The 57,671-nt window shown below is 51.1% G+C and carries 47 protein-coding genes, 1 tRNA gene, 2 rRNA genes and 1 riboswitch (1 of these 51 running past the window's edge); of the genes, 33 read left to right on the forward strand and 17 right to left on the reverse strand.

Translation table 11 applies throughout. The annotated features are described in order from the left end of the window. Positions 1–2 precede the first annotated feature (2 nt). From rrf (C9J01_RS20250) to metA, 4 genes are all read left to right on the forward strand, one after another. Positions 3–118, forward strand: a 5S ribosomal RNA gene (rrf, locus tag C9J01_RS20250). Between the two features lie 47 nt (positions 119–165). Next, positions 166–241: transfer RNA gene (locus C9J01_RS20255), tRNA-Thr, on the forward strand. A gap of 8 nt (positions 242–249) precedes the next feature. Next, positions 250–365 (forward strand): 5S ribosomal RNA (rrf, locus tag C9J01_RS20260). A gap of 260 nt (positions 366–625) precedes the next feature. Further along, positions 626–1,567, forward strand: a complete 942-nt coding sequence (gene metA / locus C9J01_RS20265; protein ID WP_107299963.1) for a homoserine O-acetyltransferase MetA — start codon at positions 626–628, stop codon at positions 1,565–1,567. 257 nt (positions 1,568–1,824) lie between these two features. On the opposite strand, the gene C9J01_RS20270 is transcribed toward metA, so the two are convergent. Beyond that, positions 1,825–3,114 (reverse strand): cation:proton antiporter, encoded by a 1,290-nt coding sequence (locus C9J01_RS20270; RefSeq protein WP_107299964.1) that lies wholly within the window; start codon positions 3,112–3,114, stop codon positions 1,825–1,827. Between the two features lie 203 nt (positions 3,115–3,317). On the opposite strand from C9J01_RS20270, the gene metH reads away from it, so the two are divergent. After that, entirely contained in the window at positions 3,318–6,989 is a 3,672-nt protein-coding gene (gene metH / locus C9J01_RS20275; RefSeq protein WP_107299965.1) for a methionine synthase, read from the forward strand. 79 nt (positions 6,990–7,068) lie between these two features. Here the strand turns inward: metH and lysC are convergent, their stop codons facing one another. Continuing rightward, on the reverse strand, positions 7,069–8,451 hold the full coding sequence (gene lysC / locus C9J01_RS20280; protein ID WP_107299966.1) for a lysine-sensitive aspartokinase 3: 1,383 nt from the start codon (positions 8,449–8,451) through the stop codon (positions 7,069–7,071). Between the two features lie 107 nt (positions 8,452–8,558). Beyond that, positions 8,559–8,745: riboswitch (Lysine riboswitch) on the reverse strand. A gap of 255 nt (positions 8,746–9,000) precedes the next feature. Between lysC and C9J01_RS20285 the strand changes: the two genes are divergently transcribed. Continuing rightward, complete coding sequence (locus tag C9J01_RS20285; RefSeq protein ID WP_107299967.1) at positions 9,001–10,119, forward strand: pyridoxal-phosphate-dependent aminotransferase family protein; 1,119 nt, start codon at positions 9,001–9,003, stop codon at positions 10,117–10,119. 70 nt (positions 10,120–10,189) lie between these two features. Here the strand turns inward: C9J01_RS20285 and C9J01_RS20290 are convergent, their stop codons facing one another. Together C9J01_RS20290 and uvrA are read right to left on the reverse strand one after the other, a co-directional pair. After that, entirely contained in the window at positions 10,190–11,935 is a 1,746-nt protein-coding gene (locus C9J01_RS20290) for a PglL family O-oligosaccharyltransferase (protein WP_107299968.1), read from the reverse strand. Between the two features lie 104 nt (positions 11,936–12,039). Beyond that, positions 12,040–14,868, reverse strand: coding sequence for an excinuclease ABC subunit UvrA (uvrA, locus tag C9J01_RS20295; RefSeq protein ID WP_107299969.1), 2,829 nt, complete (start codon positions 14,866–14,868; stop codon positions 12,040–12,042). A 267-nt stretch (positions 14,869–15,135) separates the two neighbouring features. On the opposite strand from uvrA, the gene C9J01_RS20300 reads away from it, so the two are divergent. Continuing rightward, complete coding sequence (locus C9J01_RS20300) at positions 15,136–15,693, forward strand: single-stranded DNA-binding protein (RefSeq protein WP_107299970.1); 558 nt, start codon at positions 15,136–15,138, stop codon at positions 15,691–15,693. Between the two features lie 84 nt (positions 15,694–15,777). Here the strand turns inward: C9J01_RS20300 and C9J01_RS20305 are convergent, their stop codons facing one another. Beyond that, a complete protein-coding gene (locus tag C9J01_RS20305) occupies positions 15,778–16,665 on the reverse strand; it encodes a LysR family transcriptional regulator (RefSeq protein ID WP_107299971.1) in 888 nt (295 codons plus the stop codon). A 254-nt stretch (positions 16,666–16,919) separates the two neighbouring features. Here C9J01_RS20305 and csrD point away from each other — a divergent pair, with 254 nt between their 5' ends. The 25 genes from csrD (at position 16,920) to tldD (ending at position 47,655) form a co-directional block, all read left to right on the forward strand. Continuing rightward, positions 16,920–18,890, forward strand: coding sequence for an RNase E specificity factor CsrD (gene csrD, locus C9J01_RS20310; protein ID WP_107299972.1), 1,971 nt, complete (start codon positions 16,920–16,922; stop codon positions 18,888–18,890). 127 nt (positions 18,891–19,017) lie between these two features. Further along, entirely contained in the window at positions 19,018–20,511 is a 1,494-nt protein-coding gene (locus C9J01_RS20315; protein ID WP_107299973.1) for a PilN domain-containing protein, read from the forward strand. After that, positions 20,508–21,143 (forward strand): MSHA biogenesis protein MshJ, encoded by a 636-nt coding sequence (locus C9J01_RS20320; RefSeq protein ID WP_107299974.1) that lies wholly within the window; start codon positions 20,508–20,510, stop codon positions 21,141–21,143. The genes C9J01_RS20315 and C9J01_RS20320 overlap by 4 nt, the downstream gene beginning before the upstream one ends. Further along, positions 21,136–21,465 carry an MSHA biogenesis protein MshK gene (locus C9J01_RS20325; RefSeq protein WP_237157027.1) on the forward strand — a complete coding sequence of 110 codons (330 nt, stop codon included), beginning with the start codon at positions 21,136–21,138 and terminating at the stop codon, positions 21,463–21,465. Before C9J01_RS20320 ends, C9J01_RS20325 begins: the two co-directional genes overlap by 8 nt. 17 nt (positions 21,466–21,482) lie before the next feature. After that, positions 21,483–23,159, forward strand: coding sequence for a pilus (MSHA type) biogenesis protein MshL (gene mshL, locus C9J01_RS20330; protein ID WP_107299976.1), 1,677 nt, complete (start codon positions 21,483–21,485; stop codon positions 23,157–23,159). Positions 23,160–23,162: 3 nt separating this feature from the next. After that, positions 23,163–24,005 carry an ExeA family protein gene (locus C9J01_RS20335; protein WP_107299977.1) on the forward strand — a complete coding sequence of 281 codons (843 nt, stop codon included), beginning with the start codon at positions 23,163–23,165 and terminating at the stop codon, positions 24,003–24,005. 3 nt (positions 24,006–24,008) lie between these two features. Next, a complete protein-coding gene (locus tag C9J01_RS20340; RefSeq protein WP_107299978.1) occupies positions 24,009–25,250 on the forward strand; it encodes a tetratricopeptide repeat protein in 1,242 nt (413 codons plus the stop codon). 2 nt (positions 25,251–25,252) lie between these two features. Then, on the forward strand, positions 25,253–26,968 hold the full coding sequence (locus C9J01_RS20345) for a GspE/PulE family protein (protein WP_107299979.1): 1,716 nt from the start codon (positions 25,253–25,255) through the stop codon (positions 26,966–26,968). Between the two features lie 29 nt (positions 26,969–26,997). Beyond that, the gene (locus C9J01_RS20350; protein WP_107299980.1) at positions 26,998–28,218 is read left to right on the forward strand and encodes a type II secretion system F family protein; all 1,221 of its coding nucleotides are present in this window, start codon (positions 26,998–27,000) and stop codon (positions 28,216–28,218) included. Continuing rightward, a complete protein-coding gene (locus tag C9J01_RS20355) occupies positions 28,199–28,681 on the forward strand; it encodes a hypothetical protein (RefSeq protein WP_107299981.1) in 483 nt (160 codons plus the stop codon). The genes C9J01_RS20350 and C9J01_RS20355 overlap by 20 nt, the downstream gene beginning before the upstream one ends. A 43-nt stretch (positions 28,682–28,724) precedes the next feature. After that, complete coding sequence (locus C9J01_RS20360) at positions 28,725–29,315, forward strand: prepilin-type N-terminal cleavage/methylation domain-containing protein (protein ID WP_107299982.1); 591 nt, start codon at positions 28,725–28,727, stop codon at positions 29,313–29,315. Positions 29,316–29,331: 16 nt separating this feature from the next. After that, positions 29,332–29,886: a prepilin-type N-terminal cleavage/methylation domain-containing protein gene (locus tag C9J01_RS30065; RefSeq protein WP_107299983.1), complete on the forward strand. Its 555-nt coding sequence runs from the start codon at positions 29,332–29,334 to the stop codon at positions 29,884–29,886. A 99-nt stretch (positions 29,887–29,985) separates the two neighbouring features. Continuing rightward, positions 29,986–30,522 (forward strand): prepilin-type N-terminal cleavage/methylation domain-containing protein, encoded by a 537-nt coding sequence (locus tag C9J01_RS20370; RefSeq protein WP_107299984.1) that lies wholly within the window; start codon positions 29,986–29,988, stop codon positions 30,520–30,522. After that, on the forward strand, positions 30,506–31,201 hold the full coding sequence (locus C9J01_RS20375) for a type IV pilus modification PilV family protein (RefSeq protein ID WP_107299985.1): 696 nt from the start codon (positions 30,506–30,508) through the stop codon (positions 31,199–31,201). The genes C9J01_RS20370 and C9J01_RS20375 overlap by 17 nt, the downstream gene beginning before the upstream one ends. Further along, a complete protein-coding gene (locus C9J01_RS20380; RefSeq protein WP_107299986.1) occupies positions 31,201–31,947 on the forward strand; it encodes a PilW family protein in 747 nt (248 codons plus the stop codon). The genes C9J01_RS20375 and C9J01_RS20380 overlap by 1 nt, the downstream gene beginning before the upstream one ends. Beyond that, on the forward strand, positions 31,937–32,374 hold the full coding sequence (locus C9J01_RS20385) for a hypothetical protein (RefSeq protein WP_107299987.1): 438 nt from the start codon (positions 31,937–31,939) through the stop codon (positions 32,372–32,374). Before C9J01_RS20380 ends, C9J01_RS20385 begins: the two co-directional genes overlap by 11 nt. Then, positions 32,371–36,675, forward strand: a complete 4,305-nt coding sequence (locus tag C9J01_RS20390) for a DUF6701 domain-containing protein (RefSeq protein WP_107299988.1) — start codon at positions 32,371–32,373, stop codon at positions 36,673–36,675. Before C9J01_RS20385 ends, C9J01_RS20390 begins: the two co-directional genes overlap by 4 nt. Before the next feature lie 115 nt (positions 36,676–36,790). Continuing rightward, a complete protein-coding gene (mreB, locus tag C9J01_RS20395; protein ID WP_039464726.1) occupies positions 36,791–37,834 on the forward strand; it encodes a rod shape-determining protein MreB in 1,044 nt (347 codons plus the stop codon). 40 nt (positions 37,835–37,874) lie between these two features. Next, positions 37,875–38,735 (forward strand): rod shape-determining protein MreC, encoded by an 861-nt coding sequence (mreC, locus tag C9J01_RS20400; RefSeq protein WP_107299989.1) that lies wholly within the window; start codon positions 37,875–37,877, stop codon positions 38,733–38,735. Next, a complete protein-coding gene (gene mreD, locus C9J01_RS20405) occupies positions 38,725–39,213 on the forward strand; it encodes a rod shape-determining protein MreD (RefSeq protein WP_107299990.1) in 489 nt (162 codons plus the stop codon). Before mreC ends, mreD begins: the two co-directional genes overlap by 11 nt. 107 nt (positions 39,214–39,320) lie before the next feature. After that, positions 39,321–39,899, forward strand: a complete 579-nt coding sequence (locus tag C9J01_RS20410) for a Maf family protein (protein ID WP_107300056.1) — start codon at positions 39,321–39,323, stop codon at positions 39,897–39,899. 8 nt (positions 39,900–39,907) lie between these two features. Then, entirely contained in the window at positions 39,908–41,377 is a 1,470-nt protein-coding gene (gene rng, locus C9J01_RS20415) for a ribonuclease G (protein ID WP_107299991.1), read from the forward strand. A 14-nt stretch (positions 41,378–41,391) separates the two neighbouring features. Further along, positions 41,392–45,276 (forward strand): YhdP family protein, encoded by a 3,885-nt coding sequence (locus C9J01_RS20420; RefSeq protein ID WP_107299992.1) that lies wholly within the window; start codon positions 41,392–41,394, stop codon positions 45,274–45,276. A 62-nt stretch (positions 45,277–45,338) separates the two neighbouring features. Continuing rightward, a complete protein-coding gene (locus C9J01_RS20425) occupies positions 45,339–46,163 on the forward strand; it encodes a carbon-nitrogen hydrolase family protein (RefSeq protein ID WP_107299993.1) in 825 nt (274 codons plus the stop codon). Positions 46,164–46,206: 43 nt separating this feature from the next. Continuing rightward, positions 46,207–47,655, forward strand: coding sequence for a metalloprotease TldD (gene tldD / locus C9J01_RS20430; RefSeq protein ID WP_107299994.1), 1,449 nt, complete (start codon positions 46,207–46,209; stop codon positions 47,653–47,655). 170 nt (positions 47,656–47,825) lie between these two features. Here tldD and yjgA read toward each other — a convergent pair whose 3' ends face one another. Continuing rightward, on the reverse strand, positions 47,826–48,350 hold the full coding sequence (gene yjgA / locus C9J01_RS20435) for a ribosome biogenesis factor YjgA (protein WP_107299995.1): 525 nt from the start codon (positions 48,348–48,350) through the stop codon (positions 47,826–47,828). Between the two features lie 170 nt (positions 48,351–48,520). Here yjgA and pmbA point away from each other — a divergent pair, with 170 nt between their 5' ends. Continuing rightward, positions 48,521–49,864 carry a metalloprotease PmbA gene (gene pmbA, locus C9J01_RS20440; protein ID WP_107299996.1) on the forward strand — a complete coding sequence of 448 codons (1,344 nt, stop codon included), beginning with the start codon at positions 48,521–48,523 and terminating at the stop codon, positions 49,862–49,864. A 158-nt stretch (positions 49,865–50,022) separates the two neighbouring features. Here the strand turns inward: pmbA and mgtE are convergent, their stop codons facing one another. From mgtE to C9J01_RS20495, 11 genes are all read right to left on the reverse strand, one after another. Further along, the gene (gene mgtE / locus C9J01_RS20445; RefSeq protein WP_107299997.1) at positions 50,023–51,381 is read right to left on the reverse strand and encodes a magnesium transporter; all 1,359 of its coding nucleotides are present in this window, start codon (positions 51,379–51,381) and stop codon (positions 50,023–50,025) included. A 218-nt stretch (positions 51,382–51,599) separates the two neighbouring features. Further along, a complete protein-coding gene (locus C9J01_RS20450; RefSeq protein ID WP_107299998.1) occupies positions 51,600–51,875 on the reverse strand; it encodes an HPr family phosphocarrier protein in 276 nt (91 codons plus the stop codon). Further along, positions 51,872–52,726: an RNase adapter RapZ gene (rapZ, locus tag C9J01_RS20455; protein WP_107299999.1), complete on the reverse strand. Its 855-nt coding sequence runs from the start codon at positions 52,724–52,726 to the stop codon at positions 51,872–51,874. Before rapZ ends, C9J01_RS20450 begins: the two co-directional genes overlap by 4 nt. Positions 52,727–52,765: 39 nt before the next feature. After that, the gene (ptsN, locus tag C9J01_RS20460) at positions 52,766–53,215 is read right to left on the reverse strand and encodes a PTS IIA-like nitrogen regulatory protein PtsN (protein ID WP_107300000.1); all 450 of its coding nucleotides are present in this window, start codon (positions 53,213–53,215) and stop codon (positions 52,766–52,768) included. Positions 53,216–53,218: 3 nt separating this feature from the next. Further along, positions 53,219–53,506 (reverse strand): ribosome hibernation promoting factor, encoded by a 288-nt coding sequence (hpf, locus tag C9J01_RS20465; RefSeq protein WP_107300001.1) that lies wholly within the window; start codon positions 53,504–53,506, stop codon positions 53,219–53,221. A 26-nt stretch (positions 53,507–53,532) separates the two neighbouring features. Further along, positions 53,533–55,023 (reverse strand): RNA polymerase factor sigma-54, encoded by a 1,491-nt coding sequence (locus C9J01_RS20470; RefSeq protein WP_107300002.1) that lies wholly within the window; start codon positions 55,021–55,023, stop codon positions 53,533–53,535. A gap of 109 nt (positions 55,024–55,132) precedes the next feature. Beyond that, positions 55,133–55,858 carry an LPS export ABC transporter ATP-binding protein gene (gene lptB / locus C9J01_RS20475; RefSeq protein ID WP_107300003.1) on the reverse strand — a complete coding sequence of 242 codons (726 nt, stop codon included), beginning with the start codon at positions 55,856–55,858 and terminating at the stop codon, positions 55,133–55,135. Positions 55,859–55,864: 6 nt separating this feature from the next. Beyond that, positions 55,865–56,368, reverse strand: a complete 504-nt coding sequence (lptA, locus tag C9J01_RS20480) for a lipopolysaccharide transport periplasmic protein LptA (RefSeq protein ID WP_107300004.1) — start codon at positions 56,366–56,368, stop codon at positions 55,865–55,867. Continuing rightward, the gene (lptC, locus tag C9J01_RS20485; RefSeq protein ID WP_107300005.1) at positions 56,355–56,912 is read right to left on the reverse strand and encodes an LPS export ABC transporter periplasmic protein LptC; all 558 of its coding nucleotides are present in this window, start codon (positions 56,910–56,912) and stop codon (positions 56,355–56,357) included. The genes lptA and lptC overlap by 14 nt, the downstream gene beginning before the upstream one ends. Further along, entirely contained in the window at positions 56,909–57,460 is a 552-nt protein-coding gene (gene kdsC, locus C9J01_RS20490; RefSeq protein ID WP_107300006.1) for a 3-deoxy-manno-octulosonate-8-phosphatase KdsC, read from the reverse strand. The genes lptC and kdsC overlap by 4 nt, the downstream gene beginning before the upstream one ends. Continuing rightward, positions 57,460–57,671, reverse strand: partial view of a KpsF/GutQ family sugar-phosphate isomerase gene (locus tag C9J01_RS20495; protein ID WP_107300007.1) — the end only. The gene runs 760 nt beyond the window's last position; 212 of the gene's 972 nt are visible here — the last part of the coding sequence; the start codon falls outside the window, past its right edge — the gene reads right to left on this strand; the stop codon is at positions 57,460–57,462. Before C9J01_RS20495 ends, kdsC begins: the two co-directional genes overlap by 1 nt.

A 57,671-nucleotide genomic window follows, 5' to 3' on the forward strand; every position in this document is an offset into this window, starting at 1 on the left:
TGCTTGGCGACCATAGCATTATGGACCCACCTGATCCCATGCCGAACTCAGTAGTGAAACGTAATAGCGCCGATGGTAGTGTGGGGCCTCCCCATGTGAGAGTAGGACATCGCCAGGCTTCCAATTTCAGAAATTCGCAAACGCGGGTTTCACGCAGAATTGCGTGCTGGTATAGCTCAGTTGGTAGAGCGCACCCTTGGTAAGGGTGAGGTCCCCAGTTCAAATCTGGGTACTAGCACCACGATTTTGTTCAGCGACAATAGCACAGCGGTACCACCTGATCCCATGCCGAACTCAGAAGTGAAACGTTGTAGCGCCGATGGTAGTGTGGGGCCTCCCCATGTGAGAGTAGGTCATTGCTGAACACCTCTTCTAAACCCAGCCTAACGGCTGGGTTTTTTCATATCTGAACAACAGAAAATCACCGTTCTTAAAAATTCTCTCTGCTTCATGAGTATTTCTCACCTTTAGGTGGCACATCTTCTATTCTTTTAATCTTCTTTTACTTGCGCCCGCGAGTGATCTCTTATAGTTTTATTTAGAAATCTGGACGTCTAAACATCTCTTGGCCATTTTGGCTTTATTAAGAGGTTTAGGCGGGAAACACGTTTAAGGAGAAGCACCCATGCCGATTAAGATCCCTGACAAATTACCCGCAACCGATATCCTACGGGGAGAAAATATCTTCGTGATGTCGGAAGCCCGTGCTTCGAGTCAGGAAATCCGTCCTTTGAAGGTGCTGCTGCTTAACCTGATGCCAAAGAAGATAGAGACGGAAACCCAGTTCTTGCGCCTGCTGTCCAATAGCCCGCTGCAGGTCGATGTTGAATTGCTCCGTATAGACAACCGGCCTACCAAGAATACGCCGACAGAGCATCTCGATACCTTCTACCGTCAATTCGAAATGGTGAAAGACCGTAACTTCGATGGCTTGATAGTAACGGGTGCTCCGCTTGGCTTGGTGCAGTTTGAAGATGTACTGTATTGGGAAGAAATTCAGACCATCATGAACTGGGCCAAAGAGCATGTGACTTCGACGCTGTTTGTGTGCTGGGCAGCCCAGGCTGGTTTGAAGCTACTGTACGACCTGCCTAAGCGTACCCGTAAGGAGAAGTTATCAGGGGTCTATTGGCACCGTATTCATGATTGCCACAATCCGATCCTGCGTGGCTTTGATGATTCATTTTTGGCGCCACATTCTCGTTTTGCCGATTTCTCACCAGAGTACTTGGAAGAGCATACTGATCTAGATATTCTGGCGACGTCTGAGCAGGCCGGTGTGTACTTGGCATCGACCAAAGACAAGCGAAATGTGTTTGTAACCGGTCACCCGGAGTATGACGTTGATACTCTGCATAATGAGTATGTAAGGGATGTCGGGGAAGGGATGGAGCCAAATGTACCGGTGAACTACTATCCTGATAATAATCCAGACAACCCACCCATTGCCAGCTGGCGTAGCCATGGTCACCTGCTGTTTTCCAACTGGCTAAACTACTGTGTCTACCAGCAGACTCCTTATGATTTGGAGCACTTCTCGGCAGCCAACTTCACCACAGATGAATAGTTTGTTGCCGAATAAAAAAGACCTGCTGAAGCAGGTCTTTTCGTGCATTAATTCTGCTTATACTTTTCTATTCATGTTACTCCATGCACCAGAATGAAAATTTCAAAAACGCAAAAAAGACATCCATGTCGCTCCAACCCTGGAAGGCCAGCCCCGACCGTCCCTGGTGGGTAGGTTTTGAAATTTTATCCTGATGCATGAATTCACGTGTTGTTATAACTAAAAGACCTGCAGAAGCAGGTCTTTTTTTATCATGTCTATTTGCTTGGGCTATTCTCGGCTTCCCACAATTTGGCTTTGTGGATCAGCGGGGTAATCGTCGAGCCCTGAACCAATATTGAGAACACGACCACTGAGTAGGTCATCACCAGCATAATTTCCCGCACATCAATGTTCTTGTCAGGGATCACCATCACCCCTGCTGGAACTGCCATCGCCATTGCAAGGGCTAGGCCACCGCGCAAGCCACCCCAGGTTAGGATTTTAACCGACATCGGGTTGTAGTCGCGGTAGCGGTTGAAACCGATGTAGGAGAACTTAACGCTGAGGTAACGGCTAAGCAGTACTAGTGGTACAGCAACGACCATCAAGACCCAGTCTTCCTGGTGGAAGCTGAACTGCAGCATACTCATACCAATCAATAGGAACAGCACGCCATTGAGGAACTCATCGACCAACTCCCAGAAGTGGTCGAGGTGATCTTCACTTTCCTTCGAGAAGCCAATATAGCGGGTCCAGTTACCGATCATGATACCTGAAACTACCATAGCCAATGGTCCTGAAACGTTGATGACATCAGCAAACACATAGCCGGCAGTCGGTATGCCCAGCGTGAGCAGAAGTTCCATTGAGTGGTCATTGGTCGAGCTGATCAGGTAATGGAAAATAAGCCCTAGGGCGAAACCGTAGGCGATACCGCCGATAGCCTCTTGCAGGAAGAGTTGGCCAACACCAAGAACGGTAGGGGCTTCGTTACCAAAAGCGATGGTAAATAGGGTAACGAAAATGACAAGGCCGAAGCCGTCATTGAATAAAGATTCGCCCTCAATTTGGGTAGAAATACGCTTTGGCGCATCGAGTTTTTTTACAATAGCGAGCACGGCAATCGGGTCGGTTGGCGAGATCAGCGAGCCGAAAATCAAGCAATAGATCAAGTCGAGCTGGATACCGAGCGCCTGACAAATACCCCACAGGGAAAAGCCGATAAAGAAGGTTGAGAATAAAGTGGCGGCAAGGGCCAGTGTGGTGATTTCCCACTTTTGGTCTTCTAGATGGGGGAGTTTGATCCCCAAGCCACCCGCGAACAGCAAGAAACCCAGAATCCCCTTGAGTAGGAAGTTCTCGAAGTTGATCTCGCCGAGCTGGCTTGCAGCAATGTCTTCTAAGTGGAACCAGCCGTTATGCCCGGCAACAATGATGCCCAGAGATAGCACCAACGCCCCAGCAGTGATGGCGATAGTGGTCTGCATTTTTCCTATTTTGCTGTTTATAAAGGCGATAAGCATTGCTGCTGCCGCCAGGAAACAGAGGGTGCTGTAAACTGACATCCAGTGACCTCGATGGTGTTTGAAAGTAAAGCTGAAAATTGTGTCAAAATATAAATCTATCGCTGTCCGATAGCTATCTTTAATTTCTTACAATGAGTTAAAAATTAATCAACGAAAAGCCCTTTAGACGTCTAGATTTCCATTTTTGCTATGGTAGGATGTGAACTAGCTGTAACATTAGATAAGGAAGTAAAGCGGTGTTGATGGGCAAGGATTTACTAAATAAGCGCTTGGCAGAGCAGATCCTGATCATTGATGGTGGCATGGGCACCATGATCCAGGGCTATAAGCTGGAAGAGCAAGATTACCGTGGTGAGCGTTTTGCCGACTGGCACATGGACCTCAAGGGCAACAACGATTTACTGGTATTGACCCAACCACAATTGATCAAGGATATCCATGCCTCATACCTTGAGGCTGGTGCGGATATCCTAGAGACCAATACATTCAACGCAACCACCATCGCGATGGCTGATTATGAGATGGAAGCGTTGAGTGCCGAGATCAATCTCGAAGCGGCCAAGCTTGCCCGTCAAGTGGCCGACGAGTGGACGGCAAAGACACCGGACAAGCCGCGATTTGTGGCCGGTGTATTAGGCCCGACCAACCGTACCTGTTCCATATCGCCGGATGTAAACGATCCTGGTTTCCGCAATGTTACCTTTGACCAGTTGGTCGAGGCGTATGCCGAATCGACCCGCGCATTGATCGAGGGTGGCTCAGACATCATCCTTATCGAGACGATTTTCGATACCCTCAATGCCAAGGCGTGTGCCTTTGCGGTCGATACCGTATTTGAAGAGTTGGGCTATTCGTTGCCGGTGATGATTTCCGGCACGATTACCGATGCATCAGGCCGTACCCTGTCGGGCCAGACTACCGAGGCATTTTATAATGCCCTACGCCATGTTAACCCTATTTCATTTGGCCTGAACTGTGCTCTGGGACCTGACGAACTGCGCCAGTATGTCGAAGAGTTGTCGCGTATCTCTGAATGTGCCGTCTCTGCCCACCCAAATGCTGGCCTACCCAATGCCTTCGGTGAGTATGATCTGTCACCGGAAGAGATGGCGAGCCATATTCAAGAGTGGGCTGAAAGCGGGTTCCTAAACTTAGTGGGTGGTTGTTGTGGTACCACACCTGAGCATATTCGACAGATGGCCGAAGTGGTGGCAGACATTGCCCCTCGAGCGTTGCCTGAGTTACCGGTAGCCTGCCGTTTGTCTGGTCTTGAGCCGCTGACCATTGAAAAAGATACCTTGTTCGTCAACGTGGGTGAGCGAACCAACGTGACCGGCTCGGCCCGCTTCAAACGCTTGATCAAAGAAGAACTGTATGACGAGGCGCTGGAAGTTGCCCGCCAGCAGGTAGAAAACGGTGCCCAGATCATCGACATCAACATGGATGAAGGGATGCTGGATGCCGAAGCGTGCATGGTGCGATTCCTCAACCTGTGTGCTTCCGAGCCAGAGATTTCCAAAGTACCTATCATGGTCGACTCCTCGAAGTGGGAAGTCATTGAGGCTGGCCTGAAATGTATTCAGGGTAAGGGGATAGTTAACTCCATCTCGCTCAAGGAAGGCAAAGAGAAATTTGTTGAGCAGGCCAAGCTGATCCGCCGCTACGGTGCAGCAGTGATCGTGATGGCGTTCGATGAAGTTGGTCAGGCCGAAACCCGCCAGCGCAAGCTGGAGATCTGTACCAATGCCTACCGTATTTTGGTTGATGAAGTTGGCTTCCCGCCGGAAGATATCATTTTTGACCCGAATATCTTTGCGGTTGCGACTGGTATTGAAGAGCACAACAACTATGCGGTTGACTTCATCGAAGCGGTCGCGGACATCAAGCGCGACCTACCTCATGCCATGATTTCTGGTGGCGTATCTAACGTCTCGTTCTCATTCCGTGGTAACAATTACGTCCGTGAAGCTATCCATGCCGTATTCCTGTATCACTGTTTCAAGAACGGTATGGATATGGGGATCGTCAATGCAGGTCAGCTAGAAATTTACGACAACGTACCTGAGAAATTGCGTGAAGCGGTAGAGGATGTGGTCCTGAACCGCCGTGATGACTCGACAGAGCGCCTGCTGGATATCGCTGCGGAATATGCCAATAAAGGCGTAGGCAAGGAAGACGATGCGTCAGCTCTTGAGTGGCGTACCTGGCCGGTAGAAAAGCGCCTTGAGCATGCTTTGGTCAAGGGGATCACCGAGTTTATCGTCGAAGATACCGAAGAAGCGCGTCTCAATGCCTCCAAGCCGCTTGAAGTGATCGAGGGGCCGTTGATGGATGGCATGAACGTGGTTGGTGACCTGTTCGGTGAAGGCAAGATGTTCCTGCCGCAGGTGGTGAAATCTGCCCGGGTAATGAAACAGGCGGTTGCCCACCTCGAGCCTTATATTAACGCTGCGAAACAAGCGGGTGCGACAAACGGCAAGATCTTGCTGGCAACGGTAAAAGGCGACGTCCACGATATCGGCAAGAATATTGTTGGTGTGGTACTGCAGTGTAATAACTACGAGATCATCGATCTCGGTGTGATGGTACCGTGCGAGAAAATCCTCAAGGTTGCCAAGGAAGAGAACGTCGACATTATCGGCCTGTCTGGCCTGATTACACCATCCCTCGACGAGATGGTCCATGTGGCGAAAGAGATGGAGCGCCAAGGCTTCGACCTACCGCTGCTGATCGGCGGTGCGACGACATCCAAGGCTCATACTGCGGTGAAGATCGAGCAGAACTACAGCCATCCAGTGGTGTATGTGAACAATGCCTCCCGTGCTGTTGGCGTGTGTACCTCACTGCTGTCTGATGAATTGCGCCCTGCTTTTGTCGAAAAGCTTGATGCCGATTATGTCAGGGTACGTGACCAGCATAGCCGCAAGCGTCCAAAGACCAAACCGGTTTCCCTAGATGTTGCACGAGCAAACAAAGTAGCGATTGATTGGGATAGTTACACCCCGCCGGCTCCTCTGAAATCTGGTGTGCAGGTCTTCGATAACTTCGATATTGCCACCCTGCGCCAGTATATCGACTGGACCCCGTTCTTTATGACCTGGTCACTGATGGGCAAGTATCCGGCCATCCTCGACCATGAAGAGGTGGGTGAGGAAGCGCGTCGTTTGTTTAAAGACGCCAATGACTTACTTGACAGGGTTGAGCAGGAAGGTTTGCTCAAGGCCCGGGGGATGTGTGCTATGTTCCCGGCCAACAGTGTCGGTGATGATATCGAGGTGTACACCGATGAGTCGCGCACCGAAGTGGCCAAGGTGCTTCATAACTTGCGTCAGCAAACCGAAAAGCCGAAGGGCTTCAACTATTGCCTGTCGGACTATATTGCGCCGAAGGAAAGCGGGAAAGCCGATTGGATTGGTGCCTTTGCAGTAACTGGTGGTATTGGTGAGCGCGAGCTGGCCGATGCTTATAAAGCGGCGGGCGATGACTACAACGCGATTATGATCCAGGCTGTGGCCGACCGTTTGGCAGAAGCGTTTGCCGAATACTTGCATGCGCAGGTGCGAAAGGATATCTGGGGCTATTCGCCGGATGAGGATTTGTCCAACGATGATCTGATCCGTGAGAAATACCAAGGGATCCGTCCTGCACCGGGCTACCCGGCATGTCCTGAGCATACCGAAAAAGGGTCGCTGTGGGAGCTATTACAGGTAGAAGAGACCATCGGTATGTCACTGACGACCAGCTATGCTATGTGGCCGGGTGCGTCTGTCTCGGGTTGGTACTTCTCTCATCCAGACTCGCGATACTTTGCGATCGCCCAGATCCAAGATGATCAGCGTGACAGCTATGCTGATCGCAAGGGCTGGGATTTGGTCGAAGCCGAGAAATGGCTGGGGCCGAACCTCAACGGCTAATAGATTTTCTCAACAATAAAAAAGGCGCTCAATGAGCGCCTTTTACTTTTCGACTAATCAGAATCTTATCTGTTTGGCCTTACTCAAACAAACCTTGGTGCAGCACTTTGATCACTTCGCGTGATTCTTCCGTCTTCACTAGGAAGCACAGGTTATGGGTGCTGGCGCCGAAACAGATCATGCGTGGGCTGTAGTCATCCAAACGGCTGAATACCTGGGTTGCTGCGCCTGGGGCATCACCAAGCTCGTTACCTATCAGGGCAACCAGACAAAGGTCTTGCTCGACTTCTACGCGGCAAAGCTTGCTAAGTTGCTCCATAGCCGAAGCAGGCAGGCTTGGCGCGCCGCCACCGGTATCGGTTTGATCCAGTGTTAGTGACACACTGACTTCAGAGGTAGTGATCAAGTCAACCGAAATCTTGTGCTCAGCAAGAATGCGGAATACCTCAGACAAGAAGCCATAGGCATGGAACATATTTAGGCTAGTCAGGGTAACCATGGTCTGGTTACAGCGCAGGGCGAGGGCGCGGAACTTAGGCGGCTCGCTCACTTGCTGGCGGATCCATGTGCCGCCTTGCTCTGGTGCCTTGGATGATCCTATAAATACTGGGATCTGCTGGCGGACCGCTGGTAGCAAGGTCGACGGGTGGAGGATCTTGGCACCGAAGTTGGCCATTTCAGAGGCTTCGCTGAAGCTGATTTCGCTGATTGGCTTGGCATTAGCGGTGATACGCGGGTCGGTGGTGTACATGCCCGGTACGTCAGTCCAGATTTCCAGGGTTCCAGCACTGATAGCTTCAGCAACAAGAGCTGCACTGTAATCACTGCCGCCACGGCCTAGGGTCGTGGTTTCCCCGTTAGCGTCTGAGCCGATAAAGCCTTGGGAGACGATAACTGTCTCGCCTTCCAGCAATGGCTGGAGCTGGGCATCAGCAAGCTGGCGGATAGTGTCGACCTCAGGGATGGCCTTGCCGAATTGGCTGTCGGTACGCATGACAGAGCGAATATCGAAACGTTGGGCTGATGCCCCCATTTCGTTCAGAATTTGGGTAAATAAATGCGTCGACAGTAGTTCACCATGGGCAACCAGCTGATCGGTCAGCTTAGTCGATGGTGCTTCGGCGGCCTGTTCGGCGAGGCTTGCCACGTCATTGATAAGTTGTTCTATGTGGCCAGCGACAGCATCTGGCTGGGCCAGTTGGTCGATAATGTTCTGGTGGATAGAAGTCAATTTATGTAGCCGTTGGGAGCGCTGCTCGTTATCGGCAATTCCGTTTGCAAGTTCAACTAGCAGGTTAGTAACGCCGGAACATGCACTGATCAAAACTACTTTAGCAGCAGGGTTTTCCTTGATGATCTTGGCACTTCGGCTCATGGCGGCATGATCGGCTACGCTAGTACCGCCAAATTTCGCTACGGTTATCGGTGGAGGAATAGTAAAGTTATTTTCGACAAAGCTCACAACGAGTCTCCCAGTATTAAAGAGTAAAACGCAATTAACAGGGGGCTCGGGATGGTAGTCCCGACAAAAAGTCAGGAGAGCAAAAAGGTAAGATGTAAACTGATACAACAACCAGAAGCTCCCCACCTATTCATTACCAGGGTGAATAGGTGACAGCCAGAAGGATTCAACCTTCGTAGCCGATACGCCATGCCCCCTGTCATGTCGTATCTCGGCGTTACTCCCCCTCTCCAGACTGCTTCGGGGTGGGGCCCCGCAATCAAGATACCTGGGTAACGCTCCTCTTCTGTCTTCACCTGAGAAAAACCTTTCTTCAGGATGAACAAAAAACGATCTACATTGAACCGGATTTACAGGTATGTTGTCAATTACATAGAAATAAAATATGCATAAATTTTGCAAAAAATTGTCACAAATGGTGATGGGTTCTTTGTGCTAGAAGGTGGTGGCGATTTGGTATAAGCATAATTAGCTCATTGCTGATATAGTCAATCAGTACCTTACAATAACGATTTACTGTCACGCTTACTGCCAGGGAGGAAAACAATAATGACGATTGGTAGCTTCTACCCACCACAGCGAACCCTCATGGGGCCGGGTCCTTCAGATATCTACCCGCAGGTGCTACAGGCCCTGAGCCGCCCAACCATTGGCCACCTTGATCCGCTATTCATCGGCATGATGGATGAGCTCAAGCAACTGCTGCAATACGCTTTCCAAACCCAAAATACCTTTACCATTGCCGTTTCCGCACCGGGCAGTGCCGGTATGGAAGCCTGCTTTGTTAATTTGGTTGAGCCGGGCGATAAAGTGATTGTATGCCGCAATGGTGTGTTTGGTGATCGTATGCGTGAGAATGTCGAGCGCTGCGGTGGTGTTGCCGTGATGGTCGATAACAACTGGGGTGAGCCCGTTGATCCTAACTTGGTCGCCCAAGCACTAGAAAGCAACCCGGATGCGAAAATCGTTGCTTTTGTCCATGCTGAAACCTCAACCGGTGCACTAAGTGATGCTGAGGCAATTGCCAAGCTAGCCCGTGAGCATGACTGCTTGACGATTGTGGATGCAGTAACCTCTTTGGGTGGTGTGCCTTTGCTGGTGGATGAGTGGCAGCTGGACGCGGTCTATTCTGGCAGCCAGAAATGCCTGTCTTGTGTTCCGGGTTTATCGCCACTGACTTTCTCGGAAAAAGCGGTAGCTAAAATCCAGGGCCGTCAGGCACCAGTACAAAGTTGGTTCCTTGATCAGAGCCTAGTACTTGGGTACTGGAGCGGTGAGGGCAAGCGTAGCTATCACCATACTGCGCCAGTTAATAGCCTATATGCATTACATGAAGCCTTGGTTTTACTGCATAACGAAGGTTTGGAAAATGCTTGGCAGCGCCATAAAGATGCTCATTTAGAGCTCCGTGAAGGCTTGGAGCAGTTAGGGATTGAGTTCGTCGTCGATGAAGCCCACCGCCTGCCTCAGCTCAATGCGGTCTACATTCCTGACGGTATTGATGATGCTGAAGTCAGGAAGACCCTGTTGGAGCGTTACAATCTGGAAATTGGTGCAGGCCTTGGTGCCTTGGCCGGTAAGGCCTGGCGTATCGGTTTGATGGGTTATGCTGCCCGTAGTGAAAATGTCGCCCTGTGCCTGCGCGCACTGGAAACGACGCTGAAGTAATTTCCAATTAACCAGCTAGTTAACAAAAAAATGGCTACCGTTAGGTAGCCATTTTTATTTATGTCGATAATCAAGGGGCCTCCGGCCCTTCTTCTGGTGGTGCTAAGGCCGCTGGCGCTGTAAAGGCATGGCCAGGGTACAGGTACTGGGCCTCATCCAATATTTGTGCAGCTTGTTCTTGTTGCCCTAGTTGTCCATGTGCCGTGATCAGGTTCTGGTATAGATCCGGGCGCGGCCACTGTTTGGCTTTATTCTGGGCCCAATTGATGTACTCCTGAACCAGAGCCGGGTTATCACTGGCAATGCCAAGCTGCAGTTGGGTAAGGTGCAAATCCCACTCAAACCGGTCTTTCCATGCCCATGGGTTGTTGACTCGGAGCAGGTAGTCCACATTGGCCGGTTGGCTGGTTTCATATTTGGTCAGTTGGGCACCTGAATAGAGGGTCGTCGCCATAAACCCGGTGGTGGCGAGCGGGACGGTTAGCACCAGCGCCCGTATCGAAAGGATATAGTCCATCCGCTTTTTGTAGTACTTGGCCGTTAGGTTATCGACCCAATAAATAAGCAGGATGAATATGACCCAGTGCACCAGGGAGTGGTAGAACGGGTACTCCAATTGGGAGTGCAAGACGATGGGGAAGAACAAGCCAATCAGAGCGAGTTGAGTACCTTCCCGTGCTTTCTTTATCTTCAGGAATACGGCTGCCGCAGCTGCCAATAACGCTAACAGAGGAACAATGCCTCCTTCAGCAGCCCAGAAGACCAGTTCGTTATGTGGGTGGGTGAGGGCTGCCATCCCAGCCGGGCTGTCTGGGTTATCGTGATGCCATCTTGCCGTTTGGGTGATGTAGCTGACTTCAAACGTGCCGTAGCCGTAACCGGTCAATGGTTGGTTGAGGAACATCTCGGTCGCTTGAGGAATATGCATTGCGCGAGCACTCACCAAGCTCAAGCGGTTTTCCTGTGGTGACCAACCTGTTGAACTATTGATATGCCAGGAAACACTGAGCCCCAGTACTATCATCAATAACCACATTCGCCATTGTGCCTTGGCTGCAAAACGGCGCAGGTATGGGATAAGCAGTACGGTCCCGACAACGGCGCCGAGCCAGCCAGTGCGCGAGCTCAGTACGACAAGGATCGGTAGGGTGACTACAGGAGTTAGCAGTAGGAAACATTGCTGCCAGCTCCATTTCCCACGGTACATCGGAATACGTGCCAGCAGGTAACCAGAGAGCACTAAGCCGGTAGCGAGGAAGCTGGCCATGACGTTAGGCTGCTGGAAAATACCATAGGGGCGGTTGGCTATGGTGTCATAACCGATAGGGTTGCCGGGCTCGAGGAGCGTGAATTGTACCCAGCCAAAGCCTGATTGGATCCAGACCGCGGCAAGGACAAACCACAACATGCGTTGGCGTTGCTTGTGGTTGAACGAGAATTGCTGCAAACCGACGAAAAACAGCAGGCCCGCCCACAGGCCCAATAGCCGGGGTAGGCTTTGGCTTGTATCGGCATTGGGATAAAACACTGGGAGTGTCAGCAACACACAGCAAACCGCAAGGACAATAGTCAGCCGCGAGTAGCGCCATATCCGCTGACGGCAAATTTCCAGTAGGCCAAAAGCGATGGCAAAGCTAAATGGGATCCAGCTCATGGCATTGAATGATAGCTCAAGGCCTGAACCACCAGGATTATGCTGGAAGTAGTGCATGGCAAGCAGGAATAAGATCCCGAGTGACACCAAGAAGGGCTTGATCATCGGCTTGCTGATCCCTTTCTCGGCAAGGTTGGTGCCTTTTACGTATAACACTGTCATGGTAGTTGTGTTGGATCCCACTGTCTTACTCAAACAAAACCGGGCTTGGTTGCAAGCCCGGTTTATCGTCATCGGTTAGGTTGCCAGAGCTATTGTACTGGCGTTCACTCTGGCAGCAAAGGCTTGAGGAAGCGGGCAGTGTGCGAACCTGCGATCTGTGCCACTTGTTCAGGTGTACCGGTTGCAATGATTTCACCGCCACCACTACCGCCTTCGGGGCCAAGGTCGATGATCCAGTCCGCTGTTTTGATAACATCAAGGTTATGCTCGATCACCACAATGGTATTGCCGTGGTCACGTAGGCGGTGCAGGACATTGAGCAACTGCTGGATATCATGGAAGTGTAGGCCGGTTGTCGGCTCATCCAAGATATACAGGGTTTTACCGGTATCGCGCTTGGAGAGTTCGCGTGCCAGTTTGACCCGCTGCGCTTCACCACCAGACAAGGTGGTAGCGGCTTGACCGAGGCGGATGTAGGACAGGCCGACATCAATCAGGGTCTGCAGTTTCCGCGCAATAGCCGGTACCGCATCGAAGAACTCACGGGCATCTTCTACCGTCAGCTCCAGCACCTCGTCGATGGTCTTGCCCTTGTAGCGTACCTCAAGGGTTTCACGGTTGTAGCGCTTACCCTTACAGGCATCACACGGTACATAGACATCCGGAAGGAAGTGCATCTCTACCTTGATAACACCATCTCCCTGACACGCCTCACAGCGGCCACCCTTGACGTTGAAACTGAAGCGGCCCGGCTTGTAGCCACGCGAACGTGATTCCTGGGTACCGGCAAACAATTCACGGATTGGGGTGAAGATCCCGGTATAGGTCGCAGGGTTAGAGCGCGGCGTACGGCCAATTGGGCTCTGGTCAATATCAATGACTTTGTCGAAATGCTCGATATCCTGGATTTCACGATACGGCGCTGCCTGACCCGATGTTGCACCGTTGAGTTGGTGGTGGGCTATCTGGAAGAAGGTATCGTTGATCAGGGTCGACTTGCCTGAGCCGGACACCCCGGTAATACAGGTAAATAGGCCGACAGGGATTTCAACATCGACGTCTTTGAGGTTATTGCCCGTTGCACCCAGTAGCTTGACGGTTTTCTCTGGATCCATCGCAACACGCTGCTCTGGTACTGCGATGCATTTCTTACCGCTGAGGTACTGGCCCGTCAATGAGTTATCGTTGGCGACGATATCAGCCAGCTTACCTTCGGCAATCACGTTACCACCGTGGACACCGGCTCCCGGGCCGATATCGATAACATGGTCGGCCATGCGGATAGCATCTTCGTCGTGCTCAACCACAATAACGGTATTCCCGAGATCGCGTAGATGGGTCAGGGTCTTGAGTAGGCGCTCGTTGTCACGCTGGTGGAGGCCGATCGATGGCTCATCCAGTACGTACATTACACCGACTAGGCCGGCACCGATCTGGCTCGCTAGGCGGATACGCTGGGCTTCACCGCCGGACAGGGTCTCGGCGCTGCGGGATAAGTTGAGGTAGTTAAGGCCGACATTGACCAGAAAGCTCAACCTGTCATTGATCTCTTTGAGGACTTTCTCGGCGATTTTGGCCTTTTGCCCAGTCAGAGCCAATTGGTTAAAGAAATCCATCGCTTCACTGATACTCATCTCGCTCACGGTCGGTAGCGTAGTATCAGCAATGAAAACGTTACGGGCTTCGAGGCGTAGGCGGGAGCCTCCACAACTGCTACACGGCTTGGTCGAGACAAACTTGATCAGATCTTCGCGTACTGAGTTGGATTCGGTCTCGCGGTAGCGGCGCTCCATATTATTGAGGATCCCCTCAAACGGATGGCGGCGTACCGTGATGTCACCCCGGTCATTGATGTATTTGAATTCAATCTCTGTCTTGCCCGAGCCGCTAAGGATCACGTTCTGGATTTTCTTTGGCAGGCTATCGAATGGTGCTTCGACATCGAAGCCATAATGTTCGGCCAGCGACTTGAGCATCTGGAAATAGTAGAAATTACGTTTGTCCCAGCCACGGATCGCCCCGCCAGATAGGCTTAGTTCACCATTTTGTACCACCCGGTCAGGGTCGAAGAACTGCTGGACACCCAAGCCGTCACAGGTGCCACAGGCCCCGGCCGGATTGTTGAACGAAAACAGGCGAGGTTCCAGTTCCTGCATACTGTAGCCACAGTGCGGGCAGGCAAAGTTGGCTGAGAATACGATCTCTTCATGCTCGCCGTCGGTCATCGGGCTGACAACAACGTTACCACCTGAAAGTTCCAGGGCGGTTTCGAACGACTCTGCCAGACGCTGCTGGAGGTCATCACGGACCTTGAAGCGGTCGACGACCACTTCGATAGTGTGCTTCTTGTGCAACTCCAACGTCGGTGGATCAGACAAGTCACAGACCTCACCATCGATACGGGCACGGATATAGCCCTGGGCAGCGAGGTTGGCCAAGGTCTTGACGTGTTCACCCTTACGTTCTTTGACGATAGGGGCAAGTAGCATCATCTTGCTGCCTTCTGGCAACTCAAGCACTTTGTCGACCATCTGGCTGACGGTTTGGGCGGCCAACTCAACATGGTGGGTCGGGCAACGTGGTTCGCCGACACGGGCGTAGAGCAAACGCAGGTAATCGTAGACTTCGGTAATGGTACCGACGGTTGAGCGCGGGTTGTGCGAGGTCGACTTCTGCTCGATGGAAATCGCTGGTGATAGCCCCTCGATATGGTCGACATCCGGTTTTTCCATCAATGATAGAAACTGGCGGGCATAGGCCGAGAGCGATTCGACGTAGCGGCGCTGTCCTTCGGCATACAGGGTATCGAAAGCCAGAGACGACTTTCCCGAGCCTGACAGGCCGGTGATAACAATCAGCTGATCCCGAGGCAGCGTGAGGGAAATGTTCTTGAGGTTATGGGTACGGGCACCCCTGACTTCAATGTTATCCATATCGATGAGCTTTATTGACTAATTTATGACTGCGGCATTATTGCACAGGGCTCAGGGCCTTGAAAGAAAAAGCTGTATAAAAACACAGTGAGCTGGTTATAATAGCACCATTATATGTTGCTTGCTCGCGCTGTTGTTTGCTTCCAAATACTCAGTTTAAGCCCTATTCGATCAGGGGCGAAGCATGATAGACTTCGCGATTAAGTATAAACTTTCAATAACGGTCGCTGGCCTTTCCCAGCACCGGTAATGAGATCGGAGTGAACTATGGCCAGTCGTGGCGTAAACAAAGTTATCCTAGTCGGTAACTTGGGTAATGATCCAGAAATCCGTTACATGCCAAGTGGTGGTGCAGTAGCCAATATTACCATTGCCACCTCTGAAAGCTGGCGTGACAAGAACACTGGTGAACAGCGCGAGAAAACTGAATGGCACCGTGTGGCGCTATTTGGCAAGCTAGCTGAAGTAGCTGGTGAGTACCTGCGCAAAGGTTCTCAGGTATACATCGAAGGTCAACTGCAGACGCGTAAGTGGCAGGACCAAAGTGGCCAGGACCGCTTCACAACAGAAGTTGTGGTTCAGGGCTTCAACGGTGTAATGCAAATGCTTGGCGGTCGTCAGGGCGGCGGTCAGGGTATGGGCGCACCTATGGGTGGCGGTCAGCAGCAGCAACAAGGTGGTTGGGGCCAGCCTCAGCAACCAGCAGCAGCACCTCAGCAGAACTTTGCTCCGCAGCAACAGCAACAGGCTCCACAACAGCAGGCTGCTCCTCAGCCTCAGTACAACGAGCCACCAATGGATTTCGACGACGATATTCCGTTCTAAGCACTTGCTGTGTTGTTCGGTCGTTGACCAAGATATTAAGCCTCGCTGTTGCGGGGCTTTTTATTGCCTGCTAACTACTGCCAGTTAGCTTTGGGCCGGGTTGGACTTAGCCTTGATAAAATCGATGAACAGCTTGGTTTTGACGTGGTTGTAGTCAAGCTTGGGGTAGTAGGCATAGGCTGAATTAACAGGTTGTTTTAGCTCAGGTAACACTGGCACCAAAAGGCCTTTGCTCAGCTCCCGCTTGACCGTATTTTCACCTGAAAGGATTATCCCCATACCGGCAACAGCCGCTGCCACCAGTGCCTCGGGGTTCTGGGTGGTGAGATTCCCCTTTAGCCGCAACCTGACATCATTTTCGAACATGTGTTCTTGTTCGTGGCCATGGGTGCCGTACATCAGGCAGTTGTGCTGCGCCAATTGCTCCGGGTTTTCAATGAGTGGCTTGCCTTCCAAATAGGAGGGGGAGGCATAGAAGCCATTGCTGTAGTTGAACAGCTTGGTCGCAATGTAGCTTGATGAGTTGAAGTCGGCCAATTCTTTACTGATAAACACATCCAGGTTGAGATCCGGTAGTTGGCCTGGAGTAATGGTATGTAGCTCGACCTGGATATTGGGGTATTCCTCGATAAACTCGGCCAGGTAGTTGACCAGCAAGCGGCTGCCAACGGCCAGCGGCGCACCTATCCGTAATACCCCACTGACTTCCCCGTAGGTAGAGGTCGTCTCTGCCAACATCTGGTGCCAATCATCCAACAGGCGTGCGCTGCGCTGGTAGAAAAGGCGTCCGGCATCGGTCATGGTCAGGCTGCGGGTGGTCCGCTTGAGTAACTGTACGCCGAGCTGCTTTTCCAGCCACGCCAAGCGCTTGGATAATGCCGAGCTGGAAGTGTTGAGCTTGGTAGCGGCCTGGGCAAGAGAGCCCTGATCGACAACAGTGACAAAGCTTTTGGTGCAGGTGATCCAATCCATGTTTGTTAATTACCCTATAGCGCTGGTGGGAGAGCTGAAGATACCGACTTCCCTACATTACCATGACTTTATGCGCTGTTCAGACTGTTTCTGACTCAACTGGAGTTTAAGAAATTGTTAATTTGTCGACTTTAGCACTGACAGTATGATCGATTGAATGGTATTTTGCTTGCAACAGACGTCCGTGCCTGAGCCTGGTAATAATCATCTATGGCTAGGTATCTATTTGACTAAAAGAGTTTTTTTGGCTGCTTATGAGAAAAGCTTCAGGGATGCGGTTAACCAACCGCCTAGTTGCCTTTGTCACATTAATTGTTATTTGTGCCATTTTCGTCATTTTTATTGGCGGGGCGGTGAGTTTTCGCAAGTTAGGACAAGACTACCTGACCCATTATCTTGATGGTGTGGTGGAAGTGATCGATCAGGAGTTGGCCGATCCCCAAGGATCGCAAGCCATCTCCCGCTGGCTCCCCAAACTACTGAAAGCCAGTAATGTGGTGGAACTCGAAGTTGGTAGTAGTGCCGGGGTAGTCTATGCCTTCGAGGGGCTGCAGCCTTTGTCGGACCGCAGCATCCTGCATGAGAGCCGTTACGAACTTGAGCATAATCCTGGTTTCACCGTCACGATGAAATCTATCCCACCTTATACCGAATTTACTTACTCCATCGGGGCGATGTCGTCGATAAGCTTGGCGATTGCCATCATTATCCTGGGGTTGGTGTGGGGAATGGACTGGTTGCGGCGACAGTTGCATGGTTCTGAATTGCTCGAGCATCGTGGCCGTTTGATACTGGCTGGCCGGGTCGAAGAAAACGAAGTGGGTGACGAACAGGAGTGGCCGGCAACCGCCAGTTTGGCACTCGACAAAATGATTGCCGAGCTCAAAGATGCCCGCCAGGAGCGGAGCCGATTCGATACCTTTATCCGAACCCATACATTCCTTGACCAGTTAACGGGGGCAGCCAACCGGGTATTGTTTGATAGTCGGTTGCAGTCGATGCTGCAGGATCAAGAGACTCATGGTGCAGTGATCCTAATTCGGATCACCGACTGGGAAGAGTTGCTGGCAGACAAGGGCAAAGCCGAGGCGGATGAATTGATCCAGGATGTCGGCGGGATCTTGTCGAACCTGATCCAGCGTTATCCTGATACCGTGCTGTCACGTTATTTCGATGCCGAGTTTGCCATATTGCTGCCGCAGCAACCGGCCAAAGAGGTCAAACAATTTAGCAATTCGCTGATGAATGCGCTGGATAGGCTCTCGCCGCCGGCACCGTTGGAGCCGGATAACTGGTGCCATATCGGTGTGACTTACTGTGCCAGTGGCGAGCGCCGTGGCCGGATCATGGATGAGGCGGATATGGCCTTGCGCAGTGCCCAATTGCAAGGCTCAAACAGTTGGTATGCGTTCAAGAAAGATCAGCAGTTCGAAGATGCCCGGGGCAGTGTTCGCTGGCGGACTTTGCTGGACGCCATTTTCAGCAGTGGCGGTCCTGTGATGTACCAGCAGTCGGTCCAGTTGGTCGATGGTACACCGCTGCACAGGGAGTTGCTATCGAGGATCAGGGATGAAAATGGCATGTTGATCAAAGCGTCGCGCTTTCTGACTGCTGTCGAACAGGTCGGTTTTAATGCCCGCATGGATCAATGTGTGGTGACCAAGGCACTGCATATGCTCAAGAGCGAGCCGATCACCGAGTCGATTTCGGTGAACCTGAGTGTTGAGGCGTTGCTTGAGAAAAGCTTTGTTAAGTGGCTGCGCGATGAACTATTGCAAACCCCGCGTACGGTGCTCAACCGATTGTCATTTGAAGTGCCTGAAGGGGGATTGGTCAAACACCTCGATGCCATGCGCCCAGTAACCCGAATGCTGGTTGGGCTTGGCTGTAAGCTAGTGGTTGATCAGGCTGGGCGGACCATTGTCAGTACCCACTACATCAAAGATATCCGCGCCGATTACATTAAGCTGCACCGCAGTTTGGTACGCGAAATCAACTTGCGACAGGAAAACCAGTTATTCGTTAGAAGCATGCTTGGCGCCTGTGCCGACTCCGATGTCCAAGTGATAGCTGTCGGGGTAGAAAATGCGCAGGAGTGGCAGGTTCTCAAGCAGTTAGGCGTAAACGGTGGGCAAGGACGTTACTTTTCACCTGAGATCTCAACAGAGCATGATCCTGCTGGTAATAATAACTCACGGAAATTGTTTGGAAAAAATACAAACTAGAGCAAAAAAATACTATTCATAATGGGAATTATCATTATAATGGTCAAAATATTGACACATGCAGTCAAGAGTTCTATGCACCTGCAATATTTCCTGATTTAAGCCAGTTAATCCCAAGAAGCCTGAAATGATAATAAATAAATTGTTTAGGAAGAAGACACATTCTCCTGCGGTGGGAATGGCCCTGTTCGCCGATACCGTGGCCTTGGTTTATCAGGAAGGTAAGACATGGACAACTGACGAGCAAGCTGTTTCAGGTGTTGCCGGGTGGGCGGGTGCGATTCGCTCACTGGTTGAAAAACACCAGCTCAAGGGGGCGGAGATACGGCTGGTATTGGGCCATGGCTTATACCAGAGCATGTTGATCGATAAACCAGAACTGCCACGGGAAGAGTACCCGACCGCCTTGCCATTTTTGGTCAAAGAGTTGGTCAATGAATCACCGATGGAGCTGGTGGCGGATGGCTTTGTTGCCCCACTCAAAGATCGCCTACAGGCATTTTCAACCCAGAGAAAGCAGGTTGAACAGTTAGAGAAAGCCTGTCGAGAGGTGGGGTGTGAGCTACTGTCGGTATCTGCCGAAGAGGTAGTATGGGGGCATCTAACCGCCTTTGAAAGAAGCCAATTGGTACTTCACCGCCGAGGCAAAACCAATCTGCAATTGTCCGCATTCAAACATCAGGTACTGTGCTTCCAACGTCAGCTTCGTGGCTTCAGTGTGCCATTACTGGCCAAGGATGATACCCAATCACTAGAGAAAAACTTACAGCTTGATGGGTTGGCGCTGGAGCTACAGCGCTCGCTGGACTTCTTGAGTGCACAGTTGCGTGATGCCCCTATCACGCAGTTGCTGATCTCTTGTGATGATGACGATGACAACGAACTAGCCCAAGCGCTTAGCCAGCGCCTCAACGTCAACGTTGAGCCGGTAACACCTTCCCATCCTAGTTTGGCGAGTAATGCCGTACGTGTTGCCTACTGTGCGGTGATTGAGCCTAAACATGTCGGGATTAATTTTTACAGTGATGCCCTAAAGCCAAAACTTGAACTGTTGACCCTGCCCAATATTGTCATGAGCTGGGCGGCTATCACAGTGATATTAGGGGCATTGGCTGGTTGGTTTAGCTGGCAGAGCCACCAACAACAGCAAGAGCTGGCAGCGGATAAGCAGCGGTTGCAGCAAAAGACCGCCGAGGTTGAGCAGGCCAAGGCTGCTTTGGCTAAACACTTGCCGAGCCAAATCAAAGTGGATGTGGCCCATGGTCTAGAACAGCACCTAGCCGACAAGCGGGCAGCGCTGGAAGCGATTGCTTTGCATGACAGCAGTTTGCAGGTCGGTTATGCCGGAATGATGCAGCAATTATCATCAGCGGCGAGTGGCGATATTTCAGTACAGCACCTGAAAGTCAAAGGGCCGCAGCTCAACCTTGAAGGACTGGCACGCACACCGGATGCAGTGCCGGCCTGGCTGCAGGAGTTCAAGCAATACCCATCACTGTCGGATCGCCGCTTCAAACTGATGTCTTTGGGTAGGAATAAACAGAACATCGTGACCTTCAAGTTGTTGGCAGAGCGAAGCCAGCCCGCCGTAGCAACAGGTACCCAAGGAGTCGCCCAATGAACCAGTGGCAGACACTATGTGACAAATTTGAGTTGCTGACCAAGCGTGAGAAATGGCTGATTGCCCTTTCGGGGTGGATAGGCCTGCTCTTTGTCGGCTTTGTTGCCATTATTGAACCCCAGATAAAAGCGGTTGATGCTGCCAAAGGGCAGTTGCAATCCGTCAAGAATGCGTTGATCACCAACAGTAACCAGCTACTGGTGATGCAGCGCAAGCTCAAGGGCGATCCTGATGCGGAAATCGATGAACAGATCATCTTGCTGGAGCAGGAAAATGCCGATCTCGATGAGCAGTTGGATGGCCGTGTATCGAGCTTGGTGACCCCGGTGCAGATGTCGGCGCTGATGGAAAAAGTGCTTCAGCATTCACGTAAGCTCAAGTTGCTGTCGCTGGAATCACTACCACCAGTTCAGTTGGTTGGCGGGGAAGATAAAGGTTATTACATCCATCCTGTCAGGTTGAGCTTGCGAGGCCGCTATTTTGATTTGATTAGTTACCTCGAGCAATTAGAGGCCCTACCGGTCCAGTACTACTGGCGCAGCTTGGATTACAAAGTGGATAACTACCCTTGGGCCGATATCCAGTTGGAAGTTTACACACTCGGGGTAAGCGAGGACTTTATTGGTGGTTAGATTAGCAGCGATAGCCATGGCATGGCTAATGATGACACTGGTACCGGTACAGGCCGCGCAGGATCCGACAGCGCCTTTAGGCTGGCAGGCACCAGCGGTCAAGTCCAGTCCGTCACGGGCACGCCTGCCGCAGTTGCAGGGCATTTTTTGCGAGCAGGATGGCCAGGCATGCCGGGCGATTCTTAACAGTGTGTCTGTCGGGACCGGCGGACGGATCAGTGGTTATACCTTGAGCCAAGTGACAGATGATTACGTCATCTTGCAACGGGGTGGTCGGCAGTGGCGACTAGATATGTTCGCCGATAACGTAAAGTCAGAGTAGAACAATAAGTGGTAAACATGCGTGGATTAATTGTAGCTGTTGTCATAGCTTCCCTGGCAGGATGCTCGACCAATATGGGACACCGAGATCCGGTGGAAGTGAAAGGTGCCCTGAATCAGGCCGCCAACGAAGCAAACAGCAGGCCGTTGATGGATTTGCCGACAGCGGTAAGCAACGATTTGATGCCTGGCCTTGATGGTATGGACTATGCCAGCCAGACAGTGCTTGAAAAGCGCTTCAGGGTCAACGCCCGCAATGTTGAAGCCAAGGCTTTCTTCGGTAGCCTAGTGAAAGGGACGCCTTTCAATATGGTGATCCACCCGGAGGTTCAAGGGCGTATTTCCCTTACCTTACGTGATGTGACGCTAGATGAAGTACTGTCTGTAGTCTCTGATATCTACGGGTACAACACCACCCGCAAGGGCAATATCATCCAGGTTTTCCCGGCGACCCTGCGCACCGAAGTGATCCCGGTTGACTACCTACAGTTGCAGCGTAGGGGTGTTTCCCTGACCACGCTGACAACAGGCTCGATTACCAATAGCGATACTGGCAACTCGGGTAGTTCAAGTAATAGCTCGAACAGCAGCAATAACAACAGCAACAATAGCGGTAGTAACAACAGCTCAAGCACGACCACAGGCGGTACTACGATCCAGACCACGTCGGAAAGTGATTTCTGGGCCCAGCTAGAGAAAGCGGTACAGGCCATGATCGGTAGCGGCCAGGGACGCAGTATTGTTGTTTCGCCTCAGGCGAGCTTGATCTCGGTCCGTGCGTATCCAAACGAATTGCGCGAAGTAAAAGAATTCCTCGGCGTTTCCCAGAAGCGTCTCAAGCGTCAGGTGGTACTTGAAGCCAAGATCATGGAAGTCACCTTGAGTGATGGCTACCAACAAGGGATCAACTGGAGCAATATCACCAAGAGCATCGGCGGCACAGATATTATTTTCGGCCGCGGAAGTATCACAGATGCCAATGGCAATATTCCGACCTTACCGGGTGCCGACCCGATTGCTGCGCTATTGGGCGGTCAGACCAACATTACTATCTCAGACGGTAACTTCGATGCGGTGCTGAGCTTCCTTGATACCCAGGGTGATCTAAACGTGCTATCTAGCCCGCGTGTCACTGCGGCGAATAACCAGAAAGCAGTGATCAAAGTGGGTAGTGATCAGTACTTCGTGACTGATGTATCGGGTGGTGAAGTCAACAGTGATGGTGGCACGGCTTCGCCAGATATCGAGCTGACGCCATTTTTCTCCGGTATTTCTTTGGATGTAACACCACAAATCGGTGATGAAGGCAGTGTCTTGCTCCATGTTCACCCTGCGGTTATCGATGTTGAAACGGAAGTACGCGACATTGCCCTAGGTGAAACTTTTGGTACTTATCAGTTACCGCTGGCCAAGAGCTCTATCCGTGAGTCTGACTCGGTGATCCATGCCCGTTCTGGCGATGTGGTGGTGATCGGTGGTCTGATGAAATCTGCAACGACCGATCAAGTCTCTAAAGTCCCGCTACTGGGTGATATCCCTATGCTGGGCCACCTGTTCCGCAATGTGAACAAGCTGCAGACCAAAACCGAGTTGGTGATCTTGCTGAAACCGACAGTGGTTGGTGAGCAGACCTGGCAACAGGAAGTGGAACGTTCTCGCGCCTTGATCAACGAGTGGTTCCCTGAAGAGGGTTAAACCATGTACCTCGAGCATTTCGGCATGGTGTCAGCGCCATTTGGCCTGACACCAAACACTCACTTTTTCCATGCCTTGCCGCCACACCTGGAGGCGATTGATACCACCTTGGCGGCATTGGATATGGGCGAGGGGATCATTCAGATCGCTGGGGAAGTGGGTACGGGGAAAACCCTAGTGTGTCGGATGCTGATCAATCAACTTCCCGAGCACTTTGAGCTTGCCTACCTGCCGACGCCGGCTGAGAGTGGTTCTGCATTACGGGTCGCTTTATCTCGTGAGTTGGGACTGGAAGGCGAGGGCGATAACAGTCTGTTGGCAGATAGGTTGCAACAGGCTCTACTGTCACGCAAGGCGGTCGGCAAAACCGTAGTGGTGATCATTGATGAAGCTCAGGCCTTGCCCGATGATGCCCTAGAGGCTATCCGCCTGTTGGGTAATCTGGAAACTGAGCAGGAAAAACTGCTGCACATTGTCTTACTGGGCCAACCCGAGCTTGATAAACAATTGGCGAGGCAAGAATTGCGTCAGTTCCGCCAGCGGATCACTTTCCGTAGTGAACTAAGGCCTCTAAACCTGGCTGAAACCATCGCCTATATCGAGCATCGCTTACAGACCGCAGGTGTCCAAAAAGAGGTGTTTGCCTTACCACAGGGCAAGGCGATATGGCAGGCCAGTGATGGCATTCCAAGACTGATTAACCAACTGTGTCATAAGGCGTTGATCGCCGCATACAGTGAAAACAAATTAATGGTTGGACGTGATGAGGTGCTAGTGGCAATCCGCGATACCTTGGGCGCACGCCAGCCAAGATGGACATACCCGGTGCTGTGGGGATGGCAATAGATCATGAGTGAACTGAATAAAAAACTGAGCGCGCTAAGCCGCAAGCAGGGCCAGCAAAATGGCATGGCGTACAGTGATATCAAACCGGCAACGATAAAACCGGTGAAGCAAGCGAATCTGAAACCATGGGCAGCACTGGGCGTATTAAGCCTAGGTGCTGTGATGGGGATCGGTGGCTGGCAACTGTGGCAGAGCGAGGAGCCGGTGAGTGAAGTCGTTAAGGCGGTTAGCCCTGTAGCGACGGCAGAAGCCGCTTCCCCCTCATTCGCTGCCGAGGCTCCGTCTATCGCAAAAGCTGAAGTTGATAAAACAGAGAACAAAGTGGCTGAGCCACAGGTTGTAGCCAATATACCAACGCTTGAACAAGAGGTTGTCGAGCAGAAAATGGCTAGTAAACCTGTTGAGACAAAAGCGGCTGTTGCAACTAAACCAGAAGCCAAAACCAAACCTGCTCCCACGGTTTCAGCACCAAAAGCAGTGACGCCGACAGTCACGGCATCTAAAGCGCCACAACAAAAAGTCGCAACAGCATCGGCAGTGAAGGCAGCGAGGTCTCAGCCAATGAATCCAGCCGTGGCAACGGATAGTGTTGATGGGCTCCAGCAAAGTAACGAAATAGTCATAGAGGACGGTGACGAGAGCTTGATGATTGAAACCGTCGAGCTTGATTCAGGTCAACTGGCCCAAATCGAATACAAGCGAGCAGAGAAAGCGCTTAAAGAGGGCGATAGCCGCAAGGCGATTGGCTACCTAGAGACTGCCGTCAAATACAACCCACAGTGGATCACTGCCCGCCAGAAGTTGGCCGCGCTGTATTACGGTAGGGGTGATTCCCGCCGTGCGATTACCACGTTGCAACAAGGCTTGGTATTAGATTCCAACCAGCCGGATCTGCGTCTGACCATGGCTAAGTTGCTGGTTAATGAATCACAGCAGCAGGCCGCATTGAATGTATTAAGCCAGATGCCTTCTTATACCCATAGCGGTTATCTGGCGATGCGTGGGGCGCTTGCTCAGCAGCTAAACCAAAATGATCTGGCCCTTAGCAGTTACCAACACTTGGTGAAAGCGGAACCTTATGATGGCCGCTGGTGGCTAGGGCTTGGAGTAGCACTAGAGCGAGGCCAAGAGTTGGAGCAGGCAGAAGAAGCTTACCAGCAAGCATTGCAGATGGGGCAGATTTCCGGTGAGACACAACAGTTTATCCGTCAGCGTCTGGCGGTGCTTGCAAATAGTAAGGGGTAACCATGGCACTTCGACTACGTAAACGCCTCGGCGACCTGCTGATAGAAGAGGGGATTGTTACTCAGGACATGCTCGAACAGGCGCTGGATAACCAGCAATCTACCGGCCGCAAGCTGGGTGATACCCTGATCAGCATGGGGTTCCTGAGCGAGCAGCAGATGCTGCAGTTCCTTTCCCGTCAATTGGACATCCCTTTGGTGGATCTTAACCGCCTGACAGTCGATACCAATGCGGTCGCCTTGCTGGCTGAAGTACATGCCCGCCGCCTGCGAGCCTTGGTGATCAGTGAACATGACGGCATGGTACGGGTAGCCATGAGTGATCCGGCAGACTTGGCGGCACAAGAAGCCGTCTACGATCAGTTGGGCCAATACCGTATTGAGTTGGTAATAGCCTCTGAGCGCCAACTCATCACCGCTTTTGACCGCTATTACCGCCGTACCCAGGAAATCGTCTCGTTCGCCGAGCAGTTGCAGGCCGAGCACCAGCACCATTCAGAATATGCCTTTGGCTTGGATGATAACGATAATGATGAAGTCACCGTCGTTAAGCTTATCAACTCGCTTTTTGAGGATGCGATCCAGGTTGGCGCGTCGGATATCCATATCGAACCGGATAGCGATGTATTACGTATCCGCCAGCGTATCGATGGTGTATTGCACGAAACTCTGCTTAAGGAATCCGGCGTTGCATCAGCCTTGGTGCTGCGTCTGAAACTGATGGGTAGTCTGGATATTTCCGAGAAACGCTTGCCGCAGGATGGCCGTTTCAATATGTCGGTTCGCGGTCAGTCGGTTGATGTCCGTCTTTCAACCATGCCGGTCCAGCATGGCGAGTCGGTGGTGATGCGTTTGCTCAACCAGTCGGCGGGGATCCTCAGCCTTGAGCAGGTTGGCATGCCGGAAGATATCTTGCTGCGCTTCCGTCGCCAACTGCGCCGCCCGCACGGCATGATTCTGGTTACCGGCCCGACGGGATCGGGCAAGACAACCACCTTGTACGGCGCGCTTAGCGAATTGAACCAACCGGGCAAGAAACTGATCACCGCCGAAGACCCGGTGGAATATCGCTTGCCACGGGTTAACCAGGTACAGGTTAACAGCAAGATAGGCCTCAATTTCTCATCGATTCTGCGTACTTTCCTGCGTCAGGATCCCGATATCATCCTAGTCGGTGAGATGCGCGATCAGGAAACCGTCGAGATTGGTTTGCGCTCTGCCCTGACTGGCCACTTGGTTCTTTCTACCTTGCACACCAATGATGCGGTAGACAGTGCCCTGCGGATGATTGATATGGAAGCGCCGGGTTACCTAGTTGCCAGTGCCGTACGTGCGGTGTTGGCCCAGCGCCTTGTTCGCCGGGTCTGCAAAGATTGTGCAACCGAGCATGAAATAGAGCCGGACAAACAGCAATGGCTAATGGCTCGCTTCCCGCACCTAACCGAAACAACTTTCCGCAAAGGACGAGGCTGCCAGACCTGTAACTTCACCGGTTACCGTGGCCGTATTGGGGTGTTCGAGCTACTGGAAATGCGCCCGGATATGATGGATGCGCTGCGTGCTGGAGATGCGGTGCACTTCAGCCAGATTGCCCGCCAGTCGCAGGGTTACAAACCTCTGATTGAGTCGGCGATGGAGTTGGCACAGCAAGGCGTAACCAGCCTTGATGAAGTGCTGCTACTTGGCGAAGGCGATGAACACAACAGCTATGTGTTGTAACGGCGGGTAGGGGCTTTTAGGGGTATAGCATGGCAGTATTTAATTACCGTGGCCGAAGCAGCCAAGGCGATATCAAGCGTGGGCAGTTGGAAGCGGCTTCGCAGGACGCGGCGGCAGATATTCTGATGCGTCAGGGGGTCATTCCGCTGGAAATCCGCGAAGGCAAGGCCAAGTCGGCTGGGCTGGATATCGATCGCTTGTTCAAAAGCCGTATTCCGCTCGAAGTGCTGGTCATTTTTTGTCGCCAACTCTATAGCCTGACCAAAGCAGGTGTCCCCCTGCTGCGTGCAGTACGCGGATTAGGCCAGAGTGCCAGCCATCCTTTGATGCGTGAAACCTTGGATGCCGTAGTGGTTGAACTGACCAACGGTAAATCGCTGTCGGCCTCGATGAAAGAACATCCAAGGGTGTTCTCCGAGTTGTTCGTCTCGATGATCAGCGTAGGCGAAAATACAGGTCGCCTGGATGAAACCCTGCTTCAACTGGCGCAGTATTTCGAGCAGGAGATGGAAACCCGCCGCCGGATAAAATCGGCGATGCGTTACCCGACCTTTGTCCTAATTGCGATTACCTTGGCGATGTCGGTCCTTAATATCAAGGTGATCCCGCAGTTTGCCTCTATGTTCAGTCGCTTCGGCGTTGAATTGCCATTGCCGACCCGCATCCTGATTGCCACCTCGAACTTCTTTGTTCATTACTGGCCTTTGATGCTCGGGGCGGTGGTGGTGAGTTGGATTGCTCTCAAGGCGTGGCGTCAAACACCTGCCGGTGGCGAGAAGTGGGATAAATTCCGGTTAAAAGTGCCAATTGTGGGCGATATTGTCAACCGCGCCCAGCTATCACGGTTTTCTCGAACTTTCTCACTAATGATACGTGCTGGGGTACCGCTCAATCAGGCGATCCAGATGTCGGCGGAATCCCTCGGCAACAACTACCTGGAAAACCGTTTGATCGAGATGAAAAATGGTATCGAAAGCGGTAGCAGTATTGCAGCGATGGCCCGCCAATCAGGGGTATTTACGCCATTAGTGCTGCAGATGATTGCCGTTGGTGAAGAGACCGGGCAGGTTGACGATCTGCTGCTTGAAGTTTCCGACTTCTATGACCGTGAAGTGGATTATGACCTTAAAACCCTGACGGCACGTATCGAACCTATCTTGCTGTTTATCGTCGCGATTATGGTGCTGGTACTGGCACTAGGTATCTTCCTGCCAATGTGGAGCCTGCTTGATGTTGCGCGCGGTGGCTAACCTGAAGTATTTCGCCCATGTGCGCTGGTTTATCTGGGGTGGTGTCATTTTCCTGATGGTCTGGACCCTGCTTGTCGAGTGGCATAGGGTCAATGAAGAGGCTGAGCGTACCCGGGTCAATTTATTGGCACAAACCATGACCCGAAGTGCATCGGCTTTGCGCCAGAAATGGGAACTGGAAAATAGGCCGAGTCACTCCAAAACCAACGGCATTGAATATTCATTTACCCATAAAGGCTGGCCGATAATTTTACAAAATGACCATGTTGATTGTGCTCAAATGTGGAATTTATTGTCATCTCGGCAGCGTCCCGTCGATTATTTAAGCCTTATCGATAAAAAAGAAATGAGATCAGACCTTTATAATTCATGTTATTTCCAAATTAATGACGGAAAATGGCTAGCATTATTTTATGAAAATGAGACAATACACACCAACGGTTTTTTGACGCTTTCCGAATAGCGGTGACGTCGATTTGACAAAAACAAAAAAAGGGTGAGTAAAGATGAAAAAGCAAGGCGGTTTTTCGTTGGTGGAGTTGGTGATTGTCATTATCGTGGTTGGCCTGCTGGCAGTAGTTGCATTACCGCGATTCCTGAACGTGACGGATGAAGCTAAAAAAGCACAAATTGAAGGTGTTGCGGGTAGCTACGCAACAGCGGTTTTATCTGCGCGTGCACAGTGGGAGGCTTATGGCCGCCCGCAAGATGGTAGCCACAATAAAGTCAATTACGATGGTACAGAATTCTATCTTTCAACAATTGATAACAGCACGAACAGTTTCTTAAGCCGTGAAGGTTACCCAGTTTCAAAAGCAACTCGCAATGTTTCAAATATGAAAGTTGATGATTGTGAAGTGTTGATAAAAGAGCTTTTGCAAAACCCACTTCAAGTCACTAGAGATACAGGTGCGGTCGGTAATGGTAACTATCAATATTTCGTTGATGAACTGAAAGGCTCAGGTGATGACACCGAGTGCCGTTACTACCAGTTATCATCGTCGGATTCTAAGGGGAATACTGTCAACCCAACTTCTGGCCATTTCTTCTCTTACAAGCCTGCTTTGGGTCAGGTAACTGTAACCTTTAAATCATAAACATTAGGAGTAATTTATGAAACGTCAAGGCGGTTTTACGCTAATTGAAATGGTTGTGGTAATTGTCATTCTGGGTATCCTTGCCGTGACTGCAGCACCACGTTTTTTGAACTTGCAGAGTGACGCGCGAGCATCGACACTTGAGGGCTTAAAAGGCGCGATTAATGGAGCTACCGGTATCGTATTTGGTAAGGCTGCTATTGATGGCGTTGAGCTGAATGATGGTGGTACTACTTCTGTTGTTGTAAACGGAATTAAGACTAGCTTTGGATATCCAACAGCAGAAGCTGATGGTGTAACTGCTGCACTTAAGCTTGATACTGAGAGTGAGTGGATTGATGGTTACAGCACAGAATCCAATAAGACTCGTGCTGCTATTTACACCCAAAATAATAAGGCACTTACAGATTCTGATGGTTGGGCAAACAAAACAGATCAAGAGCGCTTTACTCTGATAAAAGGTAAAAATTGCTACGTGGAGTATGTTGAGGCTCATAATTCTACTGGTGGCGACCCTGAGAAAACAACGTTTAATGAACCTAAATTAAACGTTGTAAGTACTGGCTGTTAATCAATAAATAGCGCTCCCCGGAGCGCTATTTATTCAGGGCAATAGTTTTCATTATTGCCCTGAATAAATAGAAACCTTAAATAACTTCCCGGGTGACTCATGCCCCGACAGAATTACGGAAACAGCCACACAAAGAGCGCTGGCTTTACTCTCCTTGAACTCATTATTGTTATCGTGCTGATTGGCATTATCAGCGTGACCGCTGCCTCGCGCCTGTTTGGTCGCAGCGGGTTTGATGCCGTGCTGGCCCGTGACCAAGCAATTTCCATCGCTCGCCAAATTCAGTTGGTGGGAATGAATAGCTCGGTAAATCCTGCTAACCCAAACCGTTGTCTTGCCCTTCGAATAAGCACTACTGAGTTCGGCTCAGAAAATTGTGCCAGTAATAGTCAATCCACTCACAAGCTGACTTTGGAAAATGATCTGGTCAATTTCGCCTTTTTTGATGGTGTAAACGCCCATAACTCGTCCGATATATATTTCGATATGCTCGGCCGCCCCTCAGTCATTAGCAATCAGCAATTGCAACGTATCTGCACGGCGTCAAACTGTCAGGTAACGATTACGTCTCGCAACGGTGAACAGGCGAGTTTGTGCATTAATAGCGAGGGGTATATCAATGACTGCTCAATTTAACCTCCCCGCTCGTCAAAGGGGCTTTACCCTGATTGAAGGTATTATCACCATCGTGATCTTGGGGATTGCCATGGTGACCCTGACCAGCTTCTTGTTCCCCCAAGTTGAGCGCTCTGCAGCGCCTTATTACCAGGCCCGTGCTGCGGCGATTGGCAATGCCTTCCTCAACGAAATTCTCTCTCGCAAATTCGATGAAAACTCAGACCCGTTTGGTGATAGCAAGGTGCGCTGTGGTGAAACAGGCCCCGATGGCAAGACCTATGACTGCACAACGCCGGATGGTAATGGTGTCTGGCCGTTTGATAAAGACAGTGAGTACTTCGATTACGTCATGCCGGGGAGTTCACTGCCTACAGGTAAAGGGTTGGTAGTTGCCATTGCCAACGATGTCGATGATTTTCATGGCTGTTGGGGCGATTTATCACTTTGTTATGACCGTTACAGCCATAATCAGTTTCCTTGGCGCGGGGCGATAGAAAACCTTACCGGTGAGAAGGTGGCCGAGGCTGATACTTACCGGAATATGACCGTAAAGGTTGATGTCCGGTACGACAACAGTTTCAACACTGCGTACCCACAAGACACACCTTTTCCCTATCAACACAAACGTATTGTGGTTGAAGTGGATACTGGCCGCCATGGCAAGTTTGATTTTGTAGCCTACCGGAGTAACTACTGATGGCTAGGTTTAACTCAAAAAAAGCCAGCATAGGCTTCACGCTGATGGAGATGGTCATCAGCTTGGTGATCCTCGGTATTATTGCGCTGGCGATAGGCAGTTACCTTCAGTTAGGCGCTGAAGGTTATGTCAGCACCGTCAGTCGTGACCGTGTCCAGTCTCAGGCACGTTTTACCCTTGAAAAAATGACCCGAGAAATTCGCCATGCTGCGCCAAATAGCCTAGCTACAACGGGGAGTTGTATCAGCTTTTATCCAATCCATTTAGCTGGCTTTACCCTTGGTGATGCCCGAACAACCAATGTTGAGTTAGTGCCTACTATCGGTGATGAGCTCGATTGGCAGGCAATTACCAGTAATAACAAATTGGCGCTTGCTGTTGGTCTGGGTAATTCAGCTGAATATGCCGCGAAGCCTTTTAAAATCAACCGAGTTACTGCCGGACCTGATGGTAATAATACAGTATTGGTGAATGTTTCAGCCCCACTTGAAAACCGCTCCCCAGCCAATCGTGCCTACGCATACGGTCAACCGGTATCTTTCTGCTTGGAGGCAAATGTACTCAGACGTAATTCAGGTAACAGCAGCGCAGTCATTGCCGAGCAGGTCTTAAGCTTTGATGTTGCCGTTAATGGCAAAGGGTTGGAAAACAATAGCATGGTGCACCTTGGTTTGATTTTTCAAGATAGCCGGACGGGTGAGAACTTTAGCTACGAACATACAGTGCAGGTGATCAATGTTTTATAGCAGGCAGCGAGGCAGCGCATTAGTGGTGTCGCTATTTATTATCACCGTTATGGGGGCCTTTGCCGCCGCCATGATCCGGATTGATTGGTCCGGGCAGGACACCACTGCCCGCGAGGTATTCTCTACCCGTGCTTGGTATGCGGCCCACTCCGGTAACGAAATTGTTTTAAGTAAATTGTTTCCGCTTGGGCAGACGGAATCCGACCCGGATGTCTGTCTCGAGTACAAAGATGGGAAAGCCCTGAACGCCAATTTGTTTTCTTGTCAAACATTGGTCGTGACGTGCTCTAGGACCAGCTATCAAGATAGCGGGTCAGAGGCATTCAAATACCATATAGAAAGTACCGCAACTTGCGGTGCTGGGCAGTTTTCAACGACCCGTACCCAAGAAGTGTGGGCGAAGGATTTAGAGGTTGCGTTACCATGAGAGCCATTAAACTCTGCCTTTGGCTATTGATGCTGGCAATAGCTATGCCTGCATCTGCTTTAGAATTTCGCTTTGGGGAGTACCAGTTATCTGAACAAGGGATAGCCCATTGTATTGGCTCTGGGGCAGCAAAAAGTTGTGAAATTACATTCGATCAGCCATTTACGACTACACCTTTAGTATTTTTGATGCCGACGATTGAAGAAGGTGTTGGTCGTGATGCGCCATCTACCTTGCGCCTTATAAATGTGACGAAAACGGGGGCTACGTTTCGTCAGTATATTGCTCCCATGAGAGATGGTATTGAGCTTAAGTCAATTGGACAGAAGTGTTTCCCGAATACTAAGCATGAATACTGTCTAGAGACTGTGCCGATGGACAAAGTGCGTTATTTTGCCATTGAGCCTGGGACCTTGAATTTTGGTGAGAAAGGACGGATACAAGCGGGGACTGTTGAGGTTAGCCGATATTTAGTAGGAGGTAATGGCGTCAACAATAACAACCTTCAGACTGTCTCATCACCGGTAAATTATAATGCTGCATTTAATAATCCAGGGGTGTTGCTGAGTCTACAAGGAAATGGTGATAAAGACTTAGGTTCTCAGCAGCGCTGGGTAACACCTGTGGTTACAGCAGTACAGCGTGACTTAGACCGGATGTTTGTTGCCTTGGATCGTTCGGAATTAGTAAAAAGGGGGCATTATCTAGGTAGTGCACAAAAAGTCGCGTACATCATTGCTGAGGGGCGGGGTAGCTACAAAGGGCTCCAATTTGCGATGGGGGCAGGGGCAACACTAAATACCTTGGTCAATGGTTTAAAGAAGTTTGATCAAGTGACTGAACCGACGTTACGGCAGTGTGCAGCGACAGTCCCGGTTCCTTCCGGTTTTTCTAATGAACCATTTATTATTGCTTCAAAAAACTCACGTAAAGGTAACAATGGCGGGTGGATCCGCTTATGCAGGCTGGAGTCATCGGGAAACAATAGCTATAAAGTCAGCTTTGTTAATGATGAAGATCTTAATGAAAAAAACATTAATAGCGTTGAGCGAAAGCACCTAAGCGAAAACATTGGCTTTATGGCTTTTCAGCGAAAAGTCAGTGAGCAAACTTGTGATGTATTTCCTGGCCCGGCTCAGACATGGACTTCACATAATAGTTATAAGGCAAAATTGAGTGAAAAAGCGTTAATCAAGGGGACATATAAACAAAATGGTTATCGCTATCTGTATTTTCACACGTCATCAAATGGACGTCAGGCATGTGATGGAGAAAATTGTCAGTTTCCTGGCTATAACCAGCCAGACCTTTGGGCAAAAGAACTTGATCTTGGTGACTTCCTTAATAGCTCATCCCATATTAATTCTAATGGTTCAAATAACACTCTCAATGAATATCAAAATTTCCACCTGAGTAAGAAAACTGTAACTTTGCGAGGTGGAGCTGGAGAGAAAATTAATCATCTACAACTAGATCACGGTTCGACGCTGTATCTTGATAGTGGTACCTATTGGTTCGAAAAGCTAATCCTTACGGGGGGGAGTCAGATCATTACGCAAGGTAATGTGACTATCCACTCTAAAATAATTGATTTATCGACCTCTTCAACGATTAAGCCTGAAAATGGTGTTCCTGATTCTCTGCAAATTTATGCTCACATGGGGGGCGGGAACTTCAACACACCTAATGTGAATCTGAGTCAAGGGAGCTCAATTGTTGGTTTAGTCTACTCCGAAAGTAAAGTGAGTATTGCTGGTGGTGAATGTTCATCAGAGGCTAATTGTGACGTGACCTCCATTACCGGGGCTGTTACTGCGGCGAGATTAGATATGAACAGCAATTGGAATGTGCCAAGTGCTGTTATTAACGGTAAAAGTTCCTGTTTTGACACCACACCAGACTTCACCTTAGATATTAGCCCTAAGTGGCAACAGAACATGCTCTGTGAAAGTCAGGAAGTGTTGTTTAGCCTTGAACCAGATGATGGTGGGGGGGAAACCTTTGCTGGGGATATTACAGTCAGTATCACTGCAAAATCCGGACAAGCGGCTGCTGGGGTTTGGTCGACTTCTAAGTTGGAAGGGGGTAATTACGGTCAGCGATTTAGCGACGGGGTGCCTTTTACGGTACCTGTGGGTGCTTTTGATAATAATCAAAAAAGAATTTGGCTTAAGAGTGATTACCTTGGTGAGCTAGAGTTAACTGCAACCATTGAGGGGATAAGCGGTAGCGCTCCGGTAGGACGGTACCAATTTTTACCTGGTGGTTTTGTCATAACTCCTAACCCTGTGCAATTAGTCGCGGGCAAACCGGCGACACTTACAGTGAAGGCGATGGCCTGTAATAGTGGTGACTCGGTGATCAGTGAGTACACCGGTCGAAAGACACTTAATATTAAGACCGAATATGGTAAACCGACAAGCAGCAATAGTCGTGCAGATAAAGTCATGTTGCAAAATACAGCGGGTAGTGACAAGACGACATGGCAAGGCGCTCAAGGTCAGTTTACTTTTAGCAATGGTGTCGCCAGCAATATCCCGGTCAAATATGACGATGCAGGTGAGATGACACTGACTTTGTCTGATCCCAAGTGTACCAAAGACAACTGTGACCTGAATGCTATTGGCGGTCAGTCTTCACAAAGCAAGTCGTTGCCAGCGGACTGGCAAGGGTTAACTGGAACGGCCTTGATTAAAAGTCGTCCCTACACTTTTGCTTTGTGTCAGTCAGGTACTCCGAATATTGAACAGGCGAGTGGTGATGCCAATAGTGGGAATGGTTTTATTGCCGCAGGTGAAATTTTCCATACCCTATTGAGGCCCGTTGTTTGGAAGCAGGGCGACAGTGTAGCTGAATCTGGTGCACAACCTGCGATAGATAGCAGCACAATGTGTAGTAACCGCCTGATCACTGAAAACTTCTATAAGTCTCAGGCCCCTGCGGCACTAGTGGAACTGAGTCATCAGTTACAGACACCTAATGATCAGCAGGCCGTTGCGGGGACGCTCTTTGGTGGCTCCGCAAAGACGAATATCCAGCTAAAAACACAGCCATATGCCTTACAGTGGGATGAAGTGGGCAGCATCCGTCTAACTGCTGATACGCAAAATAGCTATCTAGGTATGGATATTAATTCAGGCTATCGGGATGTTGGTCGTTTTTATCCTAAGTACCTCAAACTTATCCGTGATGATTTGCAATATCCTGAAAGGCAGGGATATTTCTCTTACTTGGATCAGCCGTTTACCTTCGGCTTTTCTGTTGGGGCGTTTGCTGAAAGTGGTCATGGAACAGCGGGTAATGCCGTGAAAAATTATTGGTTGTTCGAAAAAAACGTCCCTAAGCCAAAGTTAAAAGCAGGGATACAGTTTTTGGTATTGGACAGTACCAAAACCGATGAGGTTGTCGAGCGTGCTCAGCGTATAGAGCATGCCTCGCGTAAAGGTATTCCTTATATATGGTCTTGGAGTGGCGCAACGTGGGCGGCAAGTGCTGATCAGGATAAGGCGACACAAATTACAGTTAATGAGCCTAATTTTACCTTTGTGCGTGATTACACCGAGGGCCATCGGGGTTCCCAACCACGTTTTAGCGAAAAAGATGGTCCATTCGATAGCATGAACACGCGTATGGGACTGAAGATTGTCCCTGCTAGCGATCCAATTGATTGGGCTTATCTGAACTTGAATGATGATGTGGTACTGGAAGAGAGCGCTAAGCGGGAGTCGATCCAAATTTGGCGTAGTCATCCTGATATCCGCTATGGCCGTATGGCGCTGGACGATGTCTCCGGGCGCTTTGACAGTGAACTGTCTATACCGCTCCGGGTCGAATACTGGGATGGGTTGGACTTTGTGACTAACAAGCAGGACAGTGTCGCTGCATTTGATGGCGACTTGTCGTGCAAACAAATTCTTTCCCAATCTGACACTACCGTGACAAGCACCTCGTACACTCGCGGGTCAGGAAATGTAAAATCAGGGGCCACTCGTTCCGGCGAGTTTGTTGCGGTACCGACCGAAGTGAAGGATAAAGACGGTAATTCACTGATTTATCGTGAACAGGTGCGTTTTTGGCAGAAGGTTATCGGCGATAGTCCTATGGCGATAGTCAAAGAGCCGGAAATTACTTGTGGAGCCGGTCCTTCAAGCGGCCATGACAATTATCAGCCATGGTTAACCTTCGATTGGCGTGGAAAAGGCGACGAGAGCCCACACTCGACAGTGACCTTAGGTGCCTACCGAGGTAACGATCGTGTGCTTTACCGCGGTGAAAAGGGCATTAATACAATGCTCGATTAAATAAAATGCCGATCTGTGGCAGGTTTGACAATCCTTACCTTGTCTCGATCCGCACCCCTTGATACATTTAGCGCAATTTAACGAATTTGTGAGCTTGCAGGATTAGCCGAAGACTATGTTTAAAAAACTTCGTGGCATGTTTTCTAATGACCTGTCTATTGACTTGGGTACAGCCAATACCCTTATTTATGTCAAAGGACAGGGCATCGTACTGGATGAACCATCAGTAGTAGCGATCCGCCAGGATCGTGCCGGAGCAACTAAGAGTGTGGCCGCAGTCGGTCACGACGCCAAGCAGATGCTAGGCCGTACCCCGGGTAATATCGCGGCAATCCGTCCGATGAAAGACGGTGTTATCGCAGACTTTTACGTTACTGAAAAAATGCTTCAGCATTTTATCAAGCAGGTGCATGACAACAGCCTGCTGCGTCCAAGCCCACGAGTTCTAGTTGCGGTACCTTGCGGCTCTACTCAGGTTGAGCGTCGAGCCATCCGTGAATCTGCCCAAGGTGCAGGTGCGCGCGAGGTGTACTTGATCGACGAGCCAATGGCGGCGGCGATCGGTGCGGGCATGCCAGTTTCCGAAGCAACCGGCTCGATGGTGATCGATATCGGTGGTGGTACGACTGAAGTTGCGGTTATCTCGCTAAACGGTGTGGTTTACTCATCATCTGTACGTATCGGTGGTGACCGCTTCGACGAAGCGATTATCAACTACGTGCGCCGTAACTACGGCAGCCTGATCGGTGAAGCAACGGCGGAACGCATCAAGCATGAAATCGGTTCGGCTTACCCAGGCGATGAAGTGCGTGAAATCGAAGTTCGCGGCCGTAACTTGGCAGAAGGTGTGCCACGTAGCTTTACCCTGAACTCAAACGAAATCCTAGAAGCGCTGCAAGAACCGCTAACAGGTATCGTATCAGCAGTGATGGTTGCACTTGAGCAGTGTCCGCCAGAACTGGCATCGGATATCTCCGAGCGCGGTATGGTACTGACCGGTGGTGGTGCACTTCTGCGTGACCTGGACCGTCTACTGACCGAAGAAACCGGTATTCCAGTGGTTGTGGCAGAAGAGCCACTAACGTGTGTTGCCCGTGGTGGCGGCAAGGCACTGGAAATGATCGACATGCACGGTGGCGATCTATTCAGCGAAGAATAATGCCCGTTCGGGCATGTCGACAAACAGGTTATAGCGTTACATGAAACCTATCTTTGGCAGGGGGCCTTCCCTGCAACTGCGCCTGTTTCTAGCCATTTTACTGTCGGTTGGCCTTATGCTGGCCGACAGTCGTCTTGACGCCTTTGCCAACGTCCGTTACCTGCTCAACTCGGCCATTTCCCCGTTGCAATATGCAGCTAACCTGCCCCGTGATCTATTGGGTGGTGTTTCCGGACAGTTCAGTTCACACCGGCGTCTACTGGCAGAAAACAAAGCCCTGCAACGCGATCTGCTGGTTCAGCAGAGCGATGTCCTGTTGCTGGAGCAGCTAAAACAAGAAAACCAACGCCTGCGGGAACTGCTGGGCTCACCATTTGTTCGTGATGAGAAAAAGCTCATTGCCGAGGTGATGGCGGTGGATTCTGATCCGTATAGCCATCAGGTGATGATCGACAAAGGCCGGGTAGACGGTGTCTACGAGGGCCAACCGGTGATCAACGAGAAGGGGATTGTCGGCCAGGTTGCCTATGTCGGTGCCCATAACAGCCGGGTGTTGCTACTGATTGACCCAACCCATGCGATCCCCGTTCAGGTGGTCCGTAATGATATTCGCGTCATTGCCTCGGGCAGTGGCCAGATCGACCAGATCCAGCTCGAACACGTGCCTAGCAGTACCGACATTGAGGTAGGTGATTTGCTGGTGAGCTCAGGCTTGGGTGGTCGCTATCCTGAAGGGTATCCGGTCGGTAACGTCACTGAGTTTTCGTTCGATAACAAACGCCCGTTTGCCCAAATCAAAGCAAAGCCGACAGTGCAGTTTGATCGTCTGCGTTACCTTTTGCTGGTATGGCCGACTCCGCGTGAAACCTTGACTGAGGGAGAGTTCAACAGTGGCGAATAGTCGCGCTAACGGCCGAATCTGGATTTGGCTGTCATTTTTGATTGCGCTGATTCTACAGGCTGCTCCTTGGCCGGGGGAGCTGGAACCTTTTCGCCCATCTTGGGTAGTATTGGTTGCCTTTTACTGGGTGCTCGCCTTGCCCCACCGAGTCAATGTCGGAACGGCGTTGGTCTTGGGCTTGCTGTGGGACCTGATGCTAGGCTCTACGCTGGGGGTGCGGGGACTGATGATGGCGGTCCTTTGCTACATCGTCGCGCTAAACTTTCAAGTATTGCGTAACCTTTCATTGTGGCAACAGGCGATGCTGGTGGCCTTGTTGACGCTCGGCGGTAAGCTGGTTGAGTTCTGGGCTGAATACCTGGTTTCGGTGATCACTTTTGACCCGGAGAGACTATGGGCTGTATTGCTTAACTTCTTGTTATGGCCGTGGTTATTCCTGCTGTTGCGACGGATGCGTCGTAAGCTCTCAATTCGTTAAAATAGTCTCCCAATGGGATCCGTTCAATGCTAGGGTGTAACCAGACACATCGAACATGCTTGAATGGATCACATTGATTTATCACACAAAAGCAAATGAATGATATCATGTCGACACCACAACTCTATTTGGCCTCAGGCTCGCCGCGCCGCAAAGAACTTTTGACCCAACTTGGCTACCAGTTTGAGCGGGTTGTCGTTGATGTTGAAGAGCAGCATCAGGCAGGCGAATCGCCTGCAGATTATGTCCAACGTTTGTCTGTAGACAAGGCATTGGCTGGCGTTGCGGCGGTGGAAGGCAAAGCACCGGTATTGGGTGCAGATACCATTGTGGTGTCGGGTGATCGTATCTTGGAAAAACCCAAGGATTTTGACGATGCCCGGCAAATGCTTCGCTTGCTGTCAGGCAAGCGCCATCAGGTGATGACGGCAGTGACCGTGGCCTGTGATGAGCGTCAAGAAACACGCTTGGTAGTGACCGATGTGTGGTTCAAAACACTGTCAGATAAAGAAATAGAAGACTACTGGCAAAGTGGTGAGCCGCAGGACAAAGCAGGGAGCTACGGCATTCAGGGGATCGGCGGCAAGTTCGTCGAGCGTATCGATGGCAGTTATTATGCTGTGGTGGGGTTACCTTTGGTGGAAACCGACATCATGGTTCAAGACTTTTTAGATTTATCAATTTAGAGGCAACCATGAGCACAGAGCTGCTAATTAACGTGACCCCGAGTGAGACGCGCGTCGCGATGATCGAGTCGGGGACCCTGCAGGAGGTTCACATTGAACGTGAATCCAAGCGTGGGATCGTTGGCAATATTTATAAAGGGCGTGTCAGCCGAGTGTTGCCGGGAATGCAGGCGGCCTTTGTTGATATCGGCCTGGAAAAAGCGGCATTCCTGCACGCATCAGACATTGTCCCGCACACCGAGTGTGTGGCGGAGAACGAGAAGCAACAGTTTCAGGTACGAGATATTTCGGAGCTGGTACGTCAGGGGCAGGATCTGGTGGTGCAGGTGGTCAAAGACCCATTGGGTACCAAGGGTGCGCGCCTGACTACTGATGTGACCCTTCCTTCACGCTATTTGGTCTTCATGCCGGGGGCTAGCCATGTTGGTGTATCCCAGCGTATAGAAAGCGAAGAAGAGCGTGAGCGCCTTAAAAACGTAGTGAACGAATACTGCGACGATCTAGGCGGTTTCATTATCCGTACTGCCGCTGAAGGGGCAACCGATGAAGAAATGGCGCAGGACGCGGCGTTTCTTAAACATCTATGGCGCAAGGTGCTTGAGCGCCGTGCCAAATACAAGCCGAAGTCAATGCTATACGGTGAGTTGGGTCTGGCGCAGCGTATCTTGCGTGATTTTGTCGGCACTGAGCTTGACTGTATCCAGGTTGACTCCCGTTTGGGCTATGAGAAGCTCAAGGAGTTTACCGATGAGTTTGTCCCTGAACTGAGCGACAAGCTGGAATATTACGCCGGTGAGCAGCCAATCTTTGATTTGTTCGACACTGAAAATGAAATCCAGCGCTCGTTGGATCGCAAGGTCGAGCTGAAATCCGGTGGTTACCTGATTATCGATCAAACCGAGGCGATGACCACGGTTGATATCAATACCGGGGCCTTTGTCGGTCGCCGCAACCTTGAAGAGACTATCTTCAACACCAATATCGAAGCCACCAAAGCTATTGCCCGCCAACTACGCCTGCGTAACCTAGGTGGGATCATCATTATCGACTTTATCGATATGGCCCACGACGATCACCGTCGCCGGGTGTTGATGGCGCTGGAGCAGGCCTTGTCCTACGATAGGGTAAAGACCAACATTAATGGTTTTACCCAGCTAGGCCTGGTTGAAATGACACGTAAGCGTACCCGCGAGAGCATCGAGCATGTCTTGTGTGATACCTGCCCGACCTGTGAAGGCCGCGGTACCGTGAAAACGGTGGAAAGTGTTTGCTACGAAATTCTTCGTGAGATCACCCGAGTCAACCGTGCCTATGATGCAGACAGGTTTGTCGTATATGTGTCTCCGGCGGTGGCCGAAGCGTTGGCCGGTGATGAATACCACGCCCTTGCCGAGTTGGAAGTCTTCATTGGCAAGCAAGTGAAAATTAAGGCAGAGCCGCTGTACGTACAAGAACAGTTTGATGTCGTGATGATGTAAAGCGGAGCAATAGAGTGACAACAGTTCCAGTTCGACTGGCACGTGGATTGATGTGGCTGGTACTGACAGTGTTGGTACTGGCCGCTGTTGCGATTAGCGGTCTGCGATTTTACCTTCCCCAGCTCAATGAATACCGTGAGCCGATCCGCCAGTGGGCTTCCGAGCAAATCGACATGGACCTTGACCTCGAACTGGTTGAGGGCCATTGGCGAAACTTTGGTCCGTCCTTGGTACTGCAGGGGGTCAAGGTTAATTTGCCTGGAGCACCAGAGTCGCTGGTCAAGGTCGGCGATGTCTCTATGCAGCTCGATATGATGGGAACCGTACTCAGCCTTAGTCCGGTTTTCCAAGACATCCGTATCGATGAGCTAAGCCTGGATCTGACCCGCCTATCAGGTACGGAAAGTAGCAATACGGCCAGTTCAGAGCGCAGCCAGATGGCGACGATAGAGCGGCTCGAGGAGCTGCTGTTTGTCCAGTTAGGCCAGTTCTCGGTCCGAAATTCCGATATTACCTTGATGTCGCCTGCCGAAGAGAAGTTGACGGTCGATATCAAAGAGCTGAAGTGGGATACCCATAACCGCCAACGCCGTGCGGAAGGGGTTGTCAGTATTGCTGATACCCATTTCAGCCAGATGCAAGTGATTGCTAACCTGTCTGACAACCGCTCCTGGGCCAAGATGTCCGGTGATATCTACCTGCAGGCGCGTAACCTTTCTGTGACGCCGTGGCTAAACAAGCAGCACCTGACCGATGCCAATATTACGGGCAGTAATCTTAATGCTGAAGTTTGGCTGACCTTGTCTGGCGGTGCGCTGCAGCAGAGCTTAGTCAAGCTTGATGATAGCTTCTTGCGTTGGCAGTTGGGCGAAGAAAAACACCAGTTCCGGGTCCGTCAGGGCCTAGTGCAACTTGAACCGCAGCAAAATGAAAACGGTGAATCAGGCTGGCGTATCGACAGTGATCAGATGGTACTGGAGACCGATGATACCCCTTGGCCGGCATTTGATATTGCCGCAAGCTGGTTACCCGGTGATTGGAAACTGGCTGCCACTAACCTCTCTCTCGAGAACCTGCAGCCGTTTGTCACTTTCTTGCCTGATGACAGCGAGTTGGTCGACGTCTTGTCAACGCTGCAGCCTTCTGGCCAGATCAGCGATATCCGTGTCGCTGCCAGTAAGGATAGTGCGCCACAATTTTCTTTTCATGTTAGCCAGTTAGGCCTTAAGCAGTGGGAACTGTTGCCGGGGATCCACAAGTTAGATGCAGTGGTTGCGGGCAACACCCAGGGTGGTCGTGCCATGCTTAACCTGAAAGAAGATGAGCTACCTTACGGCGACGTCTTCCAGGCTCCGCTGAACATAGATGCAGCCGATGTCACCGCCTACTGGCAAGTTGGTGAAGACGGCTGGCGTTTGTGGAGCGACAAGATTGATGTGGCGACCCCGCATCTCAAGGTCGATGGTCAATTCCGTTTGGATTTTCCGGCCGACGCGCCATCATGGCTGTCATTTTATGGCGAGGCCAGCTTAAATAATGCCGGGGAAACCTGGCGCTACCTACCAACCTTAGCGCTGGGTCGTAGCCTGACTGATTACCTGTCCGCAGCCATCCGAGGCGGGCAGGCAGAGTCAGCACAGTTGTTATGGTACGGGGAGCTTGCTGATTTCCCTTATGGTAACCATGATGGGGTATTTCAGGCGTATGTACCGCTTCGCCAAGGCAAGTTCAGCTTCGATACCGCATGGCCTGAACTGACCGATCTCAAACTCGACCTGCTGTTTGAAAATGACTTCATGTACCTCGATGCCACGCATGCCAAGACCATGGGAGCAACGGCTTCTAAAGTGACCGGTGATGCCGAGCTAAGCAGTGACGGCCACCTGAAACTGACGGTCGATGTCGCTGCCGAAGGAGATCAGGTTCGTGATTACATGCTGGCTACCCCGCTGGTTGACTCGGTCGGCGCCGCGCTGACAACGGTGCAGGTGAGTGGGCCGGTAACTTCTCAGTTTAAACTCGATATCCCTTTTGATGGTGAAGACGTTAGGGCATGGGGCCGCGCAGAGCTAACTGGCAATCAGGTACAGTTGGATGCGCCGCCACTAACCCTTGAAGGCGCAATTGGCACTATTGAGTTTGATGATGACAAAGTGTCTGCCGAGAAAATCACGGCCAACCTATTGGCGCAACCTGTCAATGTGAGCTTTTCCGGTAACAGTGTGGCAGAGGGCTATCGCGTCGATGTCGCGTTAGATGGTGACTGGCAAGTTGAGACTCTGCAGCAGCAAGTGCAAGACCCGCTACTAGCGAAGGTGACCGGACGAAGCCGCTGGCAAGGTACGGTAGGCGTGGATCTCAACGATACCGGCTTTGAATACCAAGTCGGTATTCAAGCCGCATTGAAAGATGCAGTGAGCACCTTGCCGTATCCATTGGCTCTGGCTGCGGGGAGCCCGGATACTTTCAAGCTGGATGTAACCGGTAATGGCCAATCACTGGTGGGTAAAGCTACCCTTCCGGGGGTGGCTTATCAGGCCAAGATTGACCTTAGCGGCGAGAAGCTCAATATTGATGCTAGCCAAATGGCGATAGGCAAAACCGCTTTGCACCGTCTAAAAGCCGGTGAACACGGTTTAGATATTGTGGCTGACAAAGTTGATGGTGACAGCTGGGTAGATTTGATTTCGGCGGTACATGACAAAGTGGAAGCTGATGCTGCTTCAAATAGTGCATCAGTGAAACCTGATATTCCTGTGCCAACCCGTATCGAAGCCAATGTTCGCCAGATAAAGCTGGCCTCGCTGGATTGGAACCGTGTCGTTTTGTCTGCAAGTCAGCGCGCTGATACCTGGCAATTCCGTCTTGATAGCCGGGAAGCGAAAGGCCAGGCCCGTTGGCCAAAAGGACAGCCTCTGGATTTGGCGATAGATACGTTCCACCTCAACCTGCCTCAGGTTGATGTCGAAAAGCCAAAGGAAAAATACAAGCCGCAGCGTGACATCCCTGCAGCGACCGACTTTGACCGCAGTATGATGGCGAACCTGCCTGAGATGGACCTGATGTTGAAGGATGCTTGGCTGCAGGGTTACCGTCTCGGTGAGGTGTCCGGCAAGCTACGCCGCGAAGGCAATATGCTGGAGCTGGTCAACTTTACCGTTGATTCCGGGGCCACCTCCCTTAATCTCGATGGTCATTGGAGCCTTGATGGTGACCGCAGTGAAACCCAGATTGCCTTTGATATCGAGGGTAAGAATAGTTCTGACCTGATGGGGCGTTTTGGCATCACTGGCGGGATCCAGGGGGCGAAGTTTAGCACCTATGCCTCGATCCAGTGGCAAGGCGCGCCGTGGTCGATGCACCGCGAGACCTTGACCGGTGAGTTGAAGTCGGAAACCGGCCAAGGGGTGATCAGTGATATCGGTGGCGCGGGCCGACTGCTGGGCCTGTTTAGTATCGACTCGTTGATCCGCCGGATGCAGCTTGATTTCTCAGGGATTTTTGACGAAGGCCTCGCGTTCAACTACATCCGTGGTAGCGGTCGAATTGAAAATGGCCGTTTCGAGACTGACAATATTAAGATGCAGGCACTTGCGGGTGACATGTTTATCCGCGGAAGTGCTAATCTTGTCAATGAGACAGTAGATGCAAGGGTGAGATTCATTCCTGATTTTACATCAGGCATTCCAGTCCTTACCGCGTTTGCGGTGGCACCTCAAACAGCAATTTATGTCTTTGCTATCTCAACGGCACTATCGCCTGTTCTGGATGTATTTACCCAAGTTAACTATGTGGTGAAAGGGCCGATTGATTCGCCAGTGGTGACTGAGCAGTCCCGCTTCACGGGCGAGTACAATGTCTCAGAGATGCTAAAAGGCAAAGACAAGGAAGCAAAATAACAACAATACCCGCCAAGCTGCCGTATAGGTAGCTTGATAGCGGCAGCAAAGGGAGAATGCAGATGGCTAAATTCGGTATTGTACAAATGACTTCAGGGGCGGATCCTGAGATAAACCTCAAGCACCTGAAGATGAAACTCAAAGGCTTGCAATTGCAGGGTGCCAAACTGGTTGTCACACCGGAAAACTGCCTGGTGTTTGGCTCCCGAGAGGACTATCTAGCTCATGCTGAGCCGTTAGCTGAGGGCCCTTTGCAGGCGCAAGTTGCTGCTTTGGCTAAACAGCTGGGGATTTGGGTGCTGATTGGCTCGATGCCAATCCGCCAGCTTGACGGGGCGATCACCTCGACGGCTTTGCTGTTTGATGACCATGGCCAACTTCAGGGCCATTACGATAAGCTGCATATGTTTGATGTCGAGATCGACGATGCCCACCATAGCTACCGTGAGTCTGATACCTTCCGTGCCGGCCGTGAAACCAAGGTGATCGCGACGCCGTTTGGCAACATTGGTTTATCTATCTGTTATGATGTGAGGTTCCCGCAACTTTATGCTGCGCTGCGTGAGCAGGGAGCCGATATTATCGTTGTTCCTGCTGCCTTCACCAAGGTAACGGGTAAGGCGCACTGGGAATTGCTGTTGCGAGCCCGTGCTGTTGAAACCCAGTGCTGGATGGTGGCTGCTGCCCAGTGGGGAGAGCACAATGAGCAGCGCGAAACCTGGGGGCACTCGATGATTGTTGACCCTTGGGGGCAGGTCGTGGCTTGCCAGCAACAGGGGACTGGGGTCATGGTGGCCGATGTCGACCTTGATTTGAGCAAGGCTATCCGAACAAACATGCCACTTGTTGAGCACGCACGATTCAGTGTTCAGCAACGTGAAGGCTGACCGGCAGAGGGGCCGGGTAGCAATGAATATAAGAGCAAACTAAATGACGCTGGAAACTGTAGAAAACACAATGCTGGCCCAATCCGGGTTAGGACGTGAAGAGCTAAATCAGGTACTGGGGCTAGTGGCGGCACGCAATGTCGATTATGCCGACATCTATTTCCAGTCATGCTGGCATGAGTCTCTGGTGCTTGAAGACAGCATCATTAAAGATGGCTCGTTCAATATTGACCGTGGTGTTGGTGTTAGGGCGGTATCTGGCGAGAAGACGGGCTTCGCGTATTCAGACCAGATCAATCAACTTGCCTTGCAGCAATCAGCTAAAGCTGCCCGTGGTATTACCCGCAGCGGTGGTAACGGCCAGGTGAAGGCATTTGCCCCGGTAACGGCAAGCGGGATCTATGCTCCGGTCAACCCGCTGGACAGCTTCGACAAGCATCAGAAGATTGCTTTGCTGGAGGAAATCGATCGTTACATCCGTACCAAAGAGCCTTTGGTCAAGGAAGTGTCGGTTAGCATCAATGGTGTCTACGAGCAGGTGCTGGTAGCGGCACTTGATGGCACCTATGCAGCGGATATTCGTCCGTTGGTTCGCCTTTCTATCAGTGTTCTGATTGAGAAGGGAGACAAGCGCGAGCACGGTAGTGCTGGCGGTGGTGGCCGCTACGGCTACGAGTACTTCCAGACTGAAGAAGGCAACGGCAAGTCGGTGGCATTGAACTATGCTGATGAAGCTATCCGCCAAGCCCTGATCAACATCGAGGCAGATGAAGCACCTGCAGGTACCATGCCTGTGGTACTTGGCGCCGGTTGGCCGGGTGTATTGCTGCACGAAGCGGTAGGCCATGGCTTGGAAGGTGACTTCAACCGTAAAGGCTCTTCGATGTTCTCGGGTCAGATGGGCGAACAGGTCACTTCTAGCTTGTGTACCATTGTTGATGACGGCACGCTGAAAGATCGTCGTGGCTCACTCAATATCGATGATGAAGGTACGCCAGGCCAATACAATGTGCTGGTTGAGGGCGGTAAGCTTAAAGGCTACATGCAAGATAAACTCAATGCGCGCTTGATGGGTGTAGCGCCAACCGGTAACGGTCGCCGTGAGTCATATGCACACCTTCCTATGCCGCGTATGACCAATACCTACATGCTACCGGGCGAGCACACACCGGAAGAGATCATTGCCAGTGTTAAGCAAGGTGTCTATGCGCCTAACTTCGGCGGTGGTCAGGTTGATATCACCTCGGGTAAGTTTGTGTTCTCGGCATCAGAAGCTTATCTGATTGAAAACGGTAAGATCACCCGCCCAATCAAAGGGGCAACTTTGATCGGTAGCGGTATCGAGGCGATGCAGCAGGTATCGATGGTCGGTAATGACCTGGATATCGACCGTGGTGTCGGTGTCTGTGGTAAGGCGGGACAGAGTGTACCTGTTGGTGTTGGCCAGCCAACCCTGAAAATCGAGTCGATGACAGTCGGCGGCACCCAGTAAAAGAAAAGCCAGCGTAAGCTGGCTTTTTTGTCTGTCACTTTGTTGCCGACTTGGGCCAAGACTAAATTTCAAAGACGCATAAATACTTCCCTGTAGCTCTATCCCGCCGTCCATGGCGGGTAAGCTTTGAAATCTAGCCTTGCCCCATGCCTGAAATAGGGTGCCTGACCTTAGTCTTCCAGATACAGTTCTTTCAGGTACTGGAAGATTTCGCGGTAGGCTTTGGCTGGCTTGTTCTGGGCTTTTTCTTTATTAGCCTGGCGAACTAGTTGGCGTAGGCGCTGGCGGTCGGCATCAGGGTGATCAACCAAAATGGCATTGATCATGCTGTCGCCGTTTTCGATCAGCTTTTCACGCTTTTGCTCCAGCTTCTTCAGCTCGGCTGTCGCTTGGTTGTGTTTGTTGTTGATCTTGTCCAGTGCCGCTTGGATAGGCTCAACTTCTACTTGGCGCATCAACTTACCAATACGCTGTAGCTGACGGCGACGTGCTTCTTTGTTGAAGCGTTGTGCGTCCTTCACAGCCTCAAGCATCTCTTCATCAAGAGGCACTTTTGCTAGGGCATTAGGTTTTAGGTTAACTAGCTCTTCACCTAGCTTCTGTAGGGCTTCCATGTCGCGTTTCATCTCGGATTTACTTACCCAGATGATTTCTTCTTCCGGTTCCCATGGGGCTTTTTGGTTTTTACGGCTCATAACTGGCTCATGACTTTTGCATTTGGTTTTTATTTTACCAGTTTAATCGTGATTTGGGGCGCAAAATCCACCTAGGCAGTGTTATCCTAAGAGTAATACCAATTTCATTGGCTTACCTCTTGCGCTGCGATGCAGGTCTGAAGGTTAGGGCCATTATTGAGATAATTATTATGGACGTGAGAGAACAGGTTGCCCAGCAGCGTGTGGAACTAGAAGCCGCAGTGGCAAAGGCGCTAGAAGTTGCCGGTCAGCAAGCGGATGCAGCGGAAGTTGCCATTAACAAAACCACAGGGATCAGTGTTTCGACCCGGATGTGTGAGGTCGAAAATGTTGAATTCAACAGCGACGGTGCCCTTGGTATCACGGTATACCGTGGCCAACGTAAAGGCAGTGCTTCTACCTCTGATTTAAGCGAGAAAGCGATTGCCCAGACAGTGGCTGCCGCTCTCGATATTGCCCGCTATACATCAGAAGACCCGTTTGCAGGCCCTGGCCCTGCAGAGCTAATGGCTAAAGATATCCCTGATTTGGACTTGTTCCACCCGGATGAGCCTGAGCCGGATCACGCTGCAGAAATCGCAGCCCGTGCCGAGCAGGCGGCGCTGGAGTTCGATCCCCGCATTAAACAGAGCGATGGCGCTAGCTACGATAGCCATTACGGTATTCGCGTATACGGTAATAGCCACGGTATGCTTGCTAGTTACGCCTCTAGCCGCCACAGCACCAGTTGTTGTGTTATTGCCGAAGGCAAGAACGGTGAGATGGAGCGTGACTACAGTTACACCACAGCTCGTCGTGCTAATGAGCTATGGACACCGGAGCGTGTTGGCCAAGAAGCAGCTGAACGTACTGCTGGCCGTGTAGACCCGCAAAAACTGTCTACCCGCGAAGCGCCAGTGATGTTCGCGGCTGATATTGCGACCGGAATGTTTGGTCACTTGGTGATGGGAATTAGCGGCTCTAACCTCTACCGTAAGTCCTCTTTCCTATTGGACAAATTGGGTGAGCAAATCTTCCCTGAGTGGCTGAATATCAGCGAGCGCCCGCATATCTTGCGCGGTATGGCGAGTACGCCGTTTGATAGCGAAGGTCTTGCTACCAAAGACTTGGAGATCATCCAAGATGGCCGCCTGCAAACTTACCTAATGACCAGCTATGCAGCCCGTAAGCTGGGCCGCCAGCCGACCGGCCATGCCGGTGGTATCCATAACTGGTTGGTGAACTCGACCGGTGAGAGCTTCGAGCAGATGCTCAAGAAGATGGACCGTGGCCTGCTGGTTACCGAGCTGATGGGACAGGGCGTCAACATCGTTACCGGCGATTACTCCCGTGGTGCTGCAGGCTTCTGGGTTGAAAACGGCGAAATCCAATATCCGGTCAGCGAAATCACCATTGCCGGTAACCTAAAAGACATGATGCAGAATATCGTGGCAATCGGCAACGACACCGAAACCCGCAGCCAGATCCAAACCGGCTCAATGCTGTTGGATAGCATGAAGATAGCGGGTGAATAACCTCTCGGGATCCTAGATGATAGATCCTCGTTCCTAGAGGAGGCTGTTTCTAGGATCTAGGTTCCAGGAACTCGTTACTAGAGTTACAAAAAAGCGAGAGGCTTACACCTCTCGCTTTTTTAATGGTTGTCGTATGGGCTGCCGCTTACAGAAAGTGTTTAGACAAGAAAGAGGGTCGCTAAGCCGAGGAAGACCGACAGGCCGACGATGTCGGTGATGGTCGTCAGGGCCATACCGCCTGCTAGCGCTGGGTCGATGTTCATTTTCTTGAGTAGGATTGGGATACAGACCCCGGCAACCCCGGCAACCAAAAGGTTGGTCAGCATGGCTCCGGCGATGATGGCCCCGAGCAAGAGGTTCCCTTTCCATATCACGACGACGCCGCCGATTATGGCTGCCCACAATAGTCCGTTGATCAAACCAACTCGGGCTTCTTTGCTCAATAGCCAGCGGGTGTTGGTATCACCGATATGGCCAACGGCAAGACCACGGATCACTAGGGCGACAGTCTGATTGCCGGCAACCCCGCCCATTGAAGGCACAATGGTCATCAGGATAGCAATCGCCGCCATCTGTTCTAGTGTGTCCTCGAACAAGTTGGAAACTGACGCGGCAGCCAGTGCTGCTAGTACGTTGACGCCGAGCCAGATGCTGCGTCGCTTGGCCGATTTGACCACCGGCGCAAAAGTATCTTCGTCGTCATCCATACCGGCCATGCTCATCATCGAGTGCTCGGCATCCTCACGGATGATATCAACCACATCATCGATGGTGATACGGCCGACTAGCTGGTCGTCGGCATCGACAACCGGGGCCGATAGCCAATTACGGCGTTCAAACAGGTTGGCGACTTCACCGTCGTCCATATCAAACGGAATGGCTTCGTCGGCATCATCCATCACGTCATGGATTTCGGTATCCGGTTGGGTGGTGATCAGGGTCGCCAGTGACAGGTGGCCAATCAGCTTTTCGTTCTGGTCTACCACGTATAGGGCATCGGTCGCTTCGGGCAACTCGCCTTTCATCCGCAGGTAACGCAGTACCACATCGGCCGTGACATCACCCCGGATGGTGATGAAATCGGTGCTCATGATCCCGCCGGCAGTTTCCTCAGGGTAGGCCAGTGCCTTTTCAACCCGGTGCCGGTCGGTAGCATCCATCTGGGCCAGAACTTCCTGGTACTTGCTATCTGGCAAGCTACGCAGGACGTAGGCGACATCATCGGTTTCCATCCCTTCGGTGACCGCCGCCAGTTTGTCCGGTGCCATCTGGGCGACAATACCGTCTTTGACGTCTTCCGATAGCTCGTCGAGGATTTCACCCTGCTCTTCGGGATCGGTCAGTTGCCAGAGAACTTGACGTTCTTTGGGAGGGGAAGCTTCTAGCAGGTGGGCAATATCTTCCGGCTCCATATCCTGGAGCATACGGCGGACATGGACAAACATGCCGTTTTCAAGCGCCTGGTTGACTTCTTGCAGCGTTTGATGAGTTTGATCTTGATCGATGACATCGGCCATTGTTTGCAGTACCCCAAATGACTCAGATGTGAAATACCCCTGCATGCCCTTGAATAAGAACTGTGGGCTAGAGGACGGTATATCAGCGCAATAAATTGAATTTTAACGCAATCGTTGGGGTGTGTCTCACCAGAAGTGAGAGGAATCGATGAATAATTGAAGAAATACCTGCCCATTGGAGAGTAATAGGGAGCGGGCAGGGAGTGTTTTGCCAGCCGTTAGCTTTCTTCGTCAAAGCCGGCTTCTATAAGATCGCTCACGGCATTGAGGGCTTGCTCGGCATCGCCACCTTCGGCACAGACCAGCACTTGTTGGCCTTGGGCCGACTCAAGCATCAGTAATCCCATCACACTGTCTGCTGTAGCACTTTTCTCACCGTTGCTGATGGTGATGCAGGACTCGAAGCTCTGCGCCAACTCAACCAGCTTGATAGCTGCCCGGGCGTGCAGGCCCAGGCGGTTCTTGATAAAAAGCTCACGCGAAAATGCCGTCATGATTTGCTGGATTCCAAAGTACGGTGCCTGACCTGGACTTGGTGTCCTTCGTAGCGGAAGTATTCTGCCAGCTGCTGGGTAATATAGACCGAGCGATGTTGGCCTCCAGTACAACCGATCGCCACAGTGAGGTAGCTGCGGTTGTTTTTCTCCAACATCGGAAGCCAGGTTTCGATGAAGTTCCGCACCTGATAGATCAACTGGCTCACTTCGGCATGGCCTGACAGGTAGTCTTTGACCTCTTGGTCGAGACCGGTCAGGGGTTTGAGTTCCGGGATCCAGTGTGGATTGGGTAGGAAACGGACATCGAATACATAGTCGGCATCATTGGGCAAACCGTGTTTGAAGCCAAACGATTCGAACACCATGATCAGCTCGCGGGAATCTCGGCCGAGTACCCGGGAGCGGACAGTCTCACTGAGGTCATGAATGGACTTGGTTGTGGTATCGATGACCAGATCTGCACGGGCCTTTAGGCTTGAGAGCTGGGCACCTTCCGATTGGATCGCTTGTTCCAAGGTCATGCCATGGCGTGAAAGCGGGTGCAACCGACGGGTTTCGCTATAGCGTTTGACCAGGGTTTTGTCATCAGCGTCGAGGTAAATTACATTGACGTCGACATCGTCACCTAGGGTATCTAAGGTGTGGCTGATTTCCTCAGGATCTTCCGGCATGTTACGCACATCGATACTGACGGCGATATTCTGCTGGTTCCCTTGTTGGGTTTCGATGAACTGAGGCAGAAGGTTGACCGGCAGGTTATCTACACAGTAGTAGCCCAGATCTTCCAATACCCGCAGGGCAATAGATTTTCCTGAACCCGAGCGTCCGCTTACGACCATTAACATCATGGCTGGTAGTCCTTAACATTCATGGATGGTGTGAGGTCATTATGAATCACAGGTGAGTATTTGATAAAGCTCTTCGTCGCTTTTTGCGGTACGGAGTTGCTTACAAACCTGTTTGTTGCTGAGCTTTTCAGCCATGCTGGAGAGGGTTTTGAGGTGCTGTTGGCACTGTTCATCGGGAACCAGCAAGGCAAAAAGAAGGTCGACAGGTTGATTATCGATAGCATCAAACTGAATCGGGTCCTGACATTGGATCAGGACAGCAATGGCTTGATCACTGCTGCTGATTCGACCGTGTGGAATAGCAATACCATTGCCGATCCCGGTGCTGCCCATCTTTTCGCGGTTGAGCATACACTCGAACAACGGCTGGGGATTTTGGTCTAGATGCTTGGCAGCGACTTCGCTGATGATTTCCAAGGCACGTTTTTTACTGGAGCAAGGGACTGCACTTTTCGTGCAGTCCAGGCTCAATACATTACTCAGTTGCATGATTCAGTGGCTTTTGAGCTTATCTTTGTGTTTGTTAAGTTGACGCACCAGTTTATCAGTTAATGCATCAATAGCGGCATACATATTTTCCGAATCCGCTTTGGCGTGGATTTCTCCAGCGTTAATATGCAACGTCGCTTCAGCCACTTGCTGTAGCTTTTCCACGTTCAGAATGACTTGAACATTATTGATCTTATCGAAAAACCGCTCCAGCTTATCGAACTTCGTCTCCACGTATTCACGCATGGATGGGGTGATTTCAACATGGTGGCCAGTAAGATTGATTTGCATAGACAACTTCCTTCTTGTGGCGTCTGTTAGAGCAGACGTTTTCGCTGATTGGACGGCGGAATACCCAGCGATTCACGGTATTTGGCAATGGTCCGTCTTGCTACCATGATCCCTTGTTCCGCCAGTAATGTCGCTATCTTGCTGTCACTCAGCGGTTTGGCCTGGTTTTCGGCGGCAACCAGCTTTTTCACCAAGGCCCGGATAGCGGTGGATGAACACTCGCCACCGTTGTCGGTGCTGACGTGACTGGAGAAGAAGTATTTCAGTTCAAAAATCCCACGCGGTGTATGCATGTATTTCTGCGTAGTAACGCGGGAGATGGTGGACTCATGCATGTCGACCGCGAGGGCGATATCGTTAAGCACCATCGGCTTCATGGCTTCCTCGCCATACTCGAAGAAGTCCTGTTGGTGCTCGACAATGCAGCGGGCGACTTTCAATAAGGTTTCGTTGCGGCTTTCTAGGCTTTTGATCAGCCATTTGGCATCTTGCAGATGGGTACGGATAAACTGGCTGTCGGCCGAGTTACGGGTATTTTTGCTAAGGGCTGCGTATTGCTCGTTGACCTTAATACGTGGCACGCTATCTGGGTTGATGGTCACGACCCATTTGCCATGATCTTTGAATACCGACACATCCGGCACCACGTACTCGGTGTCGGAAGCAACCACACGGTTACCCGGTCGGGGGTCAAGGCCGTGGATTAACTGCATCACCTGCTTGAGCTCAGGCTCTTTGAGCTTGGTGTCACGCATCAACTGGCGGTAATCACGATTAGCCAGCAAGTCGATGTAATCGGTCAGCAGCATACGAGCTTCCGCCAGCCAAGGTGTGTCTGGTTGGAAGGTTGCAAGCTGAAGCAACAGGCATTCCTGCAAGTTGCGAGAGGCTACCCCGAGCGGGTCGAACTGCTGGATCCGTTTAAGTACGGCTTCAACTTCGTCGAGCTCGACTTCGTCATCCCCTAGGCTTTCAAGGATGTCCTCTGCCGAGCAGGTTAGGTAACCTTTCTCGTCGATGGCATCAATGATTGCAGTGGCAATTGTACGGTCAGTTTCACTAAAAGGTGTTAGCTCGACCTGCCACATTAAGTAATCCTGCAGGCTTTCAGTGGTTTCACCTTGGTAAACCGGCATGTCATCATCTAGCGCGATACCGGTATTGCCCGTGCTGGCACTGTAGACATCATCCCAGGTGGTATCGACAGGGAGGTCTTCCGGCATTTCCTGTTGCTCGATCGCATCGGACGTATCGAAAGCTTCGCTGTCGGCAACTTCGGACAGGCCGTCATCATTGCCGCTATCGCTGGCTTCAGCGGCTGCTGAGCTGCTATCGTCTTCGCCGTTGGTGGCTTCAGGGGTTCCTTCTTCCAGCTCGAGTAATGGGTTTGCATCCAATGCTTCCTGGATTTCTTGTTGCAAATCCAAGGTAGATAGCTGCAACAAGCGAATAGCTTGTTGAAGCTGTGGCGTCATTGCCAATTGTTGACCAAGTTTAAGCTGGAGCGAGGTTTTCATATTATTGTACGTACCTTATTTTTATCGCTGGTTCTTGCTACCTAGTACCCTAAATGGTGATCAAATCCCCTGCTTCCTCGTTGACTTCCATGAAGCATCTATAAATTAACTATAGACGGAACTGGTCACCCAGATAGACTCGTTTTACATGTTCATCATTGAGTACTTCTGATGGCGTACCATGGGCGATCAATTGCCCCTGGCTGACGATGTAGGCTTGCTCACAGACATCCAGCGTTTCCCTAACATTATGATCAGTGATCAGTACGCCAAGCCCACGATCGCGCAAATGTTCAATGATTTTCTTGATATCGATCACGGATATAGGGTCAACGCCGGCAAAAGGTTCATCCAGTAGGATGAATTTTGGGTTTGCGGCTAGCGCGCGAGCGATTTCTACCCGGCGTCGTTCACCCCCTGATAGTGCCATACCTAAGCTATTACGAATGTGCTGTATGTTGAATTCATCCAACAATTCTTCCAGTTTTTCCTGGCGCTCAAGCTTGGTTAGCTCTTTACGGGTCTGTAGGACCGCCATCAGGTTATCGTGCACCGAGAGTTTGCGGAAAATAGAGGCTTCCTGCGGCAGGTAGCCGATACCCATACGCGAACGGTTGTGCATAGGCTGCAAGCTGATGTCAGTATCATCAATAGTGATAACCCCTTCATCGCGGGCAACAAGGCCAACAATCATGTAGAAGGAGGTCGTCTTGCCTGCGCCGTTAGGACCAAGCAGGCCAACAATCTTGCCTGATTCAACTTGTAGGCTGACATCAGAAACCACTTTGCGGCCATTATAGCTTTTGGCCAAGTGCTGTGCTTTTAAGGTTGCCATGCGTGGTTACTTCTTGTCGTTGTTTAGCTGGTTCGGCTGGAGGATCGTGGTAACGCGTTGCTTCTTGCCGCTTTCCGCCACCAGTTTTTGCTGGTCGATACGGTAGCTGATCACATTACCTTTGATTTCGCTGCCTTCTTGGATCAGAACAGCGTCCTCGGTCATCTTGAGGAACTCAGTGGCCGTTTCGTAGCGCATTTTCTTGGCTTCGCCGTCGATGGGTTTGCCGTCATCCATGACCTGATGGAAGGTGGCTGGATTACCATAGGCATCGATGGTCTCTTTACCTTCCTCGCCGCCAGGGCGGGTGACAACTACTTTGTCGGCTCGAATATCGATACTGCCTTGGCGTAGAATGACATTGCCGGTAAAGGTCACGATATTCTTTTGAATATCCAACTCCTGGTTGTCTGAGTCGATATAGATAGGCTGCTCAGTGTCATTACTCAGTGCCCAGCTGGCTGTGCTCAGGCACAGGCAGAGCAGGGTGGTTAATTTATAGCGCTTCATATCTACCTTTTACATTATTCAATAAGGTGGCGATGTTACGGTCCATGTTGCCTTTCATGCCTACCCCTTCGTTTTGGAAGGCATCACCGGTAATAACGACATGATCCGGTGTGTCAAAATCCTTGCTGATCAAATCCAAACGCAGAGTTTCGGTTTGGATAACGCGTACCGCGGACTCTGGAAGCAAGTTAAAGATACGCACATTGCCTGTCATCTGCAGGATATGGTCCTTGTCTAAACGTGCTTCATTGGAGCTGATCCGCCATTCAGTCTCGCTGCCGTCTTTGTATACCCACAAGACCGGTTCAACGAAGTCCGTATTACCGCTCTGGCTAAAATGCTCAAGATAATCAGCATCTATCTGATAGCTACGCAGTCCTGATTCATTGTAGGACGTATTGACAACAGACTTACCGGTAAAGATCGGTTTCTCAGCATCCGGAGCGACCTGGACATCCTCAGCCCAGTGTTTTTCCAGCAGGTAAAAGCCTGTCCATGCACAGAAAACAATGAGTAGTGCATAGAATAGCCGCTTTAAGGTCATATACTTAAGCCTTTATGTTTATCTAATTCCCCTCGGGCTTCAAGGATCAGATCGCATACTTCGCGTACGGCACCGAACCCGCCTTGGATACGGGTGACAAAGTCTGCACGCTGCGCCAGTAAGGGGTGGCCGTCGGCAACACAGACGGACAGGCCAATTTTTTCCATGACCGGCCAGTCAATCAGGTCATCGCCGATGTAGGCGGTGTGCTCTGGGGAGATACCTAGGTTGGCGATGATATCTTCATAAGCCGCTAACTTGTTGTCCTGTCCTTGGTAAACATGTTTGATACCCAGGGCAGACATACGGTTTTCGACAATCGCAGATTTACGGCCAGTGATGATGGCGACCTCGATGCCGGCACCCATCAGGGATTTGATGCCGTAGCCGTCACGGGTATGGAAGGTTTTCAGTTCCTCGCCATCATTACCCATGTAGATGCGGCCATCGGAAAAGACACCGTCAACATCACAGATCAATAGCTGGATGGTACGGGCTCGGGAGAATATAGCTTGGCTAACTGGACCATAAAGCGTTTCGATTTGCATTACATCACTCCCGCTTTCAGTAGATCATGCATGTTTAGTGCTCCGACAAGTTTGCCGTTGTCGGTCACCAGTAATCCGCTGATCTTGCGATCTTCCAATAACTTCAGTCCTTCAGCGGCCAGTACGTCGGCACTAATGGTTGCTGGGTTACGGGTCATCACCGCACCAATGGTTGTCGTATGAATGTCTACACGGTTATCCAGTAAGCGGC

This window comes from Photobacterium rosenbergii, from assembly GCF_003026455.1.
GTDB classification, from domain to species: domain Bacteria; phylum Pseudomonadota; class Gammaproteobacteria; order Enterobacterales; family Vibrionaceae; genus Photobacterium; species Photobacterium rosenbergii.

Coding starts and splice junctions, on each gene's coding strand:
- C9J01_RS20270 (WP_107299964.1), bottom strand. CDS start 3,114: ATGTCAGTTTACAGCACCCTCTGTTTCCTGGCGGCAGCAGCAATGCTT.
- mgtE (WP_107299997.1), bottom strand. CDS start 51,381: ATGGCCGATGTCATCGATCAAGATCAAACTCATCAAACGCTGCAAGAA.
- C9J01_RS20335 (WP_107299977.1), top strand. CDS start 23,163: ATGTACCTCGAGCATTTCGGCATGGTGTCAGCGCCATTTGGCCTGACA.
- C9J01_RS20305 (WP_107299971.1), bottom strand. CDS start 16,665: ATGGATTGGATCACCTGCACCAAAAGCTTTGTCACTGTTGTCGATCAG.
- C9J01_RS20285 (WP_107299967.1), top strand. CDS start 9,001: ATGACGATTGGTAGCTTCTACCCACCACAGCGAACCCTCATGGGGCCG.
- rng (WP_107299991.1), top strand. CDS start 39,908: ATGAGCACAGAGCTGCTAATTAACGTGACCCCGAGTGAGACGCGCGTC.
- C9J01_RS20470 (WP_107300002.1), bottom strand. CDS start 55,023: ATGAAAACCTCGCTCCAGCTTAAACTTGGTCAACAATTGGCAATGACG.
- pmbA (WP_107299996.1), top strand. CDS start 48,521: ATGGACGTGAGAGAACAGGTTGCCCAGCAGCGTGTGGAACTAGAAGCC.
- C9J01_RS20375 (WP_107299985.1), top strand. CDS start 30,506: ATGACTGCTCAATTTAACCTCCCCGCTCGTCAAAGGGGCTTTACCCTG.
- C9J01_RS20410 (WP_107300056.1), top strand. CDS start 39,321: ATGTCGACACCACAACTCTATTTGGCCTCAGGCTCGCCGCGCCGCAAA.
- C9J01_RS20345 (WP_107299979.1), top strand. CDS start 25,253: ATGGCACTTCGACTACGTAAACGCCTCGGCGACCTGCTGATAGAAGAG.
- tldD (WP_107299994.1), top strand. CDS start 46,207: ATGACGCTGGAAACTGTAGAAAACACAATGCTGGCCCAATCCGGGTTA.
- lptA (WP_107300004.1), bottom strand. CDS start 56,368: ATGAAGCGCTATAAATTAACCACCCTGCTCTGCCTGTGCCTGAGCACA.
- mreB (WP_039464726.1), top strand. CDS start 36,791: ATGTTTAAAAAACTTCGTGGCATGTTTTCTAATGACCTGTCTATTGAC.
- C9J01_RS20350 (WP_107299980.1), top strand. CDS start 26,998: ATGGCAGTATTTAATTACCGTGGCCGAAGCAGCCAAGGCGATATCAAG.
- lptC (WP_107300005.1), bottom strand. CDS start 56,912: ATGACCTTAAAGCGGCTATTCTATGCACTACTCATTGTTTTCTGTGCA.
- rapZ (WP_107299999.1), bottom strand. CDS start 52,726: ATGATGTTAATGGTCGTAAGCGGACGCTCGGGTTCAGGAAAATCTATT.
- metA (WP_107299963.1), top strand. CDS start 626: ATGCCGATTAAGATCCCTGACAAATTACCCGCAACCGATATCCTACGG.
- lptB (WP_107300003.1), bottom strand. CDS start 55,858: ATGGCAACCTTAAAAGCACAGCACTTGGCCAAAAGCTATAATGGCCGC.
- mshL (WP_107299976.1), top strand. CDS start 21,483: ATGCGTGGATTAATTGTAGCTGTTGTCATAGCTTCCCTGGCAGGATGC.
- C9J01_RS20290 (WP_107299968.1), bottom strand. CDS start 11,935: ATGACAGTGTTATACGTAAAAGGCACCAACCTTGCCGAGAAAGGGATC.
- hpf (WP_107300001.1), bottom strand. CDS start 53,506: ATGCAAATCAATCTTACTGGCCACCATGTTGAAATCACCCCATCCATG.
- C9J01_RS20355 (WP_107299981.1), top strand. CDS start 28,199: ATGTTGCGCGCGGTGGCTAACCTGAAGTATTTCGCCCATGTGCGCTGG.
- C9J01_RS20425 (WP_107299993.1), top strand. CDS start 45,339: ATGGCTAAATTCGGTATTGTACAAATGACTTCAGGGGCGGATCCTGAG.
- C9J01_RS20315 (WP_107299973.1), top strand. CDS start 19,018: ATGATAATAAATAAATTGTTTAGGAAGAAGACACATTCTCCTGCGGTG.
- C9J01_RS20385 (WP_107299987.1), top strand. CDS start 31,937: ATGTTTTATAGCAGGCAGCGAGGCAGCGCATTAGTGGTGTCGCTATTT.
- C9J01_RS20300 (WP_107299970.1), top strand. CDS start 15,136: ATGGCCAGTCGTGGCGTAAACAAAGTTATCCTAGTCGGTAACTTGGGT.
- C9J01_RS30065 (WP_107299983.1), top strand. CDS start 29,332: ATGAAACGTCAAGGCGGTTTTACGCTAATTGAAATGGTTGTGGTAATT.
- yjgA (WP_107299995.1), bottom strand. CDS start 48,350: ATGAGCCGTAAAAACCAAAAAGCCCCATGGGAACCGGAAGAAGAAATC.
- uvrA (WP_107299969.1), bottom strand. CDS start 14,868: ATGGATAACATTGAAGTCAGGGGTGCCCGTACCCATAACCTCAAGAAC.
- C9J01_RS20370 (WP_107299984.1), top strand. CDS start 29,986: ATGCCCCGACAGAATTACGGAAACAGCCACACAAAGAGCGCTGGCTTT.
- mreC (WP_107299989.1), top strand. CDS start 37,875: ATGAAACCTATCTTTGGCAGGGGGCCTTCCCTGCAACTGCGCCTGTTT.
- metH (WP_107299965.1), top strand. CDS start 3,318: ATGGGCAAGGATTTACTAAATAAGCGCTTGGCAGAGCAGATCCTGATC.
- C9J01_RS20320 (WP_107299974.1), top strand. CDS start 20,508: ATGAACCAGTGGCAGACACTATGTGACAAATTTGAGTTGCTGACCAAG.
- C9J01_RS20360 (WP_107299982.1), top strand. CDS start 28,725: ATGAAAAAGCAAGGCGGTTTTTCGTTGGTGGAGTTGGTGATTGTCATT.
- C9J01_RS20390 (WP_107299988.1), top strand. CDS start 32,371: ATGAGAGCCATTAAACTCTGCCTTTGGCTATTGATGCTGGCAATAGCT.
- C9J01_RS20340 (WP_107299978.1), top strand. CDS start 24,009: ATGAGTGAACTGAATAAAAAACTGAGCGCGCTAAGCCGCAAGCAGGGC.
- C9J01_RS20380 (WP_107299986.1), top strand. CDS start 31,201: ATGGCTAGGTTTAACTCAAAAAAAGCCAGCATAGGCTTCACGCTGATG.
- csrD (WP_107299972.1), top strand. CDS start 16,920: ATGAGAAAAGCTTCAGGGATGCGGTTAACCAACCGCCTAGTTGCCTTT.
- C9J01_RS20450 (WP_107299998.1), bottom strand. CDS start 51,875: ATGACGGCATTTTCGCGTGAGCTTTTTATCAAGAACCGCCTGGGCCTG.
- ptsN (WP_107300000.1), bottom strand. CDS start 53,215: ATGCAACTGAGTAATGTATTGAGCCTGGACTGCACGAAAAGTGCAGTC.
- kdsC (WP_107300006.1), bottom strand. CDS start 57,460: ATGCAAATCGAAACGCTTTATGGTCCAGTTAGCCAAGCTATATTCTCC.